General features: G+C 54.3%; 32 protein-coding genes (1 of these 32 only partly in view). 19 read left to right on the top strand and 13 right to left on the bottom strand.

The annotated features are described in order from the left end of the window. Positions 1 to 735: 735 nt before the first annotated feature. The 8 genes from mtnB to AC3G2T_RS17160 all read right to left on the bottom strand — a co-directional run bounded on the left by mtnB (position 736) and on the right by AC3G2T_RS17160 (position 10,009). Positions 736 to 1,377 (bottom strand): methylthioribulose 1-phosphate dehydratase, encoded by a 642-nt coding sequence (gene mtnB, locus AC3G2T_RS17195; RefSeq protein ID WP_488436291.1) that lies wholly within the window; start codon positions 1,375 to 1,377, stop codon positions 736 to 738. After that, on the bottom strand, positions 1,374 to 2,036 hold the full coding sequence (locus AC3G2T_RS17190) for a 2-hydroxy-3-keto-5-methylthiopentenyl-1-phosphate phosphatase (protein WP_488436290.1): 663 nt from the start codon (positions 2,034 to 2,036) through the stop codon (positions 1,374 to 1,376). Before AC3G2T_RS17190 ends, mtnB begins: the two co-directional genes overlap by 4 nt. After that, a complete protein-coding gene (locus tag AC3G2T_RS17185; RefSeq protein ID WP_488436289.1) occupies positions 2,033 to 3,301 on the bottom strand; it encodes a 2,3-diketo-5-methylthiopentyl-1-phosphate enolase in 1,269 nt (422 codons plus the stop codon). The genes AC3G2T_RS17190 and AC3G2T_RS17185 overlap by 4 nt, the downstream gene beginning before the upstream one ends. Positions 3,302 to 3,330: 29 nt before the next feature. Beyond that, a complete protein-coding gene (proC, locus tag AC3G2T_RS17180) occupies positions 3,331 to 4,197 on the bottom strand; it encodes a pyrroline-5-carboxylate reductase (protein ID WP_488436288.1) in 867 nt (288 codons plus the stop codon). A gap of 86 nt (positions 4,198 to 4,283) precedes the next feature. After that, positions 4,284 to 5,531, bottom strand: a complete 1,248-nt coding sequence (locus AC3G2T_RS17175; RefSeq protein WP_474681353.1) for a glutamate-5-semialdehyde dehydrogenase — start codon at positions 5,529 to 5,531, stop codon at positions 4,284 to 4,286. Continuing rightward, positions 5,524 to 7,257 (bottom strand): proline--tRNA ligase, encoded by a 1,734-nt coding sequence (locus AC3G2T_RS17170; RefSeq protein ID WP_488436287.1) that lies wholly within the window; start codon positions 7,255 to 7,257, stop codon positions 5,524 to 5,526. The genes AC3G2T_RS17175 and AC3G2T_RS17170 overlap by 8 nt, the downstream gene beginning before the upstream one ends. A gap of 25 nt (positions 7,258 to 7,282) precedes the next feature. Then, the gene (gene proB / locus AC3G2T_RS17165) at positions 7,283 to 8,383 is read right to left on the bottom strand and encodes a glutamate 5-kinase (RefSeq protein WP_474681674.1); all 1,101 of its coding nucleotides are present in this window, start codon (positions 8,381 to 8,383) and stop codon (positions 7,283 to 7,285) included. Positions 8,384 to 8,806: 423 nt separating this feature from the next. Beyond that, the gene (locus tag AC3G2T_RS17160; RefSeq protein ID WP_488436286.1) at positions 8,807 to 10,009 is read right to left on the bottom strand and encodes an aminotransferase class I/II-fold pyridoxal phosphate-dependent enzyme; all 1,203 of its coding nucleotides are present in this window, start codon (positions 10,007 to 10,009) and stop codon (positions 8,807 to 8,809) included. Positions 10,010 to 10,178: 169 nt separating this feature from the next. Between AC3G2T_RS17160 and AC3G2T_RS17155 the strand changes: the two genes are divergently transcribed. From AC3G2T_RS17155 to AC3G2T_RS17145, 3 genes are all read left to right on the top strand, one after another. Continuing rightward, positions 10,179 to 10,706, top strand: a complete 528-nt coding sequence (locus AC3G2T_RS17155) for a DUF1572 family protein (protein ID WP_488436285.1) — start codon at positions 10,179 to 10,181, stop codon at positions 10,704 to 10,706. Positions 10,707 to 10,767: 61 nt separating this feature from the next. Then, entirely contained in the window at positions 10,768 to 11,568 is an 801-nt protein-coding gene (locus AC3G2T_RS17150; RefSeq protein WP_488436284.1) for a carbon-nitrogen family hydrolase, read from the top strand. Positions 11,569 to 12,009: 441 nt separating this feature from the next. Next, positions 12,010 to 13,392: a glycine--tRNA ligase gene (locus AC3G2T_RS17145; RefSeq protein ID WP_474681348.1), complete on the top strand. Its 1,383-nt coding sequence runs from the start codon at positions 12,010 to 12,012 to the stop codon at positions 13,390 to 13,392. Between the two features lie 281 nt (positions 13,393 to 13,673). On the opposite strand, the gene AC3G2T_RS17140 is transcribed toward AC3G2T_RS17145, so the two are convergent. The 4 genes from AC3G2T_RS17140 to AC3G2T_RS17125 all read right to left on the bottom strand — a co-directional run bounded on the left by AC3G2T_RS17140 (position 13,674) and on the right by AC3G2T_RS17125 (position 18,067). Then, complete coding sequence (locus AC3G2T_RS17140; RefSeq protein ID WP_488436283.1) at positions 13,674 to 14,165, bottom strand: cysteine dioxygenase; 492 nt, start codon at positions 14,163 to 14,165, stop codon at positions 13,674 to 13,676. 879 nt (positions 14,166 to 15,044) lie between these two features. Continuing rightward, positions 15,045 to 15,923: an SDR family NAD(P)-dependent oxidoreductase gene (locus tag AC3G2T_RS17135; RefSeq protein WP_488436282.1), complete on the bottom strand. Its 879-nt coding sequence runs from the start codon at positions 15,921 to 15,923 to the stop codon at positions 15,045 to 15,047. Positions 15,924 to 16,194: 271 nt separating this feature from the next. Continuing rightward, a complete protein-coding gene (locus AC3G2T_RS17130; RefSeq protein WP_488436281.1) occupies positions 16,195 to 17,151 on the bottom strand; it encodes a helix-turn-helix transcriptional regulator in 957 nt (318 codons plus the stop codon). Between the two features lie 16 nt (positions 17,152 to 17,167). Next, complete coding sequence (locus AC3G2T_RS17125; RefSeq protein ID WP_474681987.1) at positions 17,168 to 18,067, bottom strand: LysR family transcriptional regulator; 900 nt, start codon at positions 18,065 to 18,067, stop codon at positions 17,168 to 17,170. Between the two features lie 167 nt (positions 18,068 to 18,234). On the opposite strand from AC3G2T_RS17125, the gene leuC reads away from it, so the two are divergent. The 10 genes from leuC (at position 18,235) to AC3G2T_RS17075 (ending at position 34,308) form a co-directional block, all read left to right on the top strand. Continuing rightward, positions 18,235 to 19,656 carry a 3-isopropylmalate dehydratase large subunit gene (gene leuC / locus AC3G2T_RS17120; RefSeq protein WP_474681986.1) on the top strand — a complete coding sequence of 474 codons (1,422 nt, stop codon included), beginning with the start codon at positions 18,235 to 18,237 and terminating at the stop codon, positions 19,654 to 19,656. A gap of 35 nt (positions 19,657 to 19,691) precedes the next feature. After that, the gene (gene leuD, locus AC3G2T_RS17115) at positions 19,692 to 20,297 is read left to right on the top strand and encodes a 3-isopropylmalate dehydratase small subunit (protein WP_488436280.1); all 606 of its coding nucleotides are present in this window, start codon (positions 19,692 to 19,694) and stop codon (positions 20,295 to 20,297) included. 268 nt (positions 20,298 to 20,565) lie between these two features. After that, the gene (locus AC3G2T_RS17110; RefSeq protein ID WP_488436279.1) at positions 20,566 to 22,035 is read left to right on the top strand and encodes an N-acetylmuramoyl-L-alanine amidase family protein; all 1,470 of its coding nucleotides are present in this window, start codon (positions 20,566 to 20,568) and stop codon (positions 22,033 to 22,035) included. Positions 22,036 to 22,047: 12 nt separating this feature from the next. After that, positions 22,048 to 22,626, top strand: a complete 579-nt coding sequence (locus AC3G2T_RS17105; protein WP_474681983.1) for a GerMN domain-containing protein — start codon at positions 22,048 to 22,050, stop codon at positions 22,624 to 22,626. A 29-nt stretch (positions 22,627 to 22,655) separates the two neighbouring features. Next, entirely contained in the window at positions 22,656 to 25,385 is a 2,730-nt protein-coding gene (locus tag AC3G2T_RS17100; protein ID WP_488436278.1) for an S-layer homology domain-containing protein, read from the top strand. Between the two features lie 194 nt (positions 25,386 to 25,579). Continuing rightward, a complete protein-coding gene (gene nth / locus AC3G2T_RS17095; RefSeq protein ID WP_488436277.1) occupies positions 25,580 to 26,251 on the top strand; it encodes an endonuclease III in 672 nt (223 codons plus the stop codon). A gap of 25 nt (positions 26,252 to 26,276) precedes the next feature. Continuing rightward, positions 26,277 to 26,552, top strand: a complete 276-nt coding sequence (locus AC3G2T_RS17090; protein ID WP_474681980.1) for an NAD/NADP transhydrogenase alpha subunit — start codon at positions 26,277 to 26,279, stop codon at positions 26,550 to 26,552. Positions 26,553 to 26,668: 116 nt separating this feature from the next. Further along, positions 26,669 to 30,355 carry a dynamin family protein gene (locus AC3G2T_RS17085; RefSeq protein WP_474681979.1) on the top strand — a complete coding sequence of 1,229 codons (3,687 nt, stop codon included), beginning with the start codon at positions 26,669 to 26,671 and terminating at the stop codon, positions 30,353 to 30,355. A gap of 312 nt (positions 30,356 to 30,667) precedes the next feature. Beyond that, a complete protein-coding gene (locus tag AC3G2T_RS17080) occupies positions 30,668 to 32,464 on the top strand; it encodes an ABC transporter ATP-binding protein (RefSeq protein ID WP_488436276.1) in 1,797 nt (598 codons plus the stop codon). Beyond that, positions 32,461 to 34,308 carry an ABC transporter ATP-binding protein gene (locus tag AC3G2T_RS17075; RefSeq protein ID WP_488436275.1) on the top strand — a complete coding sequence of 616 codons (1,848 nt, stop codon included), beginning with the start codon at positions 32,461 to 32,463 and terminating at the stop codon, positions 34,306 to 34,308. The genes AC3G2T_RS17080 and AC3G2T_RS17075 overlap by 4 nt, the downstream gene beginning before the upstream one ends. Positions 34,309 to 35,084: 776 nt before the next feature. Here the strand turns inward: AC3G2T_RS17075 and AC3G2T_RS17070 are convergent. Beyond that, positions 35,085 to 35,939 carry a helix-turn-helix domain-containing protein gene (locus tag AC3G2T_RS17070; RefSeq protein ID WP_474681976.1) on the bottom strand — a complete coding sequence of 285 codons (855 nt, stop codon included), beginning with the start codon at positions 35,937 to 35,939 and terminating at the stop codon, positions 35,085 to 35,087. An 83-nt stretch (positions 35,940 to 36,022) separates the two neighbouring features. Here AC3G2T_RS17070 and AC3G2T_RS17065 point away from each other — a divergent pair, with 83 nt between their 5' ends. The 6 genes from AC3G2T_RS17065 to gyrA all read left to right on the top strand — a co-directional run. Further along, entirely contained in the window at positions 36,023 to 36,841 is an 819-nt protein-coding gene (locus tag AC3G2T_RS17065) for a phytanoyl-CoA dioxygenase family protein (protein WP_474681975.1), read from the top strand. Positions 36,842 to 36,971: 130 nt separating this feature from the next. Further along, the gene (locus AC3G2T_RS17060) at positions 36,972 to 37,787 is read left to right on the top strand and encodes a GDSL-type esterase/lipase family protein (protein ID WP_488436274.1); all 816 of its coding nucleotides are present in this window, start codon (positions 36,972 to 36,974) and stop codon (positions 37,785 to 37,787) included. Positions 37,788 to 37,802: 15 nt separating this feature from the next. Then, the gene (locus AC3G2T_RS17055; protein ID WP_488436273.1) at positions 37,803 to 38,759 is read left to right on the top strand and encodes an ABC transporter ATP-binding protein; all 957 of its coding nucleotides are present in this window, start codon (positions 37,803 to 37,805) and stop codon (positions 38,757 to 38,759) included. Continuing rightward, positions 38,752 to 39,744 carry a DUF2705 family protein gene (locus tag AC3G2T_RS17050; RefSeq protein WP_474681972.1) on the top strand — a complete coding sequence of 331 codons (993 nt, stop codon included), beginning with the start codon at positions 38,752 to 38,754 and terminating at the stop codon, positions 39,742 to 39,744. Before AC3G2T_RS17055 ends, AC3G2T_RS17050 begins: the two co-directional genes overlap by 8 nt. A gap of 44 nt (positions 39,745 to 39,788) precedes the next feature. Beyond that, positions 39,789 to 41,762, top strand: a complete 1,974-nt coding sequence (gene parE, locus AC3G2T_RS17045) for a DNA topoisomerase IV subunit B (RefSeq protein ID WP_488436272.1) — start codon at positions 39,789 to 39,791, stop codon at positions 41,760 to 41,762. A 62-nt stretch (positions 41,763 to 41,824) separates the two neighbouring features. Continuing rightward, positions 41,825 to 43,308: the 5' portion of a DNA gyrase subunit A gene (gene gyrA / locus AC3G2T_RS17040; RefSeq protein WP_488436271.1), read on the top strand. Its footprint extends 955 nt past the window's final position; the window shows 1,484 of its 2,439 coding nt (coding positions 1–1,484); it begins with the start codon at positions 41,825 to 41,827; its stop codon lies off the right edge, out of view.

Below are 43,308 nucleotides of genomic sequence, written 5' to 3'. Positions count from 1 at the left end.
AAGCTAAAATTCGGGCAGTGGGCTTTTTTTTTGCTTTTTTAGAGATAAGTATGTCCAAACCCAGCCGTTTTCAAACGCGTTCTGCCATCATACGAGGCTAGAGTTACTTTTTATTTTCGTATAAAGTGCAGGTTTTTGCTAGCGGATACGCCAGTAGCGAAAAATTCCTGCAAATGTGCAGGCTTTTCAGCGGCTGCACGGGCTCAGGCCCATTTTTATGGGAAATTCCTGCAAATGTGCAGGCTTTTCAGCGGCTGCATGGGCTTAGGCCCATTTTTATGGGAAATTCCTGCACAATTGCAGGCTTTTCCTCAAAATGGGCCTCAAGACAGGAAAAAGCCTGCACTTTCGCAGGCTTTTTAGTTTGCCGAGCCATTTTCACATATGGCTGGGCTCAAACCGCGCGCAGCTCCCAGCGCGCGGGGATGCGTTACATGACAGGCGGCCGGTCGGCCACCCCTTCCGGCTGCCCTGCCAAAGTGTCGCGGTTTTCGCGACACTCTGGCATTTCTCCCGTGTTACGAGTCAGATGGGCAGTTGGCTCTAGCAGTGCAAATTTGCAATAGTTTGACAAATGCAGGTTTTTCGCTGGAAGCGGTTGAAATTTCACCTAAAGAAAGGACCTCATACTCCACTTGGCAGTGGAAGTTGAGGTCCTTTTGCTCGATTTTTGGGCTGTTCCCGTACAATACGAACGCTTGGGACAGTCTCTTCTTTGTGTAGCGGCAGCCCTGCCTACACGCCCTTTTGCAGCAGATTCCAGCGGTATACGTATTCGAACAAAAATTCGAACGCTTCCAGGTGGCGTTTCGCTTCAAAAGCGTTGGCGCCCCATGCGTAAATGCCGTGGTTGCGCAGCACAATGCCGGGAATGCGCGGCACGATCGCGCCTTCGACCAGCTCGGCAATACGCGGGATTTCGGCGTAGTTGGGCAGGACGGGAATTTCGATGCGGGCGTTTTCTTCCCAAATGTTAAAGCCTTTGATCAGCTCGACGCTGTCGACGGGAATGCGGCCGCGCTCACCGTAAAGTTCGGAGACCAGGTTGTTGAATACGGTATGCACATGAAAAATAGCGCCTGCGCCGGTCAAACGGTAAATCTCGCAATGGATCAACGTTTCTGCGGACGGCTTCAGGCTTGTCGTCTCGATAGGCTGTCCTTTTTCGTTGACGAGCAAAAAATCTTCCGGCGTGGATACGGATTTGTCCTTCCCGCTCGCCGTAACGGCGAAAGCGAACGCCTCGGGGTTAAATTCCCCGACGCGGATCGACAGGTTGCCGCTTGTAGCGGGGAACCAGCCTTTTGCGGCCAATCCCGCCTTGATGCCGCTCAGCTCCGCAAATGCGCGCTGCTTGTCTTCCAAACGAATGCTCATGCTTCCGGTTTCGCCTCCAACTTTTCGATAATATCAAAAAACGTTTCAAACGGATCATACGGGTAGTTGCGCTCCCGACATAAATCGATCAGGTGAGATCTAGCAAAAATCGTATCCGCCAGCTGCGCGCCCGCAAAATCCGTAACGCTGTCGCCGATCAAAATCCGCTCGTAGCGCTCAGGATCGTACGCCCGGATGATGCTCGTTTTGCACATGCCGCAGCCTCCGGTGCAATGCTCGTCACAGGCATGGGGCCACAAAATTTCGATAGTATCGCCCTCAAACGAGCTGGCGTTGCAGTATATATGCTCTGCCGGTATCGGAAAAGGCTTCAGCAGCGGGTATATGAAGAAATCGATGCCGCCGCTAGTCACGAGCAGCGTAATGCCCTGCGCTTTGCAGTAATCCACGAACTCGCGAAAGCCGTCGCGGATGACGGCGTTATGAATCGCATAATCGACGATTTCCGCTTTGCGGGCGGTCGGAAGGAGCGCGAACATGGCGCCGACGCCTTCCTTGATGGATACCTTCCGGTCGATGATTTTGCCGACCCAGTCTTCCCAGCCCTCCGGCTTGAAATGCTTCATGATCGCTATAATGTTGTCGTTAACTGTAATCGTTCCGTCAAAGTCGCAAAAGACGATGCGTTCTTTGCTCATTCTCTGATCCCCCAAGCGTCGATGGCGGCTTGCAGCTCCGGATGCGAAAGGGCATAATCGCGAAGCGAAATGCTTTGCAGGGTGGCGTCGATCGCCTGCCGGAAAGCTTGTCCGCCGGCAATGGCGCCCATCGGATGCCCGTGGATGCCGCCGCCCGCGTTGACGACTACATCGGTGCCGAAATCACGCAAAATGAGCGGCACCAGCCCGGGATGAATGCCTGCGGACGGCACAGGGAAGCTGGGAGCAAGCTGTGGCTCGGGCTCAGCCGCTTGACCATACATGTAATCCCGGCCGAGGTTGCGAGTCAGCAGCACGTGCTTGATGGCCAGGTTCTCTTCCCGCGGCATGACGACGGAGCCGTACGGAGAAGGGAACAGGACCAGGTCCGCCCCGGCGATCCGCAGCAGCTTGCCCAGCAGGAGGGAAGCGGAGATGCCGTAGTGAGGCGACGGATACAAAGCTCCGGCCATCGCCGGGTGGGCCATGATCGGGATGTTGATTTCGGGGTCCGAGCTCAGCGCGTGCAGCACGTCGAAGCCGTAGGCGAGCACGTTGAACAAAAGCGCGTTAGCGCCTGCGCGAATCGCTTTTTTCGCCTGGTTGGCAAGCTCCAGCGTAGGACCGGTCAAGTTGACGGCATAGAGCAGCTTCTGCCCCGTTTCCTTGGAGGCTTGGGCAGCTGCTTCGATGCACACCTCGATGCGTTTTTCCAGCGGAGTGAGCGGGTTCTCGAACAAAATTTCGTCATCCTTGATCAAATCGACGCCGCCGGCCGCTTGCAAATAAAACTGCTCGCGGAGAGCCGGAAGCTCGTAGCCGACAACGGATTTGAAAATGCTCATAAGCAGCGGCCGGTCGTGCACGCCGAGCAAATTGCGGACGCCTTCCATGCCGAATTTCGGGCCGGCAAAGCCGGAGAGAAAGCCGGGGGAGAAGGAAAGGTCGATCAGCTTGATTTTGCCGTCCATCGACAGCTTGCCGAACACCGTTACGAGCAGAGCCGGAATGTCCCGGCTGTAATTGACGTCCGGATAAGCAATCTGAATGTCGGCGTACCGTTCGGACGATGCGCTGCCGGCGGAAGGCTCGTACACCTGCACCGACACGACTTTACCCAGATGCTTTTCCATTTGCGCTTTTTGCGCTTCGGGCAGCTCGGTCCAGCTGCCGACCGTCAGGCCGACGGCGATGCCGGTCGCTTTTTTATGAAAGTCGGCCTTTTCATCAAAGCACCGGTAAGTAGCTAAACAATATGTGCTCATAGTGATCGTTCACCTGCTTTAATAAAATGTTACACCGATTTGGTGCCGGTGGGAGCGGCGATTAGCTCGCCCATCTCTTTGGTCCGCTCAGCCGAGCGGAATACGGCGCGTACGATGCCTTCGCTGAATTGATGGCGATCCAGCGCCTCGATGGCCGCCTGCGTCGAGCCGTTCGGCGAAGTGACTTTGCGGCGCAGCTCGGCCGGATCTTCCCCGGTATGCTGCACCATGCGCGCTGCCCCGAGTACGGTTTGCAGCGTCAGCCGCAGCGCTTCCTCGCCGGAGAGCCCGCCTTCAATCCCGGCTTTGGTCATAGCCTCCATGAAGTAGTATACGTAAGCGGGACCGCTGCCGGATACGCCGGTGACGATCTCCATCCTCGACTCCTCGACGACACTCACGATGCCGATGGATTCAAACATTTCGATCGCCAGCCGCTGGAGCGGGTCGCTTACGCTGCCGGAGAAGCTCATGCCGGTAACGCCCATGCCGATCGTGCTGGAAGTGTTGGGCATCGTGCGGACGATCGGCATGGCGGTTTGCAGCAAAGCTTCCGTCTTGGCGATGGAAAGCCCGGCAATGACCGAGACAAGCATCTGCCGTTCATTCAGCAGAGGCTGCAGCTCCATAAAAGCCGTCTCCACGTCCTTGGGCTTCATGCAAAGCACGACGATATCGGCTTCGCGGATGTAGGCTTCGCGGGTTAACGGGTCGGAAGTAACCTGCACGCCGTATTGGCTGCGAATCCGCTCCAATTTTGCCTGATCGGAACGGTTCATTACATAAATGTTTTGCGGATCGGCGACTTTTTGCCGGGTAAGCCCGCGAAAAATCGCTTCCGCCATCGAACCGGCGCCGACAAAGGCGATGCGGGATTGATACAAGGCAGATGTCATAATCGTATTTCCTCCTTAAGTAGCTGGCTGTGCAAGTGCTGGCCGTGCAGCCAGGCTGCCTTTATGAGACAACCCGCGCTTGCCGATTATTCCCGGATTTGTCCGTTTCCATAAATACGGAACTTGGTCGATGTCAGAGCAGGCAGTCCCATAGGTCCGCGTGCGTGCAGCTTTTGCGTGCTGATGCCGATCTCTGCGCCAAAGCCGAACTCGAAGCCGTCGGTAAAGCGCGTTGACGCGTTATGATACACGGCCGCAGCGTCCACTTCCTGCAAAAACCGTTGGGCGTTCGCCGCATGTTCCGTAATGATGCATTCGGAATGCATGGTGCCGTATTTTTGAATATGAACGAGCGCTTCGTCCATGTTTTGCACAATTTTCACGTTAAGAATGTAGTCGCCGTACTCCGTTCCCCAGTCCTCTTCGACGGCTTCTTTCATCGACGGCACGATCGAATGTGCGCGCTCGTCGCCCCGCAGCTCCACGCCTGCCTCCCGGAAAGCTTCGGCCAGCGCGTTCAAATGGCGGGAGGCGAAAGCCTCGTGCACAATCATCGTTTCCATGGAATTGCACACCGACGGACGTTGGGCTTTGGCATTGATCACAATGGGAATGGCCATCGCGAGATCGGCACTTTCGTCTATAAAAGTATGACATACGCCCGCTCCGGTTTCAATGACGGGAACGGAAGCGTTCTTGACTACATTTTGAATCAGGGAATGGCCTCCCCGAGGGATAAGCACATCGATCAGGCCGTTCAATTTCAGCATCTCGTCGACCGAGGAACGATCGGAGCTCAAAATGAGCTGGAGCGCATCGACCGGTATCGCCGAACGGCTTAAAGCGCCGTGCAGCACCTCAACGATTTTTTCGTTGGAAAAAAGAGCGGAGGAGCCGCCGCGCAGCACGACTGCGTTGCCGGTTTTGAGGCACAGGCCCGCCGCATCCACCGTCACGTTGGGGCGCGCTTCGTACACAATCCCGATCACTCCGAGCGGGACGCGGATTTTGTGAATGCGCAGGCCGTTCGGGCGGTCGAACGTTTCCAGCGTATCGCCGATCGGGTCAGGCAGCTCCGCGATTTGGCGCAGTCCTTCGGCAATCCCGGCAATGCGCTGTTCATTCAACGCAAGACGGTCGAGCAAGGAGGCGCTGGTGCCGGATTCCCGGCCGCGCTGCAAATCTTTGGCGTTCGCTTCGATAATCGCCTGCTGCTCGGTTACAAGGGCATCGGCCATAAGCAGCAGTGCCGCGTTTTTTTGCTCGGTGGTCAAATTGGCCATCGTTTGGGCGGCTTGCTTGGCAAGTCTGGATTTGGCTACAACTTCACTCATGCGTAAAAACCTCCTGTTTGAAAAAAGTTTGCAAACGGGGGAGCAGGCTTGCTGCCTCCCATTCGTACTGTGCGCCGCTCCGGCGCTCTTTGCATTCCACGGTGCCTTCGGCGGCTTTTTTGCCGACTGTAATCCGCATCGGCATCCCGAGCAGATCGGCATCGTTGAACTTGACGCCCGGGCGCTCCTCGCGGTCGTCCCACAGCGTGTCGATACCTGCCGCCGATAAAGCCCGGTACAGTGCTTCCGATACGTTCATCTGTACTTCGTCCAGGGGATTGACCGTTACGAGATGGACGGCAAACGGGGCGACCGCTGCGGGCCACACAATGCCCCGCTCGTCGTGGTGCTGCTCGACAATCGCCGCCAGCAGCCGCGAGACGCCGATTCCGTAGCACCCCATAATCATCGGATAATCGTCTCCGCTTTCGTCTGTAAAAACGGCTCCCATAAGAGCGCTGTATTTGGTGCCCAATTTGAAAATGTGGCCGACCTCGATGCCTTTCATAAATGAAAGTCCGCTTTTGCAGCGTACGCACAAATCGTGCTCTTTAACCAACCGCAGGTCGGCGTAGCTCAGAACTGGCAAATCGCGTTCCGGACATATATGCCGGACATGATAATCTTTGCGATTGGCGCCGGCGATGGCGTCCGTTATACCCCGGAGCGATTCGTCGGCCAGCAGACGGATGTCCGGAAGGCCTAGAGGGCCGATAAAGCCGGCGTGAGAACGAAGCTCATTTTCGATCTCCGCTTCGGACAGCATTTCAATGCTATCCGTGCCGAGCTGCGTTTTAAGCTTGATTTCATTCAGCTCGTCATCACCGCGCAGCAGCACGACAATCGGTTCCCCGTCCGCCTTGAGGGCGATGGATTTAATGATCTGCCGAGCTTCAACGCCGAGATGTTCGCAAAGCTGCGCGATGGTCGTGATCCCGGGCGTATAGACCGGTTCGGGATGCGGGGAAGCGGGCTTCCCGCTAAGGCCTGCTGCCGGCTGTGCCGATTGCAGAGCGGCGGCTTTTTCAAGATTGGCGGCATATCCGCAGTTGGCGCAGTGTACAATCGTATCCTCGCCGATTTCGGCCAGTGCCATAAATTCGTGCGTATCCGTGCCGCCGATCGCTCCGGAATCGGCTTCGACTGTGCGGAACCGCAGCCCGCATCCGGTGAAAATACGGACGTAAGCGTCGTACATGCTCAGGTAGCTTTTGTCAAGTCCGTCCGGCGTCCGGTCGAAGGAATAGGCGTCCTTCATCAGAAACTCCCTGCCCCGGAGCAGGCCGAAGCGGGGTCTGCGCTCATCCCGGAACTTCGTTTGGAACTGGTATAAGAGCACCGGCAGTTTTTTGTAAGTTTGTATGTCGTCCCGGACTAGAGCGGTAATGACTTCTTCATGCGTAGCGCCTAAGGCAAAAGAACGCCCGTTGCGGTCTTCGAGCCGCATCAGTTCAGGACCGTACAAGTCCCAACGGCCCGATTCTTTCCATAATTCGGCAGGATGCAGGGCGGGCATCAGCATTTCCTGTGCGCCTGCAGCATCCAGCTCTTTGCGGACGATGGCTTGAATCTTATGCAGCGCCCTCAAGCCCAGCGGCAAGTGCGAATAAATGCCGCTGGAAAGCTGCCGGATCAGACCTGCGCGAAGCATAAGCCGATGGCCGGCCGTTTCCGCATCCGCAGGCGTATCGCGCAGCGTGCGGTTGAACAAAAGCTGCTGTCTCATGCGTAAGACCGGCTCCTTTCTTTTTTTACTGCAGCGGCACCCACTCATCCCGGTGGATGACTTCGATTCGTGCGACCTCGACGCGCCTTTGCACCTCGTCGGTCGATAAGCCCGCGGCGGCCTGCACCTGCCAGGCAGCGTAGTTGACGACGCCGCGGCCGAGCGGCGTCCCGTCGGCGGCGATCACTTCGACGACGTCGCCGGGGTGAAACTCGCCGCTGGCGGCCGTGATGCCGGCAGGGAGCAGGCTTTTGCCGCCGGAGATCAGGGCGTTCATCGCCCCGTCGTCGACGGTGATTGTGCCTTGGGGCAGCGAGAGGAAGCCGACCCACTGCTTTTTGACCGGCAAGTTATCCAGCGACGTGTCGAAGTAAGTGCCCTTGCCCCGTCCTTCGACGGCAAGGGGCAGATCGTAGGGCTCGAGTACACGCCCTACGAACACGGGCACGCCCCCTAGCATCGCGATGCGGGCGGCCTCGACCTTGGAGCGCATGCCGCCGGTGCCGACGGCGCTCCCCGAGCCTCCGGCGATGCGGTACAGCTCATCGCTGATTTGATCGACGCGCTCGATGCGCTGCGCGTTCGCGTTTTTGCGCGGGTCGTCCGTATACAAGCCGTCCGTATCGGTAATGATGATCAATCGGCCGGCCCGCACCAGATTGGCGACGAGCGCCGACAACTTGTCGTTGTCGCCGAATTTGAGCTCATCCACCGAGACCGTGTCGTTCTCGTTGATGATCGGCACGACGCCGCGCTGCAGCAGCTCGTCGATCGTCATCAGCGCGTTCTGCACGCGCTTCCTGTTGGAGAAGTCGTACCGGGTCAGCAAAATTTGCGCCACGCTGATGCCGTAGGCCGCAAACGCTTCATGGTACGACTGCATAAGCAGCGCCTGGCCGACTGCGGCCGCGGCCTGCTTCTCATGCAGCGCCTTCGGCCGCGTGCTGTAGCCGAGCGCCGTGAAGCCTGCGGCCACCGCGCCTGACGTAACGAGCAGCACCTGAAAGCCGTCCTGCTGCAAGCGGGCCAGCTCGGCGGCGAAGAAACGAATTTTATCCGGATTTAAGCCGCCCGTATCGGAAGTTAATGAACTGCTGCCGATTTTGACGACGATTCGCTGTGTCATAGAGATCCCATCCTTTGGTTCGATATACATAAAATGCAAAAAGACTTCCGCCCTCATAACAATAAGGACGAAAGTCTGCGGCTTCCGCGGTACCACCTTAGATTGGCGCATGGCGCGCCCAACTCTGGAATCCCTCGTAACAGGAGGGGGACTGTTCAACTCATCGTTGACCGTTCAGGGGCGGGTTCGAAAACCGGAATGCGGCAAGCTCTCTCAGCCGGTGGAGCCTGCTCTCTGCGTCGCGTCGCGCGTTTTCTACTATTCCCATCATAACGTTGGATATGTCGGAAGCGATGATGCCATCGCTAATTTTCTTTATAGGATAGCACGCTGTACAATCGTTTGTAAAGGATTGTATGTCTGAAGATTTTATGAAGCGGCCCTGGCGGACGACGCACCAAAACAGCTCCGCCCGCCGGACTCCTAGCCAAACAAATTCAGCTTGCCGATCCGCTGTACAGCTTCTTCCAGCCGGGCTTCCGTCGACAGCAGCCCGAGGCGCACATAGCCTTCGCCGTGCGTGCCGAAGCCGATGCCCGGGGCTACGACGACCTTGGCTTCCTGCAGCAGCAGGTCCGCAAGGCTGGCCGAGGTGTGGCCTTTCGGCACCGGCAGCCAGGAGAAGAACGAGCCCTGCGAAGGGCGGGCGTTCCAGCCAATGGCGCCGAGCGCGCGGAAAAGCGCGTTGCGCCGGCTTTCGTACACGCCCCGGAGCTGCGCGACGCATTCCTGCGAAGCGGTGAGCGCCGTTGCAGCCGCGGCCTGGATGCCGCCGAACAGCGAGCAGTAATAGTGGTCCTGCATCAGGTTGATCAGGCGGATGATTTCCCGGTTGCCGAGCGCGAAGCCTACGCGCCAGCCGGCCATGTTGTACGTTTTGGACAACGTGTAAAATTCAACGCCGACTTCCTTGGCTCCCGGCGTCTGCAGGAAGCTGACCGGCTGCTGGCCGTCGAAGCCGATGGCGCCGTAAGCAAAATCGCTCGCCACGACGATGCCGTGTTTTTGGGCGAATTCGACTGTCTCCCTGTAAAAGGATGCCGGAGCGGTAGCGCCGGTCGGATTGTTCGGATAGTTGACGAACATCAGCTTGGCGCGGTTCAGGTCGGACGCCTTGAGCTGCGTGTAATCCGGCAGGAAGTTGTTGTCCTCCTTCAGCGGCATGAACGCCATCTCGCCTCCGGCAAGCGCGACCCCGGACCAGTAGTCGGGGTAGCCCGGGTCTGGCACAAGGCATACGTCGCCCGGATTAAGCAGGCATTGGCTGATTTCGATCAGCCCGGTTTTGCCGCCGAACAAAATGGCGACTTCGGTCTCAGGGTCGAGAACGACCCCGTGGTCTTCTTTGTAGCGCTGCGCGACCGCTTCCTTCAAAAACGGAAATCCGCTGAACGGCGGATATTTATGATACAGCGGGTTGGCCGCCGCTTCCTGCATCGATGCGACGATGTGGGATGGGGTCGGCCGATCGGGATTGCCTTGGCCGAGGTTGATGACATCGTGGCCCTGGGCGATTTGCTCGTTCGCCTTGCGGACGAGCGTCGCAAAAAATTGCGTCGGCAGACCGAGCATGCGCTCGGCAGGTTGTATAGTGAACGACGCTTGAGCTTGCGAAAAATTGGACATCGTTAATTCACACTCCGGAGGTCGGGATTTATAGGATACCTTTAATGTAACACGATTGTCCTTTCGATGAAAGCTATTGTTATCATCCCGATTAAAAAGTTGGAATTTACTTCGCCGCACGGTTGCTCTAAAGTTAAATTAAATCTATGGCGAAAGGCGTTGAGGCGCTATGAATCCGTCCAATCAGGTGTCAGAAGTATTTTTGCGCGAAACGATCCGTACGTTTGAAAGCATGAAAAAGCTTGCCGACAAAGCGATGGCACAGCTCGAAGACGAACATTTTCACATGACGCCGGACCCGGAGTCCAATTCGCTGGAAATTTTGATCAAGCATATGCATGGCAATATGCTGTCCCGCTGGACGGATTTTTTGACGACGGACGGGGAAAAGGGGACGCGGAACCGGGACGCCGAGTTCGAGAGCGGACAGCTTGATCGGAACGGCCTGCTTAAGCTGTGGGAGGAAGGCTGGGCGGCGCTTTTTCAGGCGCTGAGGGTTTTAACTCCGGACGATGTGCTGCGCACGATTACCATTCGCGGGGAAGCGCACTCGGTGCTGCAAGCCATACAGCGTCAGGTTTCCCATTACGGGTATCACGTCGGGCAAATGGTGTTTCTCGCCAAGCATTGGGCCGGCGGCGGCTGGACGACGCTCAGCATTGAGAGAGGACAGTCCAAAGCTTTCAAACCGCATTGAAGAACGCGCCTTCTTCGTCTAATATAGATACAAAAGTACAGGAGAGGGGACTTTAATCAGTATGCAGGACAACCGTACCTTGCAAATTGCACTGCTGCAAATGGATATCGCGATCGGCGAGCCGGAAGCCAATTACGCCCGTCTGGAAAAGCTTCTGAACGATGCGGTATCCGCGGAAATCAAGCCTGACGTGATCGTTTTTCCGGAAATGTGGAATACGGGCTACGCGCTCGACCAAATTCACGAGCTGGCCGACCGGGACGGAGCGCGCACGAAAGCTCTGCTCAGCGGATTCGCCAAAGCGAACCGGGTCAACATCGTCGGGGGCTCCGTTGCGGACAAGCGCGGGGACAACGTGTACAACACGATTTACGCTTTCGACCGTCAGGGTGAAGATATGGGGGAATATTCCAAAATTCATCTTTTCCGTCTGATGGACGAGGAAAAATATTTGCACAGCGGCGATTCCGTTGGCCGTTTCGAGCTTGAGGGCGTGCCGGCGGGCGCGATGATCTGCTATGACATCCGCTTTCCGGAGCTTTCGCGCAAGCTGGCGCTGGACGGTGCGCAAGTACTGTTCGTGCCGGCCGAATGGCCGCATCCGCGGCTGCACCATTGGCGTACGCTGCTCATGGCCAGAGCCATCGAGAACCAGATGTACGTCGTTTCCTGCAACCGTGTTGGCGTCAGCGGCACGACGAGCTTTTTCGGCCATTCGATGGTCATTGATCCATGGGGAGAAGTGCTTGTCGAAGGCGATGAAAACGAAGCAATCCTGCGGGCAACGATCGATTTGAGCGAAGTGGAGCGCGTGCGGAAGAAGATCCCGATTTTTGAAGACCGCCGTCCGCAGCTCTATTAGCGGCTCCTTGGGCCATTGGCGGGATCCGAACGGGGCTTCCGATCCGGCTGTTCGTCCGACGGCACCATGGACACCGCCGGCATCACGGCATTTGATTTTTTTCGCCATTTTTTGTAGACTAGAAGTAATTTCATGAAAGTTATGGCAATGATGGATCAATAGTACTTGAACAACTTCGTGTTCAGCGAGCTGGGGATGGTGGAAGCCCAGACAGAAGATCAAGGAAAAGGCAATCCGGAGTCATTTGGATAAAGGGGATGCGCCGGCTTCAATCTATTCAGGGCGTATCAACTAGGGTGGAACCGCGGGTGCGTAAGGCTCTCGTCCCTAGGCATTGTTTGATGCCTTTGGATGACGGGCTTTTTCTTTTGCCCGGACGTCCATGGCGTCGCCGGAAAGCCGATTTTTATTTTTGGACTGATGAAGGAGAGAATTGGAGCAATGAGCGTAACGATGGAGCAAGTTGTGGCGTTAGCCAAACACAGAGGTTTCGTATTTCCCGGTTCGGAGGTATATGGCGGTCTGGCCAACACTTGGGACTACGGTCCGCTGGGCGTAGAGTTGAAAAACAACATCAAACGCGCATGGTGGAAAAAATTTATTCAGGAATCGCCGTACAACGTCGGACTGGACGCTGCTATTTTGATGAACCCGCAAGCATGGGTCGCGTCGGGCCACGTGGGCAATTTCAACGATCCGATGATCGACTGCAAACAGTGCAAGGCGCGCCACCGGGCCGACAAATTGATCGAAGGCAAGCTGGCTGAAAAAAATATCGAAATGATCGTCGACGGCTTGTCCTTCGCCGAGATGGAAAAGCTGATCAAAGAGCACGATATCGCCTGCCCGGACTGCGGCAGCAAAGATTTTACGGACATCCGCCAGTTCAACCTGATGTTCAAAACGTTCCAAGGCGTGACGGAGTCCAGCGCCAATGTCGTCTATCTGCGTCCGGAAACTGCGCAAGGCATTTTTGTCAATTTCAAAAACGTACAGCGCACCATGCGCAAAAAGCTTCCGTTCGGCATCGGCCAAATCGGCAAAAGCTTCCGCAACGAGATTACGCCGGGCAACTTCACTTTCCGTACCCGCGAGTTCGAGCAGATGGAGCTTGAGTTTTTCTGCAAGCCGGGCGAAGACATGAAATGGTTCGAGTACTGGAGAAGCTTCTGCCATAACTGGCTGCTGTCTCTGGGCGCCAAAGCGGACAATCTCCGCCTGCGCGACCACTCCGACGACGAGCTGTCGCACTACAGCAACGCAACGACGGATATCGAGTACAAATTCCCGTTCGGCTGGGGCGAGCTTTGGGGCATCGCCGACCGTACGGATTTCGACCTGAAACAGCACATGGAGCATTCCGGCGAAGATTTCAACTATATCGATCAGGAAACGAACGAGCGCTACATCCCGTACTGCATCGAGCCGTCGCTCGGCGCTGACCGCGTCACGCTGGCGCTGCTGATCGACGCGTTCGAGGAGCAGCAGCTTGAGGGCGACGACAGCCGCACTGTGCTGCATTTTCATCCGGCGCTGGCGCCGATCAAAGCGGCGATATTCCCGCTGTCGAAAAAGCTCGCTGAAGGCGCGCAGCAAATTTTCGCCGATCTCGCGAAACATTTCATGGTCGATTACGACGATGCCGGCTCAATCGGCAAAAGATACCGCCGTCACGACGAAATCGGCACGCCGTTCTGCATCACCTACGACTTCGAGTCCGAAACCGACGGCCAAGTAACCGTACGCGACCGCGACACAATGGAGCAGACGCGGATGCCGATCAGCGAGCTGAAAGCGTTCATCGAAAGCAAGCTGCAATTTTAATTGCCGGCTCGGTTGTACCGTGACAACTCCTGTGTACCGCGACGTCCCCCGTGTACTGTGACGACTTCCGTATACCGTGACGACTTCCGTGTACCGTGACGACTTCCGTGTACCGTGACGACTTCCGTGTACCGTGACGACTTCCGTATACCGTGACGACTTCCGTATACCGTGACAACTCTGCTGTACCGCGACAACTCCGCTGTACCACGACTACTCCCGTGTACAGCGACTACTCCCCTGCACCGCGCCAATTGACGCGAGGCAGGGGAGTTTTGTTTTTAAATGACGAAGTCTAGTATGTCGCAGAAAGGCGCGTAGCGTTTCGTCTGCCACAGCGGCGGGGAGTACACGTGCAAGGAGACGGCGGGCTCGCGGCTCGGATTGGATAATTGATGAATCTGTCCCGCAGGAGCTGTGAAAAACTGCCCTTCGCGGATACGATCCTCAGACCGTGCGATCGGAAAACGCCCCTGCTCCAGGGCGAAGCTTGTGTTCAAAAGCTCTCCCGCAGCCAAGTAAGCGGCGCCTACAGATTCGCCATGGTCGTGAATCGCGGTAGCCTTGTGGCCGGGAATATGGATCACGACCACTTCCAGCTCGCTTGTGCCGTAAATCGGGTTCCGCCCGTAAGGAAGCTGCACCGGCTCCGATTTGTAATCGGGAACTGTATGCAGCAGATGATTCAGCGATTGCAATGCCGCTGTCAGTTCTTCCCTGTCGGGCTGCTGCAATTTGCAGAATACCTGCTGAATTGTTTGAATCAATTTCATCTTGCCTTCCTCCTAAGAAATAGACTAGTCTCACTAATTATAAATAATTATTAGTTGAATCATAAAAAATTTTGATATATCGTATGCGTGTAAGTGCAAAATGGTTTACGTTTGCGGGAAATTTATGATGATGCGGAGGAGAAGCCAGGTTGCCGTTCCACGGCAAGTGGCGGCAAGCAAGTTGGTCCGGTAGGCCGCCGGACCGACGGTCCGCCAGACCGAACTGCCCAATCCAGACCGTCTGTCCGCCGAGGTGAAGCCCGAAAAAAACGCTGGCTACTGGTCCGACCGCCAGACCAAGCCGTCGATCCGTTCAGCCAGGCCGAACTGCTCGAGCCCAATTGCCGGCTTCGGTTCAAACTACCGCGCAAAGGTTCGCCCTCTGCCACTTAACTGCTCATTGAGGCAGAATAGTATAACAAACTATCGCGTGCCGAAGACCTGTGGATGAAAGACTGCCGATAAACTTGCCCGATAAAGCAGCACATCTACTTGGTGCGCGGAGAAAACCTGCAAAAGTACATCTTTTTGCTCGTTAATATGCTAGCAACGCAAAATTCCTGCAAATCTGCAGTAATTTCTGCTCCACGCGGACGTTGAACACACTTTCATCGAAAATTCCTGCACAATTGCAGGCTTTTCGCCAAAACGAGCTACTTTCGTGGAAAAAGCCTGCACTTTCGCAGGTTTTTTGCCAAATGGGCTACAATCAAACAAAAGCCTGCACTTTTCCGACCACCGTCATGTAATGCAACACCGACCGACGTCACGCAGCGGAACACCGCGCGCTGGGAGCCGCACGCGTTCGTAGGCTCTCCTGGCCGGGCGGCCACGGCAGCGCAAAAAAACGGGAAGACTCATGTCCACCCGTCAATCAAATTACACGCGGAACGGCGGAATTTGTGTGCCGTCGATATCCGTGAAGCCGTACTCCGCGGCGAGGTTTCCGACCTCCATAAGCTGGCCCGACTTGCTCATCACATCGGGGTCGGCGGCCAATGCGGCGACCGCCCGGCCGATGTAGGCGACCGACTCGGTCTGCCGCAGCGCTTCGATGCGCATGAAATCGGCATCGTCTTGCTCGATGCCGTAGTGACGGCATACGTCCTCCGTTCGCATCCAGCCGGGAGCCAGGGCCAGCGCGGCGATTCCGGTTTCGTTCGCCTGCAAATTGAGCGCCATGCCGCGGGTCATGTTGGCGACAGCCCGTTTGACCGTGTCATAAAACACGTTGACCGGGTAATTGCCTCCGATGTCCGGGTACACGCCGGTATTGATGATCAAGCCGCTCTTCCGCGGGAGCAGGAGGGACATGGCGAAGCGGCTCGAAACCATCTGCGCCCGCAGCCCGGCGTCGAACATTTTGTCCCAGCGGACCATCGGCTGCTCCCAGAAGGGAGCGAGGAAGTCGACGTCATCGTAGCCCTCGTAACCGCCCCAGGCGTTGTTGACGACAAGGTCGAGCCGTCCATGCTGCTCCCGCTTGATCTGTTCGTACAAGGCGGCGACCTCGCCATCCTCCGTATGATCACAGCGGACGGGGATGCCCAGACCGCCCCGGCGCGTGACTTCATCCGCCGTATCCTCGATCGTGCCCGGCAAGTCCTCTCTCGCAGTTTTTGCGCGCGTGCTTCGTCCTGTCACGTAGACGGTGGCTCCGGCTTCGCCAAGCACGAGAGCGATCCCTTTTCCCGCTCCGCGGCTGGACCCCGTAACGAGGGCTATTTTTCCTTTTAACGTACCGACATGTTTGCTCATTCGAATGCTGCCTCCTTTAAAATTGAGTACAGCTCGATCATACAACGAATCATTGACAACTCTTGTCATACTATTTCAAACGATCGTCTCACCACGATTGAGCAGTCAGGGCATGCGGATGAGCCACCCGGGGGGGACGGTTGAGCAGTTCGGGGTACGCGAAAAAGTTACTCGAGCTATTGTTGAGCAGTTCGGAGGGACGCAGTTGAGTCGCTTGGTGCACGGGTGAGCAGTTTGGGGGACGAGCGGCTCATCCATGCACCCGAACTGCTCATCCGTATGCATCGTAGAGCGCTCGGACCTGCTGGCGGATCCAATGCGCCATTTCCGCGGGTTCCAGCACAACGGCATCCGCGCCGAAGCCGAGAAAATAACCGGCGAAAAATTCGATGTTTTCCCGGTGAATCTCGGCTGTGAGCAGCCCGCCGCCGCCTTCAGCCGGCTCGATCACACCGCCGAAAGCGCGGCTCCGGTCATAGGCGCGGACGCCGCCGCGCGTCAGTTTCACCTTCAGGGCGACCTTTTGCCGCTCACCGTCGGGCTCCGCCGCGAGCCAATCGGCGATCGAGTACGTTCGCAATCGTTCTGGCAGCGGGTAAGGCTGTTCGGCGCACAGCTCCAGCGACAAAATCCGGTCGGCGCGAAACAGCAGCAGGGCGTCTTTTTGAAAACAGTATGCCGGGAAGTACCAAAATCCGTTATGCGAATAAATGCCGATCGGCATCAGGGTCCGTTCGGAAGGGCCGTTCTTGGAGTCGTACGCGATTTGCAGCGGCTGCTGTCCAATAGCGGCTTCCAAAATTTGCTCCAGGTAAGGGGAGCTTTGCGTGCGTGTCGGCGACCAGAAGGAGACTCTGCTTTTCATCGATTGGATGCGGGTTTTGGCGTCTTCCGGCAAGTAATGATAAAACTTGTTCAGCGCGGATAGCGACTCGGCCTCGAAAGGCAGGGTCCCGTAATACTGCAGCGACTGGAAAGCGAAAAACATCGCCACGGCTTCCTGCTCCGAGAACAAAATCGGCGGCAGCATCCGCTTTTTCAGCAGACGGTATCCGCCGTGCGGTCCGAACTCGGTGTAGAGCGGCATGCCGAGCCCGCTTAATTCCTGCAAATCTCGGTGCATCGTTCTTTCGGAAACCCCGAACTGCTCGGCCATGTCTTTGACCGTAAACTGCATCCGTTCGTTGACCGCCATCATCAGCTCGATGAGGCGCTGCGTTTTTTTCACAGGCTACCGCCTCCTTTTACCTGGACATGATGCCGCTCATGACGTCTTTCATGGTCGCCACAAAAGCTTCGGCCGCCTTTGAAATGTATCTTCCCTTGCGGTAGGCGATGACAAGCGTCCGGGTCGGACGGCCGAGCAGCGGCAGGTGCACAGGGGCCAGCTCGCCGAAGCTTCTGCGCGAGATCAAATAAGGGACGAAGGCGATGCCCATGCCCGCGGCGACCAGCGATTGCACGGTTTCCATGTTGCTCGATTCAAACACGATGTTCGGCGCGATGCCGGCATTTTGGCACAAATCAAGCGTAAGCTTGCGGAAGCCTTGGCCTTTCTTCAAGGCGATGAAAGCTTCCTTCTCCAGCTCGCGGATTTCGACCGGTTCCCGCCTTAGGGCGAGCGGGTGTTTCGGCGGTACGGCGAGGACGATTTCTTCCTCCAGCAGCGTCTCGTACACGAGCGAGTCTTCGCGGAGCGGCAGCGAGAGGAGGCTGATGTCGGTTTGGCCGTTCGAGGTGAGCGTCTCCAGGTTGAAGGACGTCTCCTCAACGAGCGAAATTTCGATATCCGGATAAGCGGCCTGGAACGCGGGGACGACAAACGGCAGGATGGTGGAGCCGGTAATCGCCATGCTGCCGACGACGAGGCGGCCTTTTTTCATTTGCGAAATGTCTTCCATCTCTTTTTTCAGCTGCTCGACCATGTCGAGAATTTTTTGCGATTTTTCTACAAAAAGCGAGCCGGCATGCGTCAGCTCAACCGAGTTCGTGCTGCGCTGAAACAGCAGGACGCCGATTTCTTTTTCCAGCTTGGACAGCTGTTGGCTGAGCGAAGGCTGGGCGATGTGCAGCTTCTCCGCAGCGCGGGAAAAGTTGCGTTCCGCCGCGATTTGTATAGCATATTGCAGCTGTCGCAGTTCCATATGGTCAGCATCTCCTTTTGTGCCTGCCGGCTGGTTGGTTTATTGTTATTTCCTATCAACTTTATAGTTATTATATCTTGGCGTAATAATAAATAAAATGTTAAGATACGACATGAGGGCAATACTTTTTATTTTAGAGCGGATTTTATAACAAGAGGTGACTGGGTATGAGTAAAAAAACGATGTTCGAAAAGATTTGGGACAACCACGTTATTCATTCGGAAGAAGGCAAACCTAGCATTTTGTATATCGACCTGCAGCTGGTGCACGAGGTAACTTCGCCGCAGGCGTTCGAAGGCCTCAGATTGTCGGGCCGCAAAGTGCGCAGACCCGATTTGACTTTTGCGACGATGGATCATAACGTTCCGACGAAAGACCGCTTCAACATTACGGATCCGATTTCCAAACAGCAAATCGATACGCTTTCCCAAAACTGCCGCGATTTCGGCGTGACACTGTTCGACCTGGACAGCATTGACCAAGGCGTCGTGCACGTTATGGGTCCTGAGCTTGGCCTTACGCATCCGGGCAAAACTATCGTTTGCGGCGATAGCCATACTTCTACGCACGGCGCGTTCGGCGCACTCGCTTTCGGTATCGGCACAAGCGAAGTGGAGCACGTGCTCGCTACGCAAACTTTGCAGCAATCCAAAGCCAAAACGCTCGAAGTGCGCATCAACGGCAGCCTGAAGCCGGGCGTAACGGCGAAAGATTTGATCCTTGGCGTTATCGCGAAATACGGCACGGATTTTGCTACCGGCTACGTAATCGAGTACACCGGCGAATCGATCCGCGGCCTTTCGATGGAAGAGCGCATGACTGTGTGCAACATGTCCATTGAAGCGGGCGCAAGAGCTGGCCTGATCGCTCCTGACGAAACGACGTTCAACTACTTGCGCGGACGCGAATATGTGCCTCAAGGCGCTGCATTCGATGCAGCCGTAGCCGAGTGGAAGCAGCTTGTTACGGACGAAGGCGCGACTTACGACCGCGTTGTCGAATTCGACGCGGATTCCCTGATCCCGCAAGTGACCTGGGGCACAAGCCCTGGCATGGGCACGAGCGTTACTTCTCTTGTTCCGGATCCGCAAAGCTTCGCAACCGAAAATGAACGCAAAGCGGCTGAAAAAGCGCTTGAATATATGGACTTGGCGCCTGGTACTCCAATGACGGAGCTGAAAGTGGACTATGTCTTCATCGGTTCCTGCACGAACGGCCGGATCGAAGACCTTCGCGCCGCGGCGGCTATCGCGAACGGCTACAAAGTGGATCCGAGCGTAACGGCAATTGTCGTTCCGGGTTCCGGCCGCGTGAAAATCCAGGCGGAAAAAGAAGGCCTGGACAAAATCTTCTCCGAAGCAGGCTTCGAATGGCGCGATGCCGGCTGCAGCATGTGTCTGGCGATGAATCCGGACGTTCTGCAACCGGGACAACGCTGCGCATCCACGTCCAACCGCAACTTCGAAGGACGCCAGGGACGCGGCGGACGCACGCATCTCGTATCTCCAGCAATGGCTGCGGCTGCAGCGATTCAAGGACATTTCGTCGATGTGCGCGACTGGGAAATCAAAGCCTACCAACAAGCCTAATTTGTTGAAATCAAGTTTCGGAGGAGAATGAGACTATGGAAGCTTTTACAAAACATACGGGCCTTGTCGGTCCGGTTGACCGTGTGAATGTAGATACAGACGCAATTATCCCTAAACAATTTTTGAAACGCATCGAGCGTTCCGGTTTCGGACAATTCCTTTTCTTCGAATGGAGATGGGATGAAAAAGGGAACGTTATCGAGAGCTTCCCGCTGAATCAGGACCGCTATCAAGGAGCGTCCGTGCTCATTTCCAGAGCGAACTTCGGCTGCGGCTCTTCCCGCGAGCACGCGCCTTGGGCGATCCAGGATTTCGGCTTCCGCGTCATTGTCGCTCCGTCTTATGCGGATATTTTTTACAACAACTGCTTCAAAAACGGTATTTTGCCGATCAAGCTGTCCGAAGAGCAGGTGGAAGACCTGTTCCAGCGCACGGCGAAGCATGACGGCTACAAGCTGCATGTCGATCTCGAAAGCAACAAGCTGACCGACGACTACGGCCTCAGCATCGGCTTCGAGCTTGATGAGCACCGCCGCCAGTTCCTGCTGCAAGGTCTGGACGACATCGGTCTGACGCTTCAGCATGCGGACAAAATCACCGCCTATGAAGAAGCTCACCAAGCGCGTCTGGCTTATAAATAATAACTGCCCGTAATGCAAGAAGCTTCCGGTTTCCGGAGGCTTCTTTTTTTGCGATCTTTGCAACTTTTGGCAGGTTTTCGCGTCTAATAGGTTACTAGTTTGTCGTAAGGTGGTGGATTTGCTGTCAGCTGTAATCGTAATTTGTACTATTGAAATGGTTCGTGTATAAACGTTGCAGATTGCTATTTGTGGAACTATGCCCAATTCCGACATTACATAGAGGTGAATGATGAAATATCCTGTAGTTTTAGCGAGCATGAGCTTAGCTATGTTGTTGGCGCCGGGCGCCGTATTCGGGGCTGAGGCCGAGAAGCCGATCAAGCTGTATATGAACGAAAAGCTGCTTGTCACAGACGAAGTTGCACCAAAAATAGTAAACGGCAACACGATTGTGCCCGTTCGCGTCATTGTCGAAGAAATCGGGGCGAAAATCAGTTGGGATGAAGCTGCGCGAAAAGTGACGATCGTGAAAGACGACGTAAACATCCAGCTCGTCATCGACAGCAAAGTCGCAGCGATCCAAGGGAAACAGACAAAGATGGAAGTCGCTCCCGTCATTATGAACGGCAATACGATGCTGCCTCTCCGTTTTGTCGGCGAGCTGATGGGCGTGAAATTCAACTGGGATCAGCCGACTTCCTCCGTACATATGTTCAAAGATGCCGATGTGCCTTCCAAGCCTGTGACGGGCCCCGTCGCGGACGGGGACAATTCCGGGACGGGAACCGTCAAACCGGGGGCGCCGGATGTAAACGAGAAGCCTTCGAGCGGAACGGGCACTCCGGCGCCTACGCCAAAGCCGCCTGCTGCGAATGGCGGAACAGGCACCGATACTGCGGCGGGCTCGAAGCCGGCCGACGCGAACGCGCATTTGCTGACGTCCATCGAGCTGACCGATAAGGAACTTATCGTCAAGGCCAAAGACGGCACGCTTGTCCCTACGAGGCTCAAACTGTCCGGCCCGAACAGGATCGTGTTCGATTTTCCGAATATGGTTCTGGACGATAGCCTTGCCAAAAAGCTGGTGAACAACATCGGCGAACTCGATTCCAAGCATCCTTTGGTGCAAAAGGTTCGCTTTTCCAACTTTTCCGACAATCCGAGCACGGTCAGGGTCATTCTCGATCTCAAAGGCGCCGCCGATTACCGGATTCAGACTTCCAAGAAGCCTAACGAATGGTCGGCTTCGATTGAGGAGCACCGCATTCGCGTTGTCATTGACGCCGGACATGGCGCCAAAGATCCGGGCGCGCTTTCGGTGAACGGGAGGAAGGAGAAGGATTTTACGCTTGCGATGGCGAAGAAAGTATCAGCCCTTCTTGCCAAGGAGAAGCAAATTGAAGTGTTAATGACGCGAAGCGACGACACTTTTGTCGAGCTGGACGATCGGGTTGCCTTTGCCAACGACAATCAAGTCGACGTCTTTTTATCGATTCATGGCAACAAGGCTAACAAAGCCAACATTAGCGGAACCGAAACTTATTATTACAATCCTGATAGCTTGCCTTTTGCCAATGTCATTCACAAATACGTTTCCGACGCTACCGGATTGCCCGACCGCGGGGTGCGGATCGGCGATTTCAGGGTCGTGCACAAGACGACGATGCCCGCCGTTCTCGTAGAGGTGGGGTATTTATCGAACAAAGGCGATGAAGCCGCCATGTACTCGGAAGCTTTTCAGGATCAAGTAGCTGCCTCCTTAGTGTCCGCCATCAAAGAATACTTGAACGTCAAATAAGGAGTGAGTGAGATGACTAGAATAAGCCGCGTGATTCAAGGAGCGCTTCTAGTAAGCGCAATCGCTTTAACGGTAACCGCATGCGGGCAAAAGGCTGCGCTGAACGGCAGCGCACCGTCACAGACGCCGCAGCCGACCCAGCAGGCGCAAGCGACTCAAAGTCCGCAGCCGACGGCTACTCCCGAGGTTTTGAAACAAAAGAAAATCAAGGCTTACTACACCGATGAGAACGAAATAAAGCTCGTTGAAAAGGATGTCACCGTTTCTTACAAGAAAGACGAAGACATATATGCGGCCGCTTTGAAAGTTTTGACCGCGAATGACGATCCCAAGGCGGTGTCCTTATTTGACGATGTGACATTCCAGAGCGTTGCTTTCGATAAGGAAAAAGGCGCTCTTAAGATCGATCTGAAAATGGGCCCGAACAGCCAGTTAGGCGCACCGGGTGAAGATTTGTTTTTGCAGGCGCTGAAAAAAACGGCATTTCAATTTGCGGAAGTCAAAGATATCTACGTACTGAAAGACGGCAAGCAGGTGGAAAGTTTGATGGGGCATATGGATTTGCCGTATCCGATCAAACGGCCTAATTAAATGAACATGCAGAGGAGTTTTTACAAACGATGAAAAAACAGAAATTAGCGAACGCGCTGCTCAGCTCTTTGATCATAACGAGCCTTGCAGGGACTCCGGCCGTTTGGGCGGCGGAATCGACGGGCACAACCTCTTCAGGAACGGCAAGCAATGTGAAATCGTCTTTCCCGGACGTAGGCGCGGATTACTGGGGGATCAGGCACATTTCCAAGCTTGCTCTGGAAGGGATCATCGAAGGCTATGAGGATGGCGCATACCGTGCGGAGAACTCCGTCTCCCAGCAGGATGTGCTGATCATGGCAACGAGAATGATGGGCCTTGAAAGCGACGCGAAATCGATGACATCCGCAACCGTCTTCCCGGACTTCATACAGGTGGACGACTATGCCCGCAATTATGTGGCTCTGGCGCTGCAAAAAGGGCTGATTACGAACGAGGAAGAAAAAACAAGGGCGCAGGGCGATAAGTCCAAAGATAAATGGGGCCAGCGCAAGGCGACGAGAGAATGGGTGGCGGAAGTTGTCATCCGTGCTATCGGCAAGCAGTCGACTGCGCAAAGCATGGCTTCCCAAGCGACTTCGTTTAAAGATAACAACGACATCAGCTATTCGACGCTCGGCTACGTGAATGCCGCCGTATCGCTGCAAATCGTCAACGGCTTCGAGGACGGAACTTTCCAGCCTAAAGGAGCCGTCACACGGGCTCAAATGGCCGCTTTTCTCAGCCGGTCCCAGAAGGATTTGACTACGCTGCCGCAGCGCGCGGTCCGGGGCTATTTGACGAGCCTGACGAGCGGCACCATCTCGATCAGCGATAGCGACGGCAATACGAGCACATATAAACTGGCTCCGAACACCGTATTTTACGGAAACAAAAACGATACGGTCATCGATCCGAAAACGATCGAGGAAACGTACCAGGTTTCCATCGTGCAAGTAGGCGGCACGGCATACTATGTGGAAGTCGTCAAGGACGAACTGCAAATGGACATCTACGACGGCAAGCTGCTGAAATTAAACATCAGCGGCCTGAAGGCTACGCTGGACGATTACGAAAGCTATGAGCTTGCCACCGATGTGGCCGTAACGGATACGGACGGCAAGGGACTCAGCCTTGCTTCCGTCGTCGAGGGCAGCGTTGTCGAACTGAGAAGAAACAAGCTGACCAAGGGCACCAAAATTACGTCGATCATCGTCAAGCAGGTGCCTGTGAACAAAACGGCGCTCGGCGTCATTCAGACGATTAACAAGGATACGCGCCAGTTGGGGCTGCTCGAAAGCACGACAGGGAAGACGGAAGCATTCGGATTTTCCAGCAATTTGATCGTTACGCTGCCGGACAACAGCTTGATCGACATCAATTCGCTGCATGTGGGCGATTCGGTTGAATATACCGTAACGAACAGCGAAGTCGTGAAAATTCTCGTCAAGAAGCAGGCGGATGTGGGCGTCAGCGTCGAAGGAACGCTGAAAGAGCTGAGTGACGACAAATCGTTCCTCACGATTGTCAAACCGAATGGCGGCGCGTTGGCGGCATATGCACTGGGCGATAACGTGCAGGTGCAAATCAACGGCTTGACTACGGCGAGCATTTACGACATTGCACCCGGAGATTCCTTGAAGCTGGACGTGCTGAACAATAAAGTGACTTTGATTACAGTGACAAACCGTTCCATCGAGAACTTATATTTTGCGAAAATTATCAGCTACGAACCTACAAGCAAATTTTTGACGGTTAAAGACAACTCGGGAAATCCGCACGCATACCAGTTGACCGATTCCACGACGATTAAATACGCAGGGACGACGCTGCCTTTCTCAAGCTTCAACACAACGTTCAGTACCGGCAAATACGTCGACCTGCTCGTATCCAAAAACAACGTGACTTCCGTCCAGATGTCGACACAGCTGAACGGCACCTTGACGCAGTTGAATTTGCAGTCCAACGATGTGACGATCAAAACCGACAGCGGGCAAAGCTTGACCTTCAAGCTTACATATGCGCCAACGGTGGAAATTCCTAACAGAGAGACCAGCGCGCTTTCCGATTTGAAAGTCGGGGATAACGTCGGTATCATTTTGAGCTATGACCAAACGATCGTAACGAATATCGTAATCAGCAAAAAAGGGCTGTACAAAGTGGTGTCCACGAACGTCAATAGCAAGCAGTTGACAGTTATGGACGATAATAACACGACTTACACGGTCGGCCTGGACAGCGTTCCGATCATGAAGTCCGATCAGACGGCGGGCGCGATTACGGATATTTTGGCGGATGAGTATGTGAGGCTGACTTACAAGGGCAAATCTGTCGTGAAGGTGGAACTGACCGACACGGTAAGAGGCAAAGTCATCGCTGTCGATCCGACGAGCACGAGCTTGACCGTGCAAGACTTTACCGGCAAAAATCAGGTTGTGAACGCCGGCAGCAACTATGCGGTGAAGCTGAACGGCGGGTCGGTGCTTAACTTTAACTCGATTAAAGTCGGCGACCGGGTCCAGGTCAATAAGGACGCGGCCGACAGAACGATCATTCAAGTGGCTGCAGCGGCCAAGAGAGAGCTTTCCAGCTATAATAACATCGTTAACCAAATGATCTTCAAATCGACGAGCTCGGCAGACAAAACTTCCTACAGCCTGTATCCGAGGGCATATTTCCACAAAGGCGCGAACACCGTAACCGCGGGCTCTTTCAAAGCAGGCGACCAAATTATGATTTATGTGCTGGATGACAAAATTGTCGAGATGGACCAGCAGTAAATTTGAACGAAATGTATTCCGCATCCGTCTGTTTAACAGGAGCTGATCCTGGGACAGACGGTTGTTTTTTCTACGAAATTTCCTTAAAATCAGATAAGTTTTAAAAAATGTTCTCATTTTAACGCTTTCAAGCATTGATTCTGCAGTCACAATTCGATACACTTGAAAATATTACGCCCCAAGGAATAATAACGATGACTCAAAAGCAGGTAAGACACATTTTAGACACAATCGGCGAAATGTTCCCGGATGCGCATTGCGAGCTGAATCACAGCAATCCGTTCGAGCTGACGATTGCCGTGCTGCTCTCGGCGCAGTGTACCGATGAAACGGTAAATAAGGTTACGGAATCCTTGTTTCAAAAATATAAGCGTCCTCAAGATTATTTGGCTGTGCCGCTTGAGGAGCTGGAGCAAGATATTCGCAGAATCGGGCTGTTTCGGAATAAGGCAAGCAATATTCAAAAGTTATGCCGACTTGTACTGGACAAGTATGACGGACAAATTCCCGAGAAGCACGAGCAATTGGTCGAGCTGCCCGGCGTAGGCCGCAAAACGGCCAATGTCGTCGTATCGAACGCTTTCGGAGTGCCAGCCATTGCTGTCGACACGCACGTAGAGCGGATTTCCAAAAGGCTTGGGCTTGCCGGATGGGACGATTCCGTCCTTGAAGTTGAAAAGAAGCTGATGCAGAAAGTTCCCCGCGAGGAATGGACTCAGACTCACCACCGTCTCATTTTTTTCGGCAGGTACCATTGCAAGGCGCAAAACCCGCAATGCGGCATTTGCCCGCTGCTGGATCACTGCCGGGAAGGTAAAAAACGTATGAAACCAAGTGTAACTAGGAAAGCTACTAAAAAGAACTGATAAGTAAACAAAGGATGGGATGGAAATGAAATGCATCGCCGTATACACCAATAGTTTTGAATTGTTTTCCGATATTTATGAAGAAGTGATCAAAACGCCGTTGCAAGAAAACGAAGAAAAGATCATTGAAGGCGTAACCGTCAGCGAATCCGGTGAAGTTCCTCAAAACTACATAGACAAAATGAAAACGAAGCCCGAAGTTGTCGTGATGAAAGTAAAAGATTCCGACATTACGATTTTGCAGCATCGCGACGTGTTCGAAATTTTCCTGCCGGAAACTGAAAAAGCGGCCATTTCTTAAATCTCCCTTGCGGAGATTTTTTTGCTTAAATTGACTAAATCCGACCGGGGCATTACACTTAAAACCGAAGTGAATCCATCGGTGCTTTTTGTACGTGAGTCAGGAGAGAATAGATCATGAATCAGTTGGCAGAACCCGGCATTGCGTCCATACCGGAAGCAATCAAACAGATGCGGGACGCGGTAAAACAAGCCGGAGACGCGGATAACGCGGGGAAGCTGCAGCAGCTTCTCGATAAAATAAGCTCGGAGCGAATGAATATTGCGTTTTGCGGGCATTTTTCGGCGGGGAAATCGACGTTGATCAATCAGCTGTGCGGACACCCGCTGCTGCCTTCCAGCCCGATTCCGACGAGTGCAAATATTGTAAGTATTCGGGACGGCGAGCCGGGGGCGCATGTAACGCATCGTCACAAAAGCGAAGACCGCAGCGCTGTCGTTATTCCGCTCGATGAATTGGAAGCGTACTGCGTCAATGGTACGGATATCGAATCCGTGGAAATCACGTATCCGATCGCTTTTCTGGGGAAACATGCGGCGCTGCTCGATACCCCCGGGATCGATTCTACGGATGACGCGCATCATCAGTCGACGGAATCGGCGCTTCATTTGGCCGATGTCGTGTTCTATGTCATGGATTACAACCATGTGCAGTCGGAAGTGAATTTGGCTTTCACGAAGAAGATGAAGGAGTGGGGCAAGCCGCTCTATCTCGTCGTCAATATGATCGACAAGCATAAAGAGCGGGAGCTCCCTTTCGAACAGTATCAGGAGGGAACGAAGCAGGCTTTTTTAAGCTGGGGCATCGAGCCGGACGGCCTGCTGTATGTCACGATGAAGGAGCCGGGCCATCCGCATAACGAATATGCGAAACTGCGATGGCTCCTGCAAGGTTTGATCGAGCGCGGTGAGCTGCTGCGCAGCTGCAGCATCGACGCATCCGCGCGCTATTTGGCGGCCGAGCACGGCAGCTGGGTGGCGGAGCGGAATGAGCCGCTGAAGGCGGAGCTCATCGAAGCGATCCGCCAGGATGGCGACGTGGAGGAAGTGCGGCAGCTCGCGGAGGCGAAGCGGCGCGAGCTGGAGGAGGCGCAGGCGCTGCCGGAAACGTTAACGGCGGCGCTGCGCAAAGAGCTTGGCGTGATCATCGAGAACGCCAACATTACACCGGCCTTGACCCGGGATAAGGCTCACGCGTATTTGGAGAGCCGCAAGCCGGGGTTCAAGGTAGGCTTTTTCTCGCGGGCAGCGCAGACGGCCGCGGAGACGGAGAAACGGCTGCAGGCGTTTCAGGAGGATTTGGCCGAGCAGGTGGAAGCCCAGCTCGATTGGCATCTCCGGGACGCCTTGAAGAAGGCGGCCGAGCGGCAGGGGCTTCACAGCCAGGCGCTGGCCGCGGACATCGAAGCCCTGAAAGCGGACGTCTCGCCGGCATGGCTGGCGGGGCAGGTGAACCCTGGCGCCGTGTTCGGCGGCGAATACACGCTCAACTTCATGAAGCAGGTCGGCGGCGACATCAAGCAGCAGTACCGCAAACAGGCGTTTGCGCTGATCGACCGGCTCGCGCTGGCCGTCCGCGAGCGCACGTCGCAAGCGGCTGCGACGCTTGCCGAAGAGCTGGCGGCGCTGGGCGAACGCCTCGGCGCCTACAGCGAGCTGCAGCGGCTCGAGGCCGTCGAGGCCGCTGCGCAGGCGGAACTGCTGCAAATGGCCGGCTGGCGGAAGCATGTTCCGCCGGCGCTGCCGGATTTGCAGCAGTTCCGAGCCATGGAGGAGCCGGCAGCCGCCCCGCAGAGCGGGGGGCTGCACACGACCTCCATGGGCGCGATCCTGCAGGCTGCCGCCACGGCGGCGGCAGTCTCGGCTCCGGCGGCAGCACCTGAGGATGCTGCGGCTGCGCCTTCCGTGTTCCCCGCAGGCGAACACGGGGGGCGCATGGAGCGCAAGGCCGCCGCGCTGCAGACGGCCTCCGGCCTCATCGACGGGCTGCCGTCGATGAAGTCGCTCGCGCGCGCCATGCGCGAGAAAGCGGAACGTCTGCGCGAGCGGACGTTCACGATTGCGCTGTTCGGCGCATTCAGCGCCGGCAAGTCCTCGTTCGCCAATGCGCTCATTGGCGAACGCGTCCTGCCGGTGTCGCCGAACCCGACGACGGCGGCGATCAACCGCATCCTGCCGCCGCAGGAAGGCTGGCCGCACGGTACGGCCAAGGTCAGGATGAAGTCGGCCGACGCCATCCTCCAGGACGTCTTGTACTCGCTGGAGCTGCTCGGCGTCCAGGCGTCCGATATGGCCTCGGCTCTCGCGCGCATCGGCGGGTTGACGCCCGCCGACGTAACGCCCAAGGGCAAGCCGCACTATTCCTTCCTCAAAGCCGTCGAGAAAGGATGGACGGCAGCCAAAGACCATCTGGGCGCTGAGCTGCGGATTACGAAAGACGAGTTTCCCGGTTATGTCGCCGATGAATCGAAATCGTGCTTTGTGGAATTTATCGAATTATTTTATTCCAACCCGCTGACTGACCAAGGCATTATTTTCGTTGATACGCCTGGCGCGGATTCGATCAATGCGCGGCATACGGGAGTAGCTTTTAACTATATCAAAAATGCGGACGCGATTCTTTTCGTCACTTATTATAACCACGCTTTTTCCCAAGCGGACCGCGAATTTCTGCTGCAGTTGGGGCGCGTCAAAGACAGCTTTGAAATGGATAAAATGTTTTTTATCGTCAACGCCGCCGACCTTGCGGCAAGCGAGGAGGAGCTGGACGGCGTAGTCAAGCATGTGGAGACGAATTTGCTCCGGCACGGCATCCGCAATCCGCGCATTTATCCGATTTCAAGCTATTTGGCCGCCGAGGGCAAAGTAGCGGGAGATTCCGCGCTTGTCGCCCAATCCGGCATTCGTCCGTTCGAGAACGATTTCCTGCAGTTTACGTTGGGCGAATTGAGCGACGTTGCCATTCATTCGGCTAACCTTGAGCTGGAACGTGCGGTTCAAACGATGCAGCAATGGCTGGAAAGCGCCAAATCCGGGGAGGAACAGCGCAAAAGGCAAATCGACAAGCTCCAGCAGGCCGAGCAAGCGGGAGTCAAGCTGCTTCGGGAAGCGGATCACGGCGCAGACGTCAAAGAATTGCGCAAAGAAATCCAGGAACTGCTTTACTACGTGAAGCAGAGAACGATGTACCGCTTCGGCGAGCTGTACAATTACGCCTTCAACCCTTCCACGTTCCGCGAGGAAGCGCGCGATCCGAAGCAGGCGCTCCGTTTGGCATGGAACGAGCTGCAGCGGATGATCGTTTTCGATCTGTCCCAGGAAGTGCTGGCTACGACGCTGCGCATCGAGAACGCGATCAATCGCCTGTCCGGCCGCCGCGCGCAGCGCTGGGGAGAGCAGCTTGCCGAGCTCGTGGAAGGCTTCGCAGGCGGCGAGTACGATGCCCGCAAGTTTGACACGCCTTCGGTAACGACGGCTTTTGACGCCAGCGAAGTAACGGATAAGCTGCTGACGGGTTATTTTAAAAACGCCAAGCAGTTTTTTGAAGGCGACGGCAAAAGCAAGCTGAGAGCGGAGCTGGAAAGCCGCGTCAGCGAGCCCGTGTCCGAGCTCATGGAACGGCAAACGTCGGCTCTTGACCAGGCGTATTCCAGACAGTTGGAAGAATGGCTGACAGAGCTGCAAGAGCTGCTGGCCCAACAGCTGAACGAGCACGTTCGAGGGCTTTTGAACGCATTGGAAATGAAAATCGATTTGGACGATTTATTGTCCAGACAACAGCAGCTGAAAAAGCTGATGGATTAAAAAAAGGGCGCTTCCGCACATCACAGCGGCAGCGTCCTTTTAATTTATATGTCGTGATCTTTTTCACAATCCCGAGCATATGATGTTATTTTGGGTGCATTGCCATGTAAGGGCTTACATATCTTAGGATTTGAAAGATATCCAAGAATGGCATGGATTCCTGCAAGTTTTTGTGGAGTTATGCGGGTTTAAGCGTATAAATCCCGTTATCCTCTCGTTGCTCCGATAGGGGGATGGTGATAAGATTCATTAAGTATTGAAACGCTTTCTCAGCTTTTCCCAATTTTCCTTCTTGAGGAGGGTGCTTTAAAAGTGGACGTCTTTAGGCAACTGAAAGAGTTCTATTGGCCGGAGAAGAAGCTGTTGTTCGGGTCGATTCTATGCCTGATTACAGCAACCGCGCTTGGACTCGTGTATCCGAATTTGCTTCGCTATTTGATCGACGATGTAATTACGAAACAAAGGTTCGACTTGGTGCCGAAGCTGTCGCTTTTTGTCGTTGGCGTCGTAACTTTGAAAGGCATGTTTCAGTTTTTGCACGGCCTTTGCGGAGGAAGGCTCGGAAATCGGGTTGCGTTCCATATGCGCAACGCGCTTTACAACAAGCTGCAGTACTTGTCGTTTCAGTATTACGATCAGGCGCGTACCGGGGACTTGATGTCGCGTCTGACAGCGGATCTGGAAGCGATTCGGAACTTTATCGGCTTTGGCTTCGCGCAAATTTTGAACGTCTTTTTGATGCTGATTTTCGGCATGGCCATGATGTTTTCGATCAATTGGCAGCTGACGCTCATCACCATGGTTTCCATGCCTTTCCTCGTTTTTACAGCAGTTCGTTTCGAAGGCAAGATTCATCCGGCTTTCCGTCTGGTGCGCAAGTCGCTGGGCACGATGACGACGGCCGTCCAGGAAAACATTACGGGAGTCCGCACGGTAAAATCTTTTGCCCGCGAGCCCCATGAAGTAAAAAAGTTCTCGACTCATAACGAAGAATACAGGGCAATGAACGTAGAAACGTCGCACATATGGGCCAAATATTTTCCCGTCATGGAAATTTTGGCGAACTTGAGCGTCGTTCTTTTACTCGGAGCCGGCGGCTACATGGTCATTCAGGAAACGATTACGCTCGGCGAATTGGTCGCGTGCTTCAGCATCATTTGGTACATTATCGGCCCGATGTGGGGACTCGGCTTTCATATCAATAACTTTACTCAAACGAAAGCTTCCGGCGAAAAGATTTTGGAAATTCTTCATCAGTACATACACGTAAAAGATCAGCAGGAAGCCGTTTCGCTGGCTGAAACGAAAGTTCGCGGCCATGTTCGCTTTGACCGGGTTACTTTCGCCTATCCCGAAAAACAGCCGGCGCTGTACGATTTCTCCGTCGATGCACCTCCCGGCTCCGTAATCGGACTGCTGGGCAGCACAGGCTCCGGTAAGACGACGGTGGTCAGCCTGTTGATGAGAGCTTACAATGTCAAGGAAGGACATATCACCTTCGATGGCAAGGATGTTCGCAACATCCAGGTAGAAAGTCTGCGCAGCCAAATTGCGGCGGTTTTTCAGGAAACGTTCTTGTTTTCCTCTACAATCCGCAACAACATCGCCTACGGGCGCAAAAACGTGAGCATGGAAGAAATCATCCGCGCGGCCAAGCTGGCCAAAGCCCACGATTTTATTATGGAGCTGCCGCTTGGCTACGATACGATTGTCGGCGAGCGCGGCCTCGGCTTATCCGGCGGGCAAAAACAGCGGATCGCAATCGCGAGGGCGCTGCTGAAAGATCCGAAAATTCTTATTCTCGATGACGCGACGAGCGCTGTCGATATGGAAACAGAGCATGAAATCCAGGCCGGATTCAAAGAAGTCATGCAGGGCCGTACGACGTTTATTATTGCTCACCGGATCTCTTCGCTGAAGCATGCGGACGAAATTATCGTCATGGATCAAGGCCGGATCGTACAAAGAGGAACGCATCAGGAGCTTTTGGCGCAGGAGGGCCTTTACCGTCAAACTTACCGGATCCAGTATGCGGATCAGCCAGGCACGGAAGGGCGCGCGGAGGCAGACGGCTATTCATCTTCTTTAGAAAGAAGGTTGGCGCATTGAGCACTTTTTCCAAGCAAGCCGGAAATTCCTCTCAGCCGGAAGATTCGCAGTCCGGACAGCGATTCGTATATCAGGATGACGAGCTGATCGACAAGCCGTTTGACTGGAGTCAGCTTAGACGTCTATTCGGTTACATGAAGCCTTACGCGAAGCAATTTTTGCCGATCATCATCGTGATGATGTTTGTGGGCGCATTAACGAAGCTAACGGTGCCGCTGCTTATTAAATATGCGATCGACCGTGCGATCACGCCGAAGGACGGCCAGCTTTTATTCATCTTGATGGGCATTATGTTCGGTGTTTATATCGTGCAGTGGATCGCCAACACGTTCCGGATCCGTTACACGAATATGATCGGCCAGCGCGTCATCTACGATCTCCGGCACGATCTATTCAGCCATATCCAAAAGCTTTCGTTTCGCTTTTTCGACACGCGTCCTGCGGGCTCGGTTTTGGTTCGGGTGACGAATTACGTCAACTCATTGCAGGACCTGTTTACGAACGGCGTCGTCAATTTGCTGATCGACTGCGTTCAGCTTTGCGGCATTATGATCATTCTGCTTTCTTATAATTTCAAATTGGGCGCGGCGATCATCGTAACCGTCCCTCTGATGTTTCTCATTTCGACCAAATTGCGCCTGAAAATCCGCCGGGCGTGGCAGGATGTTACGATCAAGCAGTCGCGTTTAAACTCGCATTTGAACGAATGCATTCAAGGCATTCGGGTCACCCAGGCGTATACGCAGGAAAAAGAAAATATTAACTTTTTTCGTAACATGAACATGGTGAACCGCCTGTCGTGGAACCGCGCCTCGATGCTGAATCAAAGCTTCGGGCCGATTATCGAAATTACGGGAGCGATCGGCTACTGCATCTTGTTTTGGCTAGGCGCCCACATGATTCAATCCAAAGAAATCTCGGTAGGCTTATTGGTCGCTTTCGCAACGTACATCGGATATTTTTGGGAGCCGATTACCCGCTTGGGACAAATGTATTCCCAACTGTTGGTGGCAATGGCCTCTTCCGAGCGAATCTTCGAATATATCGATGAAAAGCCTTCCGTAGCGGAACTTCCCGGCGCCAAAGAACTGCCGGACATTGCCGGAAACGTGAAATTCGAAAATTTGGTGTTCGAATATGAGTCCGGCAGACCTGCTTTGAAAGGCATCAACCTGGATGTAAAAGCGGGCCAGTCGATTGCGCTTGTAGGCCATACCGGATCGGGAAAAAGCACGATCATGAACTTGCTGTGCCGGTTTTACGATCCGGTGGAGGGCCGCGTTCTTATCGACGGGCAGGATATCCGCGAAGTAACGATCCAAAGCTTGCGTTCCCAGGTCGGCATCGTGCTGCAGGATACGTTTATTTTCTCCGGCACGATCCGCGACAACATCCGCTTCGGACGGCTGGACGCTACGGATGAAGAAGTGGAAAGAGCGGCTAAAGCCGTCCACGCGCACGATTTTATAGCGGCTTTGCCTCAAGGCTATGAAACCGAAGTCCAGGAACGGGGCAACGTGCTCTCCATGGGGCAAAGGCAACTGATTTCCTTCGCTCGCGCATTGCTGGCGAACCCGCGCATACTTATTCTCGATGAAGCGACGGCAAGCATCGATACGGAAACCGAGCTCAAAATCCAGGAAGCGCTCAAAACCTTGCTCGCCGGAAGAACGTCGTTCATCGTCGCGCACCGACTCTCGACCATTCGCAATGCCGACAAAATCATCGTCCTCGACCACGGCCGAATGATGGAAAGCGGCAATCACGATGAATTGATGAACGAGCGAAAAATATATTACGGCCTTATCCAGGCCCAGTACAAATTTTTACAGGATGCAGGTTAACTCTTCTTAATGCTGCCCGGTTGCTTTGGCGATCGGGCAGTTTTTTTATACGGTTTTACCGCCGAAGAAAGTCAGTCGTGTGTAAAGCGGCTTGAGAAAACCTGCAAAAATACATGAATTTGCGTCCTTGATCGCTGGCCACGAAAAATTCCTGCAATTGTGCAGGCTTTTCAGCGGGGACATGGGATTAGACCGGGCTGAGCTGGAGTTTGAGCGGTAAAACCTGCGGAATTGCAGGAATAATCTTAGACAAGCGCATGAAGGAGCGAAAAAGATGTATTTTAGCAGGCTTTTGCGCGCAATGTGCCGGTTATGCGTTAGCGGTTATTATATGAGGTGTGAAAAAGGTGCGAGACTTTCTGAATTATTGTGGTATGGAAAAATATGGGCAACCCAGAGTGCTATATCTTTTGATGACGCTTATGACCACTATCCCCTTCGTTCATGAGGAAGTTTGACAGTGAAGTCAGTACAGCCGATCAAGCAGGAAAGTTGCAAGCAGACTTGCTAATGCAGTTTGGGGCGAAAGCAAGCCATTACTGAGCCTGAGTAGAAGGGATAGTGGAAATAAGGGGGAACTGGTGGGAACGCGGCAGTGTGAGAGAAGCAGCAAATCGACGAGCCTGAGCAAAAGGGATAGTGGAAATAAGGGCAGCTGGCGAGAACGCGGCAGTGTGAGAAAAGCAGCAAATAGATGAGCCTGAGCAAAAGGGATAGTGGGAATAAGGTAGCTGGTGAGATGGATGGAAGAGAGCGCGGCTGGAGCCTCTAAGTTATTAGCCGCGCTTGTGCAGGTTGGTTCGATATTTGGTGGGGCTTTTTCCGTAGAGTCCTGTGAACAATTTGGTGAAGTAGTAGGGATCGCGATAGCCTACATCTCCTGCGATGTCCGATATTTGCCGGGTTGTGTACTCCAGGAGGCGTGCTGCGTGGCGCAGTCTGATTTTTTGCAAAGTTTCCATAATGGATTCTCCTACCTGTTCTTTGAAAAGATGGGATAGCCGGGATGGGGAAAGCGCGACTTTTGCTGCAAGAGATTCAATGGTGTGCGGTTCGCTCATTTGCAGGTTCAGCAGGTCCATCACTTGCGTTACACGGGGATCAAGCGCCCGATTATTATCGGAACCGCTTGCCTGAGCAAGGAGCAGCACCATTTCTTCGAGTGCATTCATGGACAGCTGCATGCGGAGTGTTCCGGCTTCCGTTTCCAAGCTGTCTTGGAGCAATCTTTGAAAGGCGGCGGCGATGCGCTCACGTATCCGCTTTAGCTCCAACTGGACGAAAAGCAGCCCTTTGGCGGCTTGAGGAAGGCGCAGCAGCGATGACCACGATGGCGACGGAATGAAATGAACCCACATAAATTCCCATACGGTATCCTGTGGGGTGTAGTAGTGATGAGGAGTTCCGGGCGTCAACATCGCGATATCGCCTTCTTGGACGGTGTACGTAGTTTGGTTGATTTGAAAAGCGCCGGTTCCCGCCAAGGTGTAGGTGAGCAGCCAGTCTCTGGTGCCGCCGGAACGATGAACGAGGTAGCCCGGCTGTTCCTTGAAATGTCCGGCTACGAAAACGCCGGGGGAAGGGCTCGGTGTTTCTTTATGAATAGCAGAATCATCAAGGTTATTAGCCATTGTATGCATTCCTCCTTTGGCGTTTTCATTTTAAAATAGAATTGTGAAAAACACAATGACAACAAGGAATGGAGGCTTTAAATTTGGAATCTAAAGCTCTTGGAGGCGTGTTGGCACCAGACCAGGTGGAGCAATTTTATCGGGAAGGTTATGTGGTTGTAAGAGGGCTTTTTGCGGGGGAAGCGGAGAAGCTGCGGGACCACTTTATGAAGCTGCATGCTGCGGGGCCGATTCCCGGCTGTTTTAAACCGGTTTCGCGCGAGGAAGCGGGGAACGATATTTTGAAAATGTACCCGCGGATGATGCATCCGCACAAGGTCGATGATCTTTCGATGGCATACATGCTTGATCCGAGAGTCATGAATATTTTAGCGGATTTGCTGAAGGAAGAACCGATTGCCGCGCAAAGCATGTTTTATTTCAAGCCTCCGGGCGCGAAGGGGCAGGCGCTGCATCAGGACAACTTTTATTTGCAGGTGGAGCCGGGCACATGCATAGCCGCATGGACTGCCGTGGATGCCGCAGACGAAGAGAATGGGGGATTGTTCGTCGTCCCGCAAACGAACACGCTAGACGTGTTATGCCCGCACGATGCCGATCCGAAGCAGTCCTTCACGAAGGAAGAGGTGGACGTGCCGGAAGGGCGCCAAGCGATCCCGTTGAGTTTGGAGGCGGGGGATGTGCTGTTTTTTAACGGCAGCATGATTCACGGATCGTACCCGAATACGTCGCAGGACCGCTTCCGCCGGGCGTTTATTTGTCACTATACGGGCATCTCAGCGCAAAAAATCGCTCATTGGTACTACCCGATCTATAGGCACGACGGCTCCGAGATACGGCTGGAAATCAATGAAGCCGGGGGGCCTTGCGGAACTGAATATGCATCGGGCGGCGTGCATTAAGCCGCTTCGCGTAAACCCTCTCTGTCCCGGCAGAGAGGGTTTTGTCGCTCTTGACAGAAGTTTGCAAAATGCGGCAAGAAGCTTTACTCTTAGAGTGAAATAAGCCATTTATTCGCAGGAGGGACTTTTTTTGAAATCATCCAGATGGATTTGGGGGATTGTAGGGCTTTCGGCCACGATAGCAACGGTCGTTTTTGTTGTCGGCTTTATTTATGCGGTTAATCAAATTTTGTTTCCGAAAGCGGGCTCAAGCGAATATGCGATCTCTGCGCCGCAAAGCGGCAAGGAAACGTATATCGACTCCAAAAACAAACTGCAGATCGTCGCTCTGGGGGATTCATTGACTGCCGGAACAGGCGACAATACGGGCAAGGGCTATGTCGGCCGCGTTCGCGAGAAGCTGGAACAGCAGAGCGGCAAGTCTGTTTTTGTATTGAACAATCTGGCGATTCCAGGATATAGGAGCGGCCAACTGCTGAAAGATTTGGAATTGAAAAAGACGCAGGATGCGATCGCGCAAGCGGATATCGTGCTGCTGACGATAGGCGGCAATGACCTTTTTGACGGAGGGAACGGGATTTTCTCCGAAGATCCGCAGGAGTTCAACCCGGAAGCGGCGGCAGCAAGAGTAGGTCCCGCGCTGGACAGAATGAACGGCATCGTAGAAGCCATCCATAAAACGAATCCGAACGCCGTCATGCTCTACGTCGGTTTGTATCATCCTTTTCTCGATCTGGATCCGGAACGGAAAGGCTCGCTGATTGTCCAGAAGTGGAACAACAATGTGTTTGAGATGACGAACCGATACAAAAATATGGTGCTTGTGCCTACATATGACCTGTTCGAGCAAAACTTGCTCAAATATATTTCTTCAGCCGATCATTTTCATCCGAATGGGGACGGTTACGATCGTATTGCCGACCGCATTGTGCAAATTTTGAAGTAGGGGGATGAACGGGAAATGACGCCTGGTCCAAATACGGTATTGTCTGTGAAAAACGTAAAAAAACGGATTAAAAATAAAGAGATCATAAAAGGGATATCCTTTGACGTATATGCCGGAGAAATTTTCGGCTTTTTGGGGCCTAACGGTTCAGGCAAAACGACGACGATACGCATGCTGGTCGATTTGATCCGTCCGACGGAAGGCTCGATTCAAATTTGCGGTTACGATGTCCACAAGGAGCACGATCAGGCGCTGCGGCATGTCGGCTGCATTGTCGAAAATCCGGAGCTTTACCCGTATTTGACGGGCTGGGAAAACCTGGAGCATTTCGCGGGGATGCTGCCTGATGTGGATAAAAAACGGATTGCCGAGGTCGTGGAAATTGTCAGCATGGATCAGCGCATTCACGACAAGGTGCGCACGTACTCGCTGGGCATGCGCCAGCGTCTCGGCATCGCCCAGGCGCTTCTTGGCCGTCCGAGCCTGCTTATTTTGGACGAGCCTACGAATGGCCTGGACCCGCAGGGGATCAAGGAAATGAGAGAGTTCATCAAGCGGTTGGCGGAAGGCGGCCTGAGCCTGTTCGTTTCGAGCCATCTGCTGAGTGAAATTCAGCAAATGTGCGATAGAGTGGCGATCATCAGCCATGGTCAAGTGATCAAAGTAGGGTCCGTCGAAGACTTGGTCGCGCAGGGCGGCAAGGTGGTGTGGACGGTTCGTCCGGGAGATGCGGCCGAGCGGATTTTTGCCGCTTCGCCCTTGGTGCAAGCGATCGAGGAAAACGCGTCGCCGGAAGGCCAGGAAGCGGGCGACGGCATGAAGTTCATCGCCGTGCAGATGAATCAAGAGGACGTTCCCCAGCTTAGCCGTGAACTCATTCAAGCAGGAATCAGCCTTTATTCCGTAGAAATCAAAAATCCTACGCTCGAAGATTTGTTCTTGAGCCTGACGGAGGGTGAAAGAATTGAGTAGCATGTACGCGCTGGTCAAAAACGAATGCATCAAGATGATCAAAAAGAAACGGTTTTACGTCATCATCCTCATTTTACTGGCATTGATTCCGATGTTTACGTATGCGCAAATGCGCGTTGCCGAAAATACGCAGAAGCAGTTCGGCACTACCGATTGGAGAGCGGACCAGCGGCAAAAAATCGCCGATTGGGAAAAGCGGCTGAGCAGCGCCCGCACGCCGGACGAGTGGAAGCAGCAGCTCAAGGTGCAGATTCAGGTCGCCAATTATTATTTGGAAAAAAATGTAGACCCTAACTCGCCCAATGCGGTCACTTTTACCCGCGAATTTGTTAAAAATGCGGTCGGATTGTTCATTCCGCTGATCATTATGGTCATTTCCGCGGACATCGTATCATCGGAGCATTCTACGGGGACGATTAAATTATTGTTGACAAGACCGGTAAGGCGTTGGAAAATCCTATTGAGTAAGTTAATCACCGTCGTCTTCTTTACATCGCTGACTGTTTTGGCAACGGGCGTGCTGTGCTATTTGATTTCCGGGGTTGTTTTCGGCTACAATGGATGGTCGCTGCCGGTTTTTATCGGGATTCAGCTCAGCGGTTCGAATGTGGATTTCAGCCTTGTCAGGGCGGTCGACCAATGGTTCTTTCTGTTGATGGAGTTCGGGCTTGTCTGGTTCTCGTCCCTGGTCGTCGCTTTGATGTCGCTTATGCTGTCCGTGCTGATCCGTTCAACGGCGGCAGGTATGGGTGTCATGCTGGCTGTACTTATTTCCGGCACCATTCTTTCCAATATGGTATCATCATGGGAAACGGCCAAATATTTATTCATGGTTAATCTGGAGTTAACCGATTATTTGACAGGATCGCTTCCTCCGATAAAAGGGATGGATTTGGCTTTCTCGCTTACCGTACTAAGCGTCTGGGCGATCGCTTCCCTGATCGTTTCATTTACCGTATTCACGCGAAAAGATGTATTGAATTAATGCTGACGAACTATTTTGACGGAAAAACATGAAGGAGGGCTTCGATGACCGAGCAGCTAGATATAATGACAAATCAGAGCGCCCCGGCGTCGGATTATGGCGCGGATGATATTCAGGTGCTGGAAGGACTCGTTGCGGTGCGCAAAAGGCCGGGGATGTACATCGGCAGCACCAGCTCGTCGGGCCTGCATCATCTGATTTGGGAGATCGTGGATAACGCGGTTGACGAGCATCTCGCCAAGCATTGTTCCAAGATCCATGTAACGATACATAAGGATCAATCCATTACGGTGCAGGACAACGGCAGGGGCATTCCTACCGGCATGCACAAAACGGGAATTCCTACGCCGCAGGTCGTATTTACGATGCTGCATGCAGGAGGCAAGTTCGGCGGAGCGGGCTACAAGAAGTCGGGCGGGCTTCACGGCGTGGGCGCTTCCGTGACGAACGCGCTGTCCGAGTGGCTGGAAGTGGAAATTTACCGCGACGGCAAAATCCATAAGCAGCGGTTCGAGTATTGGGTCGACGATGCCGGTGTCGAGCATGTGGGCGAGCCGGTTACCGGCTTGATCGTGACCGGCAATACGAACCGTACGGGAACGAAGATCACGTTCAAGCCGGACAAGCGGGTGTTCCAGGGCGGAACCGCGGTCAACTATGATACGATTGCCGAGCGTTTGCAGGAGATCGCGTTTTTGAACTCGGGCTTGCAGGTGAATTTGAAGGATGAAAGAACCGACAAGCAGGAGACGTTCCAGTACGAGGGCGGCGCGAGCCAGTTCGTGCAGTTTTTGAACGAAGAGAAGACGGTGCTGCATGAGGTGATTCACTTCGCGGCGGAGAAGGATGAGATCGAAGTCGAGGTTGCGCTGCAGTACAACGACGGCTATACGGAAACGATCGCTTCGTTTGTCAACTCGATTCCGACGCGCGGCGGCGGCACGCACGAAACCGGCTTCAAGACCGCTTACACGCGCGTGATGAATGAATACGCCCGCAAAGCGGGGCTGCTCAAGGAAAAAGAGAAAAATTTGGACGGTACGGACCTGCGTGAAGGAATGATGGCCGTTATCAACATCAAGATGGGCGATGTCGAATTCGTCGGCCAGACGAAAGACCAGCTCGGCAGCGCCGCAGCGCGCAGCGCGGTGGACGCGGTCGTCGCGGATAAAATGGCGGTTTTCCTGGAGGAAAACCCGCAGGTCGCGCAGATGATGCTGAAGAAAGCGGTGCAAGCCGCCAAAGCCCGCGAAGCGGCGCGCAAAGCGCGCGAAGAAATCCGCAGCGGCAAGAAGGGGAAGAGCGAGAGCTCGAACCTGAACGGCAAGCTGACGCCGGCGCAGTCGAAAGATTTTGAACGCAACGAGCTGTTCATCGTGGAAGGGGATTCTGCCGGAGGATCGGCCAAGCAGGGACGCGATTCCAAGCATCAGGCGATACTGCCTCTGAAGGGCAAGCCGATGAATCCCGAGAAAGCCAAGCTTCTCGATGTGATGAAAAACGATGAGTACAAGGCGATCATTTCCGCCATCGGAGCGGGGATCGGCCCGGAATTTGATCCTGAAGAATCGAATTACGGCAAAATCATTATTATGACGGACGCCGATACGGACGGCGCGCACATTCAAGTGCTGCTGCTGACGTTCTTTTACCGGTATATGAAGCCGCTGATCGATACGGGAAGAGTGTATATCGCCCAGCCTCCGCTTTACAAGGTGACCAAAAAAGGCGGCAAAAGCGCGGCGCAGCGCTATGCCTGGACCGACGAGCAGCTGCAGACCGTCATGAAGGAGCTCGGCAAAAACAGCGAGCTTCAGCGCTACAAAGGTCTCGGCGAGATGAATCCGGAGCAGCTGTGGGAAACGACGATGAATCCCGAGTCGCGCACGCTGCTGCAAGTTCAGATCGAGGATGCCGCGAAAGCGGAGCGGCGGGTATCGACGCTCATGGGCGACAAAGTCGACCCGCGCAAGCGATGGATCATCGAGAATGTCGATTTTACCGAATTCGAAGAGTAAGACGGGAGCGGCTGCGAATCGCGCTGCTTTCCGTATAGATCATAAAGAGTGGTGACCGAGCGTTGAGCACATTAGAACAGTTTTTGCCTGCATTTTTGGAAGAGGTCGTCGGCGACCGCTTCGGCAGGTACTCCAAATATATTATTCAGGACCGTGCGATTCCCGATGTCCGCGATGGGCTGAAGCCTGTGCAGCGGCGCATTTTGTATGCGATGTACGATGCGGGCAATACGCCGGACAAGCCGTACCGCAAATCGGCCAAAACCGTCGGCGACGTGATGGGGAACTACCATCCTCACGGCGATTCCTCGATTTACGAGGGCATGGTGCGGATGGCGCAGCCATGGAAGATGGGCCATACGCTCATCGACGGCCACGGCAACTGGGGTTCGCTGGACGACGATCCGGCGGCGGCGATGCGCTACACGGAAGCGCGATTGTCGGAGATCGCGATGGAACTGCTGCGCGATATCGAGAAGCGGACGGTTTTGTTCAAGGACAACTTCGACAATTCGACGAAGGAGCCGGTCGTGCTCCCCGCCCGTTATCCCAATCTGCTGGTGAACGGGGTCAGCGGCATTTCGTCTGGCTTCGCCACGGAAATTCCGACGCATAATTTGCGCGAAGTGATCGACGCCTGCATCGCCATGATCGATAAGCCGGACATTACGATCGAGGAATTGATGGGCATCGTCAAAGGCCCGGATTTCCCGACGGGCGGCATCATTATGGGCGAGGAAGGCATCCGCGAAGCGTACCGCACCGGGAAGGGGCGCATTTATGTCCGCTCCAAAACCGCGATCGAGGATTTGCGCGGCGGCAAACAGCAGATCGTTATTACGGAAATTCCGTATCAAGTGGTGAAATCCCGGCTTGTTACGGCGATGGAGAACATCCGTCTGGAGAAAAAGGTCGAAGGCATCGCCGAGGTGCGCGACGAAAGCGGTCGCAACGGGCTGAGAATCGTCGTCGAGCTGAAAAAAGATGCGGATGCGCAGGGCATTCTCGCTTATTTGCTGAAAAAAACCGATCTGCAAGTGACCTACAATTTCAATATGGTCGCGATCGTCAATAAAGCGCCTCGCCAGCTCGGCATTAAGGAAATGCTGGCGGCGTATATCGAACACCAGAAGGAAGTCGTCACGCACCGCTCGCAGTATGAGCTGGAGAAAGCCGAAGACCGCGCTCATGTGCTGGAAGGGCTCGTGAAGGCGCTGAACATCCTCGACGAGGTCATCGCCGCCATCAAGGCTTCCAAAAACCGCCAGGATGCGCAAAACAACCTCGTGGCCCAGTTCGGATTTACAGAGCGGCAGGCGGACGCGATTCTCGTCCTGCAATTATACCGTTTGACGAATCTGGAAATTACAGCGCTGGAAAAAGAGCTTCGCGATGTGGAAAAAACGATCGCGTATTTGCGCGGCATTTTGGGCAGCCTGAAAAAATTGCTGGGCGTGATCAAGGACGAAATCGGCGATATCCGCAAAAAATACGGCATCGACCGCCGCTCCGAGATTCAGGGCGAAGTGGAAGAGCTGAAGGTCAA

Source organism: Paenibacillus sp. sgz302191, assembly GCF_057749925.1.
Note: the sequence above shows the minus strand (reverse complement) of the source record. Positions and strands in the feature narration are given on the sequence as shown.

Coding starts and splice junctions, on each gene's coding strand:
- nth (WP_488436277.1), top strand. CDS start 25,580: ATGACTCAAAAGCAGGTAAGACACATTTTAGACACAATCGGCGAAATG.
- AC3G2T_RS17140 (WP_488436283.1), bottom strand. CDS start 14,165: ATGAAATTGATTCAAACAATTCAGCAGGTATTCTGCAAATTGCAGCAG.
- proC (WP_488436288.1), bottom strand. CDS start 4,197: ATGACATCTGCCTTGTATCAATCCCGCATCGCCTTTGTCGGCGCCGGT.
- AC3G2T_RS17110 (WP_488436279.1), top strand. CDS start 20,566: ATGTTGTTGGCGCCGGGCGCCGTATTCGGGGCTGAGGCCGAGAAGCCG.
- AC3G2T_RS17170 (WP_488436287.1), bottom strand. CDS start 7,257: ATGAGACAGCAGCTTTTGTTCAACCGCACGCTGCGCGATACGCCTGCG.
- AC3G2T_RS17070 (WP_474681976.1), bottom strand. CDS start 35,939: ATGGCTAATAACCTTGATGATTCTGCTATTCATAAAGAAACACCGAGC.
- mtnB (WP_488436291.1), bottom strand. CDS start 1,377: ATGAGCATTCGTTTGGAAGACAAGCAGCGCGCATTTGCGGAGCTGAGC.
- AC3G2T_RS17085 (WP_474681979.1), top strand. CDS start 26,669: ATGAATCAGTTGGCAGAACCCGGCATTGCGTCCATACCGGAAGCAATC.
- AC3G2T_RS17135 (WP_488436282.1), bottom strand. CDS start 15,923: ATGAGCAAACATGTCGGTACGTTAAAAGGAAAAATAGCCCTCGTTACG.
- AC3G2T_RS17190 (WP_488436290.1), bottom strand. CDS start 2,036: ATGAGCAAAGAACGCATCGTCTTTTGCGACTTTGACGGAACGATTACA.
- AC3G2T_RS17090 (WP_474681980.1), top strand. CDS start 26,277: ATGAAATGCATCGCCGTATACACCAATAGTTTTGAATTGTTTTCCGAT.
- leuD (WP_488436280.1), top strand. CDS start 19,692: ATGGAAGCTTTTACAAAACATACGGGCCTTGTCGGTCCGGTTGACCGT.
- proB (WP_474681674.1), bottom strand. CDS start 8,383: ATGACACAGCGAATCGTCGTCAAAATCGGCAGCAGTTCATTAACTTCC.
- AC3G2T_RS17145 (WP_474681348.1), top strand. CDS start 12,010: ATGAGCGTAACGATGGAGCAAGTTGTGGCGTTAGCCAAACACAGAGGT.
- AC3G2T_RS17105 (WP_474681983.1), top strand. CDS start 22,048: ATGACTAGAATAAGCCGCGTGATTCAAGGAGCGCTTCTAGTAAGCGCA.
- AC3G2T_RS17150 (WP_488436284.1), top strand. CDS start 10,768: ATGCAGGACAACCGTACCTTGCAAATTGCACTGCTGCAAATGGATATC.
- AC3G2T_RS17100 (WP_488436278.1), top strand. CDS start 22,656: ATGAAAAAACAGAAATTAGCGAACGCGCTGCTCAGCTCTTTGATCATA.
- AC3G2T_RS17185 (WP_488436289.1), bottom strand. CDS start 3,301: ATGAGCACATATTGTTTAGCTACTTACCGGTGCTTTGATGAAAAGGCC.
- AC3G2T_RS17125 (WP_474681987.1), bottom strand. CDS start 18,067: ATGGAACTGCGACAGCTGCAATATGCTATACAAATCGCGGCGGAACGC.
- AC3G2T_RS17160 (WP_488436286.1), bottom strand. CDS start 10,009: ATGTCCAATTTTTCGCAAGCTCAAGCGTCGTTCACTATACAACCTGCC.
- leuC (WP_474681986.1), top strand. CDS start 18,235: ATGAGTAAAAAAACGATGTTCGAAAAGATTTGGGACAACCACGTTATT.
- parE (WP_488436272.1), top strand. CDS start 39,789: ATGACCGAGCAGCTAGATATAATGACAAATCAGAGCGCCCCGGCGTCG.
- AC3G2T_RS17175 (WP_474681353.1), bottom strand. CDS start 5,531: ATGAGTGAAGTTGTAGCCAAATCCAGACTTGCCAAGCAAGCCGCCCAA.
- AC3G2T_RS17055 (WP_488436273.1), top strand. CDS start 37,803: ATGACGCCTGGTCCAAATACGGTATTGTCTGTGAAAAACGTAAAAAAA.
- AC3G2T_RS17155 (WP_488436285.1), top strand. CDS start 10,179: ATGAATCCGTCCAATCAGGTGTCAGAAGTATTTTTGCGCGAAACGATC.